Source organism: Nonomuraea sp. NPDC003754, assembly GCF_053605785.1.
Genome location: NZ_JBSGJX010000004.1, coordinates 277,578 through 328,444, shown reverse-complemented (window position 1 = coordinate 328,444; position 50,867 = coordinate 277,578). Strand labels below are relative to the sequence as shown.

Genomic DNA, 50,867 nt, shown 5'->3' with positions numbered 1-50,867 from the left:
CAGGGGTTGCCGGAGCACATGGTGCCGTCGTCGTTCACGGTGTTGGATCGGTTGCCGGTGACCGCCAACGGCAAACTCGACCGCAAAGCCCTCCCTGATCCGGCACCGGTGGCCCGAGCCCCGTACGAAGCACCCAGGGACGAGCTGGAAGAGACCCTCGTCGGCATCTGGGCGGAGATCCTCGGCGTGGAAACGCCGGGCATCCGCGACGACTTCTTCGACCTCGGCGGACACTCGCTGCTGGCGCTTCGCCTGGCCCTGCGGATGCGGCAGGCGCTCGGCAGGGAGATCCCGGTGGCCACCGTGCTCGCCGCGCCCACGGTCGCCCAGCTCGCCGAGGCCCTGGCGGACGAAGGCGACAACCCGATTTCCCGGGGCCGGGTCGTGCCGCTGCGCACCGCGGGCAACCGTCCTCCCCTGTTCCTCATCCACGCCCTCGGCGGGCAGGTCTTCCGATACCGGCCGCTCGCCCAGCACCTCGGCGACGACCAGCCGGTCTACGCCATCCCCGCGCACGGGCTGACCGAGGGCGACGCCGTACAGACCACCATCGACGAGATGGCCGAGAGCTACGCCGGCTACATCCGCGAGCTCTTCCCTGACGGCCCCTACTTCGTCGGCGGCTTCTGCATCGGCGGGAACATCGCCCTCGAAGTGGCCCGCAAGCTGCGCCAGGACGGCCACGACGTGCCGTACGTCTTCCTGGCCTGGTCCTCCGCGGAGGAGCCCGTGGTCGGCTCGACGCTGGAGGACGACACCGCGCTCATGGTGCACGCGCTGGCCGGCGGAGCCACCTCGCTCGACCCTCGCGAGCTGAGCCTGATGGAGCCGGCGGAGCGGCTGCTGGCCATCGTCAACGCGGCCACCAAGGAAGGCCAGCTCCGGACGGAGAGCACCGACCTCGACCAGATCCAGCGCTACGTCGAGGTCTTCCGCGCCAACGCCCACGCGGTGGGGCGCTACAAGCACGACACCTTCGACGGACCGGTGATCCTGCTGATCCCCGAGGAGGACAACGCTCCTCCCGAGGAGGACTACGGGTGGCGGGCGGTCATCCCGCACCTGGAGACCGGGCTCATCCCCGGCGCGCGGTTCAGCGCGCTCTACAACCCCTACGTCACCCGGACCGCCAACCAATGGAGGAGGTGGATGGACCGTGGCCTCGGACACGCCCACCACTGAGGCGCTCGCGCCCGCAGAAGAGAAGCCGGCCAGCCTCTGGAAACACCGCGACTTCCTCAAACTCTGGCTCGGCTACAGCACCTCCCAGTTCGGCGCCCAGGTCACCGTGGTGGCCATGCCGCTCATCGCCATCGTCCTGCTGGGCGCCGACGAGGCCGAAGTGGGCACGCTGGGCGCCGTCGGGCGGCTGCCGTTCCTGCTGTTCCTGTTCGCCGGCTTCTGGGCCGACAGGTTCCGCAAGCGGCCCACCATGATCGTCGCCGACGTCGGCCGCAGCGTGCTCCTCCTGGCGGTCGTCGGGCTCTACGCCGCCGACATGCTCACGCTCTTCTGGCTCGGCACGATCTCCTTCCTGTCCATCGTGCTGTTCGTGTTCTTCGAGGTCGCGAACATGTCGCACCTGCCGTTCCTGGTGGGGCGCGAGCTGATCGGCGACGGCAACGCCAAGCTCCAGCTGAGCAACTCCGTCGCCAGGGTCGTGGGCAACAGCGTCGGCTCGGTGCTGGTCAACGCGTTCATCGCGACCCAGGTGCTGCTCGTCAACGTGGTGACGCTGATCGTCTCCGCGATCAGCTGCGCGCTCATCCGCAAGCCCGAACCGGTGCCGGAGCGCAACGCCGAGCAGCAGGGCGTGTTCTCCTCGATCGCCGAGGGCCTGCGCTGGGTGCTGCGTGACCCGCTGATCAGGCCGAGCATGATCGCCGCCGGCTTCTACATGTTCTTCTACACCGGCATCGAGGTGCTGCTGCCGCTCTGGGTCATCAAGGGCCTGGGCATGGAGGAGTACTGGGTCGGCATCCTGCTGGCCATCGGCGGCCCGGGAGCCATCCTCGGCTCCCTGCTGGCCACCAGGTCGATGAAGAAGATCGGTATCGGGCCCTCCTTCTTCTGGATGACCGTCGTCGGCAACCTCTCGCTCCTCCTCGTCGGCCTGGCCACCGGACCCACCTGGCTGATCGTCGTCATGATCGGCCTCACGCAGTTCCTGCTCGGCGTCACCGGCCCGATCGCCATGGTGTCCAGCGCCACGCTCCGCATGGGCGCCACCCCGCAGCACCTCCAGGGCCGCGTCATGGCCTCGCAGCGGGCAGTGGCCCTCGGCCTGGCGCCGGTGGGGGCCTTCCTCATGGGTCTGCTGGCCGAAGGCGTCGGCCTGCGGACGACCATGCTCATCTGCGCCGTGGGCACCGTGATCCCGATCATCGTGCTGGCGCTCTCCCCCGTCCCCCGCACCAAGGGCATGCCCGAACCGCAGGAGCACTGACCATGGAAAAGATCACCTCGGGCGCGACCACGATCGCCGTGCTGGACGACGCCGCGCGCGGGCCCGCCGACGAACTGCTGCTCCAGCACGGCGCGGTGCTCTTCCGCGGCCTCGGCGTCGACTCGCCGGCCGCCTTCCACGAGTTCGTCAGCACCTTCGGCGAGCCGTTCACCAACTACCGCCACGGCAACTCGCCCCGCGTCGCCGTACAGACCGGCGTGTGGACCTCCACCGAGTATCCGGCGGAGTACGAGATCTCCCTGCACAACGAGCTGTCCTACGCGCACCGCTGGCCGTCGCGGCTGTTCTTCTACTGCGACCAGGCCCCGGCCACCGGCGGCGCCACACCCGTCTCCGACTCTCGCGCGGTGCTGGCGGGCCTGGCGCCGGACGTGCGCGAGCGCTTCTCCACCAGAGGGGTCGCCTACCTGCAGAACCTGCACGGCGGCTTCGGGCTGGGCAAGTCCTGGCAGGACACCTACGAGACCGCCGACCGGGACGAGGTCGAGCGTGCCCTGGCCGAGACCGGCGCTGAGTTCCGCTGGACGGAGGACGACGAGTTGCGGGTACGGCAGGTGCGCCCCGCCGTCCGCCGCCACCCGGAGACCGGCGAGGAGGTCTGGTTCAACCAGGCCGAGCAGTGGCACGTCTCCAGCCTGCCCGACGACGAGGCCGAGGCCCTGCTGGAGATGGCGGCCTCCGACGAGGAACTGCCGCTGCAGGCCACCTACGGGGACGGGAGCGCGCTGGACGTGGCCGACCTTCGCCAGGTCCGCGAGGTCGCCAAGCGCAACGAGTGCGCCTTCCCCTGGCAGCAGGGCGACGTCATGATGATCGACAACTTGCTGGTGATGCACGGCCGCCACGCCTACACCGGCAACCGGAGAATCCTCGTCGCGATGATCTGACCGCGTTCGCGGCGGGCCGCCTGTTCGACGGACGACCTCCCCTCGGGGCACCCTGCGTCCCCGGGGGAAGTCCACGTGCCAGCGGGTCTGTCGGCAGGGCCCGCCGGCAGGGTCCGTCGGCAGGGTCCGCCGGCAGGGTCTGTCGGCAGGGTTCGTCGGCAGGGCCCGCCGGCGGGTTCCGGCGGCGGGGTCCGCGGGCAGGTCGTCGAACCCGCGCGCTCTGCCGGACGCCGGAGCCGACCGGTGCGCCCGAGCTCCTGGCGGGTGCGTCGGGCCGGCATGGGTCCGAGCTCCTGGCGGGCGCGTCAGGCCTGATGGCCGGCGAGTCGCGCTCAGGTCAGGACGCGGAGCGGGGCGCCGGAGAGGAAGGCGGTGACGTTCTCCGCGGCCTCGCGGAAGTACGTGCGGTAGTTGGCCATGGTCACGTAGCCGAGGTGCGGGGTGGCCAGCACGTTGGGAAGCGCTCTGAAGGGGTGGTCGGCGGGCAGCGGCTCGATGTCGAAGACGTCGAGGCCGGCGCCGGCGATCGCGCGGCTTTCCAGCGCCCGGATGAGTGCCGGCTGATCGACGATGGCCGCGCGCGAGGTGTTCACCAGGTAGGCGTCCGAGCGCATCGCCGCCAGTTCCTTGGCGCCGATCAGGCCGCGGGTGCGCTCGCTCAGGACGAGATGGACGGAGACGAAGGCGGATTCGGACAGCAGCGCCTCCAGCGAGGGCGCCAGCCGTACGCCGGCCTCGTCGGTACGCGCGCGGGTGAGGTTCTCGCTCCAGGCCACGACGTCCATGCCGAAGGCCTGGGCGACCTTCGCGACCTGGGAGCCGATCTTGCCGAGGCCGACCAGGCCGAGGGTGGCGCCGTGCAGGTCGGTGCCCACGGTGGTCAGCCAGGGCCCGCCGGCGCGCATGGCGGCGGACTCGTGCATCAGGTGCCTGGCCAGGCCGAGGATGAGCGCCCACGTCAGCTCGGTGGGCGGCGTGGAGAAACCGCCGGTTCCGCAGACGGTCACGCCGTGGGCTCGGGCGGCGTCGAGGTCGATGGAGGCGTTGCGCATGCCGGAGGTGATCAGCAGCCGCAGCTTGGGCAGCCTGGCGAACACCTCGGCGGGGAACGGCGTGCGCTCCCTCATGATCATCACGATCTCGTCGTCGGCGATCGCCGTGACGAGGTCGTCGATCGAGTCGATGTGCTCCTGGATGCTCCTCGCCTCGACGGCGGTCCAGTCGGCCAGGGTGAGAGCGACGTTCTGGTAGTCGTCGAGGATGGCGCAACGCAGCATGGCCGGACCCTACCAAGCTGACGTCACCGAGGTGAGAGCCGACGCCCCTCCTATCAAGGCCGGCCACGGAAGGACCGGCCACGCGGTTCGTGGCCGGTCCTTCGCCTTCGATCACTTCTTGAAGGCGTCCTTCGCCTTCTCGGCGGCCTGCTTGAGATTGCCCTTGATCTTCTCGGCCTTCCCCTTGGCCCGCATCGACTGGTTGCCGGTCATCTCCCCGACATCCCGCTTGACCTCGCCTTTTACTTCCTCTGCCTTGCCCTTGGCCTTCTCCGTCTTGCCCATCCCCGCGCCTCCCCTGCGTGGCGAATGTCCACTTCCACAGTACGTCCGCGCGAGCAGCCGGGGCATGCGCGTCGTCGCCGTCCACATCACGTGGAGCTGCGGTCGATCCCACGACGGTCACCGCAGGCACCGGCTCATCCACCAGTTGGCACGCCTGCAGGCCGCCACGGTGCGCGCCGGCCTCGACCGGCCGGACGGCTCCACCCACCACGCTGCCCTGGATTCCCATAAGTACACGGGCACGCCGGGTTCACGGCGACCCGTTTCATGTCGTCGACGACAGAGCGCCACCGCGGGCGGTCCTCCGGCGCCGCCAATCACGAGGGCCGCGGACACCAACGAGGTGGACGAGACGGCAGACGATGACGGCGGCAGCGGCCAGCGCGGCCGTGGCGGCCCAGACGTACAGGGCGAGCCACACGTACGTGATCTGCTCCAGCGTGCCTGACCTGTGCATCAGGAGACCGATCAGGTCGGCGAGGCCGAAGAAGAACACGATCGGCACCGCGTACGGCAGCAGCCGCAGCAGCGGGCGCCAGACGGCCTGGCCCGTGCGGCGGCGGGCCCAGCGGCGGGCACGGCAGACCCCCAGGAGGCCGAGTCCGAGGTTGAGCACGGTCAGGCCGGCCAGCCAGGGGTCCGCGGTCATGGTGAAGGGCGCCGCTCCGGCGTCGGGGCGGCCCTCGATGATGTCGATCAGGCCGTTGGTGATGAGGAGCGCGTCGTCGCCGGAGATCATCCCCGTGTTGGTGACGACGGCGATGCCGTACCGGCTCGCGGGGAGGAGCGTCTGCGCGGAGTTGTGGGTGAGCAGCCAGCCGGTGTGTTGGAGCTGGGGCGCTCCACCGGCGGTCCTGCCGGCCACCCAGCCCATGCCGTACGTGCTGCCGGCCACACCGGACGCGGTCTGGGCGGTCTTCAGGGTCTTCCTGGGCAGGACGCGGCCGGCGCCGTTCTGCGCGATCAGCCATCTGGCCAGGTCGTCGGCGGTGCTGACGACGCCGAAGGAGCCGCTGACGAACCACTTCGGGTGGGAGCGCCCGATGAGCTGCCCGTAGGCCCGGACGTAACCGGCGCCCTCACCCGGCAGGTCCCTGGTGGTGTTCACGGTCCTGGTGGACGTCATGCCGAGTGGACGGAACACCGCGGTGGCCATGTAGTCCGCGAACGGCATCCCCGCCACCACCTCCACCAGTCGCGCCGCGACGGCGTAGTTGGGGTTGTGGTAGGCCATCCTGGCGCCGGGCTCGGTGTCGAGCGGAGCGGTCCGCAGCATCGCGACGGCGTCCTTGAGGGTGTCCGGCGCGGGGAGCGTCAGCTCAGGGAAGCTCATGTCGCTCATCCCCGAGGTCTGCTGGAGCAACTGGCGCACGGTGATCTTCTCGGCGCGCGGGTCGGCCATGGTGAACTCGGGGAGATATGTCCGTACGGGGGAGTCCAGGCTGATCGTGCCCTGGTCGGCGAGCCGAAGCACCGCCAAGGCCGTGAAGGACTTGGACACCGAGGCGAGCGGCATCGGCGTCGTCTTCGTGATGGCCTCGCCGCCGGCCGTGTGGCCGTAGCCCGCGACATGGACGACCTGGTCGCCCTTGGTGACGGCGACCACGGCGCCAGGCAGCCGGGTCCTCTCGACATAGCCGCGCATGAAGTCGTCGATCACGCTCGCGCTCAGGTCCGCGCTCTTCGGTGCCGCCGAGGCGCGCGCCGTCGTTGAGGCGCCCGCCGTCGTCGAGGCGCGCGCCGTCGCTGAGGCGCCCGTCGCCGCCGAGGCGCCCGCCGTCGTCGTCCCCGTCGTCGAGGCGCCCGCCGCCGTCATCCCCGTGGCCAGCAGCACGCCGGCCAGACCGGCCATCGCCGCGATCTTCCGCACCTTCATCGGGTTCCTTCCGAGCTCTTCGTCCCCTGGGAAGGAACGCTAGGAGTCGGCCAGGGTGCCACACAGTGGCCGATCGGCCGCCCCTGACCCTGACTTTCGTCAGGTGGACCCCGGCCTCCACGGCCAAGCCGAAGGAGGGCGCCCTCGAGCACTGGGGCGGCGACGCGCCTGAACGATGACTAGGCGCCCTTCGTGTCGCGGGCCTGGGCTCTCTCGTTCAGGTGCGCCAGCGAGTCGACGTACTTGAGCATTAGGCGGGCGAACTCCAGCCGATCGTGCTCCGACCAGTCGGCGGTGATGTACTCGAACGCCGAGCGCTGGTGGCGGCGGAAGCGCGTCATGAGCTCGCGGCCTTCGGGGCTGAGCCGCAGGACGGTGCGACGGCCGTCCTCCTGGGAGGCCGCCCGGATCAGATAGCCGGCCTTGATGTTGTCGGTGACCATCCGGCTGGCGACCGAGGGATCCACTCCCAGCACCTCCGCCACCGCTCCCACGGTGACCTCCTTGCCGTCGCCCTGGGTGTGCTCCAGGACGATGTTGAGGACGAGGGTCCTGCTCAGGTCCTTGGTCGAGATCGGGTTCTCCACCTCTAGCAGCGAGGTACGGCGCAGCTTGGAGAAGGCCGGCCCCACAGCGTCCAGTAGCTCGTCATTCGTCACGCGTCCATCGTATATCCATGAGGCTCCGAAGACATGTGTTGACATGAAAGTATGTGCATGACAGCATGCATGTGTCGATCAACACGAAACGGAGTTCCTCATGACCATCCTCGTCACCGGCGCCCGCGGCAAGGTCGGCCAAGCGATCATCGCCCGCCTCCACGCCGCCGGGCTTCCCGTCCGCGCCGCCAGCGCCAACCCCGCCGAGCTCACCGTCCCCGCCGGCGTCGAGGCCGTCGAGCTCGCGCTCGACCACCCCACCGACGCCGCGCTCGACGGAGTACGGCAGGTCTTCCTCTACCCCGACCCCACCGGCATCGACGCCTTCATCAAGAGCGCCCAGGCCGCGGGTGTCGAGCACGTCGTCCTGCTGTCGTCCTCCTCGGTCCTCGGCCCCGACGCCGAGACCGACCCCCTGGCCTCCCACAGCCTGAAAGTCGAGCAGGCCCTCGCCGCCTCCGACCTGGCCCACACCTTCCTGCGCCCCGACGCCTTCGCCAGCAACGCCCTCGGCTGGGCCTACTTCATCGGCCAGAACCTGCCGATCCAGCTCGCCTACCCCGACGCCGACATCGCGCCCATCCACCCCGACGACATCGCCGACATCGCCGTCGAGGCGCTGACCGGCGACTCGCTCAAGGGCCGCGCGGTCACCCTCACCGGCGGCCAGGCGCTCACCTTCCGCCGGCAGCTCGCCGTCCTGTCCGACGTCCTCGGCCGGGACATCCCCCTCGTGCAGATCACCCACGCCGAGGCCGAGCAGCAGATGAGCCGGTACATGCCGGCCCCGATGGTCGCCTCCCTGCTCGCCCTGTGGGCCGCCGCCTCGGCCGCCCCCGCCGCCGTCGCCGACACCACCCAGACCCTCCTCGGCACGCCCGCCCGCACCTTCGAGCGGTGGGCCCGCGACAACGCCGCGGCCTTCCAGCAGTGACAACCCCCGCCGGGCCGACGTTCAGGCCCGCCCTTCTCCTAAGGCACCCCTCATGTCCACTCTCTCGGCGCCCCCGAAGACCCTCGTCCGCAGACGCTGGGCCATCCTCGCCGTCATCCTCTTCGCCGCGATCCTCGACCTGCTCGACGCGACGATCACCAATATCGCCGCCCCCACCATCGCCGCCGACCTGCACGGCGGTCAGGCTCTCATCCAGTGGCTCGGCGCCAGTTACGCCCTGGCGATGGGCGTCCTGCTCGTGGTCGGCGGACGGCTCGGCGACAAGTACGGCAGGCGCCGCCTGTTCCTGATCGGGATCACCGGCTTCACTCTCGCGTCCATCGCCTGTGGCCTGGCCGTCGGTCCCGCGTCCGCCATCGTCTTCCGGCTCCTGCAAGGAGCCTTCGGGGCGCTGCTGATCCCGCAGGGCTTCGGCATCCTCGGCGCGGTGTTCCCCCGCGAGGAGATCGGCAAGGCCTTCAGCGTCTTCGTCCCCGGACTCGGACTGTCCGCCATCAGCGGCCCCATCGTCGCCGGCGCGCTCATCGACGCCGACCTGTTCGGGCTCGGCTGGCGCGCCATGTTCCTGATCAACATCCTGCTCGGTGGTCTGGCCATCGTCCTGGCCGCCCGGCTCCTGCCGCACGACGACGGCGACCGTACGGTCACGGTGGACGCCCTGGGCTCCGGCCTGCTCGCCGCGACCATGCTCGGCCTGCTCTACGGCCTGATCGACGGCCCCGGCCACGGCTGGACCGCGCGCCCGATCCTCTCCCTGGCGGCGGGCGCCTGCTTCCTCGCCCTGTTCTTCCTGCGCCAGCGCGTCGCGGCCAACCCGCTCATCGAGCCGTCACTGCTGAAGAACCGCGGCTTCACCTCCGGCCTGATCCTCGGGCTGGTCTTCTACGCCGGGGTCTCCGGCCTGCTGCTCGTCCTCTCCTTGTTCCTGCAGGACGTGCTCCACCACAGCCCGACCCAGGCGTCCCTCGGCCTGGCGCCGATCGCGGCCGGCATCATCGTCGCCTCGATCGCGGCGCACCGGCTGATCGCCCGGCTGGGCCGTACCCTCGTCTTCATCGGCCTGGTCCTGACCTTGGCCGGCACCCTCGTGCTGCTCGCGTTCGTGCAGACCCGGGCTTCCGGCCTGGCGCTCGCCCTGCCGGTGTTCGTCACCGGTCTGGGCCTGGGCACCTGCTTCGGCTCCATCTACCAGGTCACCCTCGGCGACGTCGACCAGAAGCAGTCCGGCAGCGCCAGCGGCTCCCTGTCGGCCATCCAGCAACTGGCCAACAGCATCGGCGCGGCCGCCATCACCACCGTCTACTTCCACACCTCCGGCGGCGCCGCGCTCAGCCTGACCGTCGTGGCCGCCGCCACCTTCGCCTGCTGCGGCCTCGTCTGGCTCATGCCCCGCAACCCCCAGCCCGGCCACCACTGAGGAATCGGCCAGGGGCGCACCGCTCTCGCCATGAAGGTGCCCCTGCTCCGCACCGTCCGGGCCGGGGCACAGGCTTCGTTCGTCGACGTTCCGTGGATCCCGGACGCCTCCGACGCTTCCGCCGCCCGACCGACGTCAACCCTCCAAGCCGCACGAAGACCCGCCAGGACTGATCTTGCGTTCAAGGGGTCGGCGCTCTCGGCCTCGTCGTCCCGGAGGAAAGCCGTTACGTCTGACACGGGGACGGCCCCCAGCCTGACTGGACCAGGATCTCGGCCGGCGCGAGACCCTTCGATCCCGGACGGTCAGGCGGCGGACCCCATGGCCGTGGACTCCGCCTGCGCGTTCGTGACATCGTTACCTGCGGCAAGCCGAGTACGAGCTGTGTAGCGAAGGCGGTCAGACGCTCATTCGGCGCATCTCCTACCGCGACCGCACGATGGTCATTAGTGACGCTTGTAGAGGTCTGCCCCGCAGCGTCGAAGCAACGTGGTTGCACCTCTTTCGATCTAGGCGCTAGACCGACGCAAGCTTCACAGGCACCGGTCAAGTGTGCCGATCAGGGCTAACGCTCGAATGTATAGGCGAGGCTTACACCTCGCCCCAGCTTTGTCCTGTCGTGCGCCAGAACGCGAGTGGTCTTGCCCTTGAGATCGATCACTGCGATCTCACGGCTGTCCTCGCCGCTGATCTCGCTGATCAGATGGTTTTCGTCCCACCAGCCATGTGTGGTCAGGAAATTGATCTTAACTCGGTGTACTAACTTGCCGGATTTCACGTCCCAGAGGCAGTAACTGGATCCCTGGTAGCGCGCAGGACACACCGTGAGCAGTTTCTTCCCCGAAGGGGAGAAAGAATCGTCGCCGGCGATCCAGCCAATCTTGGGAAGGCTGCGATGCACCCGTCCATCCGTTCGGAACAACCGGACACCCGCATACGGATTCTCGTACAGCGCGGCGAGGTACTTACCGTCGGGTGTCCACTGAAAGGTCGACCAATGGTGAGCTTTGCGGGTCATTGCGATCTTCGTTGCGCCCGTAGCCACATCAACGGTCGCAAAGCCAACGGTGGACAGCTTCTTCTCGATGGTGAGTACCAGCTTGCGGCCATCCCTCGACCACTGAGGGCTAGCGGTACGCAACGGTTTTTGTACAGTACGAATGCGTGTGGCCTTGCCCTTGCTATCGAAGAGCACGACGGAGTCGAACCTTCCCGGAGAGGACTGGGGCACCCCTGCCACTCGGCCGCCCTTCGGTGCTGGCACCAGCGTTGTGTAATCCTTCTTCTCCGCAAAGGTGCCGTCGTCTGAAACCCGGAGGTAAGCGTTGACCCGCGAATCGCTCACGAGGCGGGAGAACGCAGTGACCTTCAGATGATCCTCGGTGCGCTCGTGCAGGGTTACGTCAGCATCTGGCAACTCGATGTCGACCTCGACATCCTGTTGTGCGGACGCTGGGGCAGCGGTCAACACGGCCGATACGATGCCCGCGGCAAGAGCACCGCGTAAGAGACGGATGTCGATCATTCCGGCAGCATAGGGGGCTGGAACTGGTCCGGCATAGACGCCTTAGGCGAGCTGATGCACCAGTTCCTCCATGCTGGTGACGATGAGATCAGGCCCGGCATCAGCGAGTCGCCTCAACCTTCCCCCCCGTGCCATGGGATGTGATCGCGGACATTCGGCTCCGACCGCAAGCCCCAGCACTCGGTCAAGGACGGCGTGCGCGCGCAGCACCTGACCGCCGCGCTGGGCGAGACCCGGTCGGTGCTGGAGCTGGCGCGTAGTCCCATGCTGCTCACCATGATCACCTACCTGTTCCTGGAGGGCGTCTTCGGGGAGCAGGCGGAGATGCTGCCCAGGTCCCGGGCCGGGTTCTACGAGCTGGCCATTCGCTATCTGTTGGGCCGCGACACCGCGCGCGGGCTCGAGACGATGACCGCCCGTCAAAGGCGCTCACGCTCGCCCAAGCCGAGGCGGTGCAACTGCGAGCGCTCACGTGGGATCACGTAGACCCGGAAGGCGACCCGAACGCAGATCCGCCGGTTCCATCGCACGTTGCCGTGTGGCGTTCCGTGCGCGTCGGTGGAGACACCAAGATGGATCTTATGCGCGCTCGGTCGCCCTTCTTTACCGATGGCTGGGCTTACTGTATGCAGTGACTGATGAGGAGTGGGCGGGAGCGGGCGCGTCCCAATCAGTCGAGCGGATGAATGAACTGAAGCGAGACGCGGGCTTGGTTCTAGAGGAGTTCATCCTTATCGGCTCGCGGGAGATCTTCGACCAGGCGCAGGACGTTCTGGCGACGTTCGACGACTGTCTTGTACGCCTGGCCGCGGGGATGAATCGTGGCATGTCGTACCTGGCCTACCCACCCGATCGGGCTTCGGAAAGTCTCTGGGAGCTAGTGGATGACATCCGAATCGAGATCGGCATCAGCCCGATCATGGAGCGCAAACTGGAAGTTTAGTCACGCAGCCAACGAGTAAGGCCACTTCCGATCTCTCGAAAGTGGCCTATACCTGGTACTTCTGGGTCGGGGTGGCGGGATTTGAACCCACGGCCTCTTCGTCCCGAAGCAAATCGAACACATATACGGATCATAGTGAGAGCTCTTGTGACCTGCATTCGACCGTCCGCCAACGTCCATTAACGTTTGTGATCAATCTTGGTCGTTGTCACGCAGTTGGACACTCAGGCTGTAACACTGGGGGGCATCTGGCCTGCCCCAACGTTCATGCGAACCGAGTGCCCCGCTACATCGTCAACCCTACGTGCGGCTGTCCTGCTTGGCGTCGGCGTCCACACGGCCGCCGTCGTCCGTGATCTTGAGCTTTCGTACGGCGGGAGCCAGCGCGAAGGGTAGGTGGGCCGCCGCGGAGCCGAGACAGGCGATCCACAAGAGCTGGTGAACGGTGACGGCCTCGCCCAGCAGCCCGCCGACGACACCGCCGAGCGGCAGCGAGCCCCACATGAGGAAGCGGAGGCTGGCGTTCATCCTGCCGCGCAGGGCTTCAGGGCAGATCGCCTGGCGGTAGCTGCCCTGGGCGACGTTGAGCATGACCCCGACCAGGAACATGAGCGCCATGCCGATCGGGAAGAGGGCGAGCCGCCAGCCTGGTCCTGTGAGGGCGACGAGCACGTTGAGCGGCAGCATGAGGACGGCTGCGCCGTACATCGTGGGGCCGTGACCGAAGCGGGCGATCACGCGTGGCGCCAGGAGCGCGCCGAGCAGGCCGCCGGCCCCCGCGCCCGAGATCATCAGGCCGTAGGCCGTGGCGCTCACGCCCAGCTCCTTGACCAGGTACAACGGCTGGACGATGGCCCAGATGCCGTTGATGAACATGTTCATGGCGCCGACGAGGCCGATCAGGCGCAGGATGCGGTGGCCGAGCACGTAGCGCAGGCCCTCCATCAGGCTCACACGCCCCCCGGAGGGGGTCTCCTTGGCCTTGACGGTCGCCAGCAGGGTGGCGGAGATCATGTAGCTGACCGCGTCGGCCACGATGGCGATGGGCGCCGTGAGCACCTGCACGAGCCAGCCGCCGAGCCCCGGGCCGAAGAGCACGGCGAGGCTGCGCACGGACTCCAGGGTCCCCATGCCCTTGGGCAGCTGCTCCTTGGTCACGATGGAGGGCAGGAAGCTCAGGTGGGCGACGTCGAAGAAGGCCGTGCCGATGCTGACGATCACTGCGACCGCGTAGAGCTGCGCCAGCGTGAGCGCGTCGAACAGCGCCGCGATCGGGATGGTGACCAGGGCGACCGCACGCAGCACGTCGGCCGTCACCAGGATGGGCTTCCTGCGCAACCGGTCCACCCACACGCCGGCGGGCAGCCCGAAGAGGAGGAAGCCGATCATCTCGGCCGCGCTGAGCAGGCCGAGCTCGAACGGGCCCGCGTCCAGCACCAGCAGCGCGACCAGCGGGAGGGCCACGCGCGTGACATGGGTGCCGAACTGGCTGAAGCCGTCGGCGGTGACGTAACGACGGAAGGCGGGGGGCATCTGATCTACCCTAGGGGTTTGTTTGCGCTTGCGAAATCTCACAGAGCGTCATCACCACCCACAGCCGGGCTCACCCACACACTGCGAGCAAGCCGCGAACCGGCAGGTCGGTGGTTGGCGATGGATCGAATCTTCGGCGAGTAGGTCACATAACGAAGCCCCTCCTGGCACCAGGAGGGGCTTCGCGCTGCTTGCGCTATTTGTAGACGTAACCGCTCGCGGCCTGGGCGGCACTGCAGGCGCGTTCGGCGGGGACTACGGGAGGCATCCATGGTCGCCACGGACTCCATACCTGCACGTAGGTCGACCATACGCGGGCGAACAAGCAGTTCCCATCTGGCTCCTGGAATGCGACGCCGATCGTGCCATCGTGCTCGGCGACGTCCGTGCGGATTCGCGGGTCCAGGTCCAGCCCCCATACCACGCTACGGGCATCATCGAGATCGTCAGCGGTGGGCGGGTGCTTCTTCAGCCATGAATCAGTGTGAGCCGGAAGCCTTGCCGGTAGCCGGAAGCTGCGCGGCGGGGCGCTCGCCGGACAGTCGATCTCGGTGACGTCTACTCTCCGGTGCAACTTCCTCTCGCGGAGAGGTAATTGGTCTACTCGCGCGGGCTGAATCACCGCCAGATCGAAGCAGAGGATGACCACTGCTCTGGGTGTGGGCGTCGCTGACGGAACCATCGGGGGGCGGGGTGTACGGTCCCTCCCCCGGACTTTGATCCGAACACGTCCCGGGTCATCCCGGCCATTGCCGGAGACGTCCAGGACCATGACGTTCTCCTCAAAACGCGTGAGGTAATAGCCCACATCTTCAGCGATCCACGGATCGAAGCCAGTCAGCAGGTCCGTGACTTGATCCACGTGACCTTGTGCGTCTTGGATGGCGGGATCAGCCGCGCAAGCCGAGAGCGAGAGCAACGAGGCCAGAACGAGATACGTGAATCGGCGCACATGTCCTTCGACTACGCGTATGCCCCACGTGTTCGCATCACCATGCCGGATCAGATCGATTTGAACCTGTCGCCTCTTGGTCCTGGTGCTCGTCGGCAGGTGTCTGGCTCCCGACCTGGGAGTCTCAGTCACGCACTTAGACACTCAGGGAAGCAGAAAGGGCACCTTCGACTTCTCGAAAGTGCCCTTGAGCTGGTACTTCTGGGTCGGGGTGGCGGGATTTGAACCCACGGCCTCTTCGTCCCGAACGAAGCGCGCTGCCAAGCTGCGCTACACCCCGGTGCACGCCCGTCTTGTGCGTGCCTGCACGAGTCTAGCGGACTTCCGAACCACATGTGACGCCTCAGCGTCGCGGAACCAATGTCAGCAACGACGCCTCGGGGAAGCACGCGAACCGAACCGGCGCGTAGGGGGAGGTTCCGAGCCCCGCCGATACGTGGAGCCAGGCGGACGAGTGCCGGTGCAGGCCCTTCACGCGCGCCCTGTCGATGCCGCAGTTGGTGACCAGCGCCCCGTAGAACGGGATGCAGAGCTGGCCACCGTGGGTGTGGCCGGCGAGCAGGAGCTGGTAGCCGTCGGCGGCGAAGCGGCTCAGGTTGCGCGGTTCGGGGGAGTGCATGACGCCGAGGCGGAGGTCGGCGTCGCGGGGCGCCGGGCCGGCGACCAGGTCGTAGCGGTCGCGGTCGATGTGCGAGTCGTGGATGCCGGCGACGGCGATGTCGAGGTCGCCGACCTTGATGCGGGCCGTGGTGTTGTTCATGTCGAGCCAGCCCTCGGCGGCCATGCCCTCGCCCAGCTCGCGCCACGGCAGGGAGGGGACGTGCTGGCGGCGGTCGTTCTTCGAGGTACGCCAGAGGTAGCGGGCCGGGTTCTTCGGCTTGGGCGCGTAGAGGTCGTTCGAGCCGTACACGAACAGGCCGGGCCGCGACAGCAGCGGCTCCAGGGCGTGCAGCAGGGACGGCACGGCGTCGACGTGGGCGATGGAGTCGCCGGTGTTGACCACCAGGTCGGGCTCCAGGGAGCCGAGCGAACGCACCCAGTTGATGAGCATGCGCCGCCCCGGCGTCAGGTGGAGGTCGGACAGGTGCAGGATGCGCACGGGCCGCTGGCCGCGCTCGAGAACCGGTACGTCGAAGCGCCTGAGGCGAAAGCTGTTGCGCTCGATGACCGAGGCGTAGCCAAGGCCGGCCAGACCGAGGCCCATCAGGGACAGGGGGATTGCGACAGCTTTCCTCATCTCTTCATCATGCCTGAAAGGATGGAGCGCATGAGCGAATTGAAGGACAAGCTGAAGGCCGACCTGTCGGCCTCGTTGAAGAGCAGGGACGAGGTACGCCTGCGGACCATCCGCATGGCGCTGGCCGCGGTCAACGTGGAGGAGGTCGCGGGCAAGGAGGCCAGGGAGCTGTCCGACGACGAGATCATCAAGGTCCTCACCAAGGAGGCCAAGAAGCGTCGTGAGGCCGCGGAGGCGTTCGGCAACGCGGGCCGCAAGGAGCAGGCCCAGGCGGAGCTGGACGAGCAGGCGGTGCTGGAGGAGTACCTGCCCGCGCAGCTGTCGGACGACGAGCTCGGCCGCATCGTGGACGAGGCCGTCGCCGAACTCGGCGTGTCAGGGCCGCAGGCGATGGGCCAGGTGATGAAGGTCGTCAACCCCAAGGTCGCCGGGCGCGCCGAGGGCGGCAGGGTGGCCCAGATCGTCCGCGCACGCCTCAGCTAGCCCCTCCCGGGCTTCCCCCGCTCCTTCCAGGGGCATCCAAGGGCTCCTGCTTTCCAGGGGCTTCCAGGTCTCCTGCTTTCAGAGGCTTCCAGAATCTCCTGCTTTCCAGGGGCTTCCACGGGCTCCTGCGGACGAGGGCACGCCCGGTTCATCCCAGAACCCGGGCGCGCCCTCATTCTGGGCGGACCCCGCGCTTTCTCGGAGTGCCGGGCGCCCCTGCTCGTCGAACTCCGGCTTGCCGTCTCGGAGGGGGAGCCGGGGCGTGATGGTTCTCGGGTACGCCGCCTCCGGGCGCGGGATCACGCCCGTTCCACGCGGCGTGCACCCCCGGTGGGCGGCAGTACGGCGAGCGGCCCGTGCACCGGGGACGACGCTACGGCGAGCGGCCCGTGCACGCGGCAGGTGGGTGTGCGGCGAGCGGCCCGTGCACTCGGCAAGCGGGCACGTGCAGTTGGCGGGCGGGTGGGCGCCAAGCGGCACATGTAACTGGCGGGTGGGCGTGGCGAGCGGCGCGTGCACTCGGCGGCGGGTGTGGTTAGCGGCACGTGCAGCTGTCGGGGGGTGTGCGCCACGCGGAACATGCAGCTGGCGGGTGGGTGTGTGGCGAGCGGTCCATGTGCGGTGGGCGGGCCGTTCGGCCGGCGGTGTCCGTGGTCGGGCGGGCGCGGGCCGGCGGCCACGTCACGGCGGGTCGTCGGCGTCGCTGGAGTGGCGTGATGGACGGGCGGTCAGCGGTGACCACGGTGGCCGTGGGACGGCTTGCCGTACAGAAGCCGGCGCCTCCAGGACAAGCAGACGGAGCCCCAGGACAAGCAGACGGAGCCCTAGGAACAGGGCGACCCTGGAAAGCAGCCAGACGGCGCCCCCGGGAACGCGTAGATAGCGCCCCCGGGAACGGGTGACGCCGGAGGCGGTCTGGCCTCCGGCGTCGGGGTGGGTCAGTCTTCGGGCGTGATCGTTCCGCCGTTGTCGTCGTTGTCCCAGATGTCCAGCGGGTTCTCGTCGTCGGGCGGGCCGAACGGGTTGCCGCGGTCCCTGTCGCGGTCCTTGTCCTTCTTCGGCGGCTTGGGCGCGCAGCTCTTGGTGCATCCGCCGAACTTGTCGGCGTCGTAGCGCGTGAAGGAGACGGGCTCGACGCCGCGGAGCGACTTGAGCATGGAGTCCTTCCAGATCCGCCCGGAGATGGTGGCGCCGTAGACGTAGCTGTAGAAGCGTCCGCCGATGGTGACGTTGGTCAGGTCGTGGTCGAAGGCGCCGCGCGGGTCGCCGAGGCTGACGGCGGAGGCCAGGTTCGGGGTGTAGCCGGCGAACCAGGCGGCGGTGTAGCCGTCGGTGGTGCCGGTCTTGCCGGCCGCGTCCCTGCCGATGCCGCCGACCTCGGTCATGGTGCCCCGGGTGAAGACGTCGGACATGACCTCGTTGACCGCGTCGGCGACATCCTCGTCCATGACCTGCTTGCACTTGGGCTTGGCCGTGGTGATCTTGCCGTTGCGGTCGCGGATCTCGGTGATGGCCATCGGGCTGCAGTACTGGCCGCGGCCCGCGAAGACGGCGAAGGCGTTGGCGACGGTCACCGGGTCCATCTCGTTGACGCCGAGCGTGAAGGTGGGGACCTGCTGGAGCTTGCCGCCGTCGGAGCGCTTGATGCCGAGCTTCTCGGCCATCTTGACGACCTTGCAGAGGCCGACCTGCTCCTCGAGCTTCATGAAGAAGGTGTTGACCGAGCCGAGCGTGCCGGTCCTGAGGGTCTTGAAGCCGCCGCCGCCCTCGCTGGAGTTGAAGACCTGGTGCGTCGAGCCGACCCTGAGGCCCTTGCAGTCGCGGAACGGGGTGTTGTCGACGGCGGGGACGTCGTAGGTCTTGCCGGTGGAGTTGCCGTCGTCGAGCTTCCAGCCGTTCTCGATGGCGGCCGCCAGCGTGAAGGCCTTCGCGGTCGAGCCCTGCTGGAACCCGACGCCGCCGCCGTGCTTGCTGTCGGCGGCCAGGTTGATCAGGGTCTCGTTCTTCTTCCTGTTGTCGCCGAACTTGCGGCTGGCGGCCATGGCCCGGATCTCGCCGGTGCCGGGGACGACCATGGCCTGCGCGGCGGCGGGCTTGTCCTTGGCGAAGACGTACTTCTTGATCGCGGTTTCCGAGGCCTGCTGCATCTTCGGGTCGAGCGTGGTCTTGATGCGCAGGCCGCCCTGCTGGAGCCGCTTCTCGCGCTCCTCGGGGGTGGCGCCGAAGTCGGGGTTGGTGAGGATCTCGTTCTTGACGTAGAGGCAGAAGTACGGGTACTTGCTCTCCTCGCAGCCGCCCGGGATCTTCGTGCCCTTGAAGCCCAGCTTCTCCTTCTTGGCCGCCTCGGCCTCGGCGGGGGTGATCTTGCCGTACTTGGCCATCGTGTCGAGGACGAGGTTGCGGCGCTTGAACAGGTTGTCCCTGGCGGTCTTGCCGAGCGTCGGGTCGGTGCGGACCGGGTTCTGGACGGCTCCGGCCAGCGTCGCCGCCTCCGACAGGTCGAGCTCGGAGGCCGGCTTGCCGAAGAAGCGCTTGGCCGCGGCCTGGATGCCGTAGGCGCTGGCGCCGAAGTAGGAGATGTTGAGGTACTTCTCGAGGATCTGGTCCTTGGTGTACTTCTCCTCGATGGCCATGGCGTAGCGCAGCTCGTTGAGCTTGCGGTTCAGGGTCGGCGCGATGGCCGCCATGGCTTCTTTCTTCGTCTTGGCCTTGTTGAACTGCACCAGCTTGACGTACTGCTGGGTGATCGAGGAGCCACCCTGGACCACGCCGCCGCCCGTGACGTTCTTGGCCAGGGCGCGGGCGGTGCCCTCCAGGTCGATGGCGCCGTGCTCGCGGAAGCGGACGTCCTCGATCGAGATGATCGCGTCCAGCATGACGGGCGCGATCTGGTTGATCTTCACCGACTCGCGGTTCTGGTAGTAGAACTGCGCGATCTGCTTGCCGGTGGAGTCGTAGATCTCGGTGCGCTCAGGGAGCGGCGGCTCGTCCAGGTTCTCCGGCCGCAGCGCCAGCGTCTCGGTGGTCGACTTGGCGGTCAGGCCGACCCCGCCCACCGCGGGCAGGGCTATGGCGGCGGTCAGCACCCCCGCGGCCGTGCCGGCGGCCAGCAGCCGCACGACGTTCACGATGGGGTTCGACTGGTCTTTGCCCTGAGCTTGCACAGACCCAAGACTACGTCGAAAGCGCTGCCTAATCGGTAACCGGAGGCCATTTCGCCTTGACTGAGCGAGGTGACTAGTCATTCCCGGTCAAGGTACTGGCGAGAAATTGGTCCTGCCGGGGTCTGTCGGCCCGAAGGCATGGTTGCGTACGTTCTCCTCTGCGGCAACTGAATACGGAGGCTCGGCGCCCGCGCCCGTCGGCCCCAAACGACGACTCAACCACCGAAGGGGAGTGGGGTCGAAACATGTGGATCACGGATTGGACCTCCCGTGCCGCCTGTCGGGGTGCGGACCCGGACGCGCTGTTCGTCCAGGGTGCCGCTCAGAACAGGGCGAAGCTGATCTGCCGAGGATGCCCGGTCCGTACCGAGTGCCTCGCCGATGCGCTCGACAACCGCATCGAGTTCGGGGTGTGGGGCGGTATGACGGAACGGGAACGGCGAGCGCTGCTCCGGCGGCGGCCTGACGTGGACTCCTGGCGCGAGCTGCTGGAGTCCGCGAAGGAGGAGTACGAGCGGACGAACGAGCTGATCGCCGGCTGACGTCATGACAGTACGGCCGGCGGGATTCCCGCCGGCCGTACTGTCATGCTCGGGGCCGGTTCAGGCGCTGTGCCGGACGGTCGCTTCCGTTCCGGTGGCCAGCAGCCGCCCGATCTCGTGCAGTCCGGTCAGGTCGTGGACGTCCTCCGACATGGCCGCGACCTGGACGACCGGCACGGTGGGGTGGGCCGACAGGAAGTGCTCGCGCTCGCGGTGCTCGCGGGCGGCGAGCTGCATCCGCCCGGCGTGCAGGCGGAGCACGGCGGCGGTCAGCTCGTGCTCGCCCCTCGACTCCAGTTCCTCTGCGGCGGCCGCGCTGCGGGTGGCCGACAGCGCCACCGCGGGCGACTCGTGCACCCGATTGATCACCAGGCCGGCCAGCGGCATGCGCTCCTCGGCGAGCCGTTCGACGAAGTAGGAGGCTTCGCGCATCGCGTCGCGCTCGGGGGAGGCGACGACCACGAACGCGGTGCCCGGCGCCTGCAGCAGCTTGTAGGTCATCTCGGCGCGCTGCCTGAACCCGCCGAAGACCGCGTCGAGCGCCGACACGAAGGTCTGCAGATCCTTGATCACCTGCGCGCCGAGGAGCTTGGTCATCGCTCCGGCGACCAGCCCGAACCCGGCATTGAACAGCTTGAACGCGCTGCGCCCCCCGGCCTTGGCCGGTGCCATCAGCAGCCTGATGAACCGGCCGTCGAGGAAGCGGCCGAGCCGTTCGGGCGCGTCGAGGAAGTCGAGCGCGGAGCGCGAGGGCGGGGTGTCGACGATGATCAGGTCCCACTCGTCGGAGCGGCGCAGCTGGCCCAGCTTCTCCATCGCCATGTACTCCTGGGTGCCGGCGAAGCTGGAGCTGAGCGACTGGTAGAAGGGGTTCGTCAGGATCTGGCGGGCCCGCTCGGGGTCGGCGTGTGCCTCGATGATCTCGTCGAAGGTCCGCTTCATGTCGAGCATCATGGCGAACAGCTGTCCCTCGCCCGCCGTGTGGACCAGGCGCGGGGTGTTGTCCAGCTCGGTCAGGCCCATCGACTGCGCCAGCCTGCGGGCCGGGTCGACGGTCAGCACGACCGACCTGCGCCCGCGCTCGGCGGCCCGCAGCCCCAGCGCCGCGGCGGTCGTGGTCTTGCCCACGCCGCCGGAGCCGCAGCAGACGACGATGCGGGTGCCGCGATCGTCGAGGATCGCGTCGACGTCGAGAACGGGGGGAGTACGGGTCACGGTGCCTCCTTCGCCGGCGTCACGACCGTGTCGCGCCGCTCGGTCACGCGGCGCCCTCGGCGCAGATGGTCTCGGCCAGCTCGTACAGCCCCGCCAGGTCGACGCCGTCGGCCAGCAGCGGCAGCTCGTAGCACGGCACGGTGGCCTTCCGGAGCGTGGCGCGCTCGGTCTTCTCCAGTTCGGTACGGCGGGCGTGCTCGACGACCTCCGCGGCCAGCGCCTCGGCCACCGCCGTCGCGTCGCTCGCCCCATCGGCCAGACCGGCCGCCTTGAGCCCCAGAGCGATCTCCGCCGCGTCGAATCGTCCCTTGACAGCCGAGTCAAGAACGGCCTCGGGAAGCTGTGATTCACGCACCATGTTGATGAAGATTCCACCCACGGGAAGACCGGCCGAACGCAATTCGGCAATGCCGTCGAGCGTTTCCTGGACCGGCATCTCCTCCAGGAGCGTCACGAAGTGGACGGCCGTCTCGGCGGATTTCACCACACCGCTCACGAGCTCCGAATGGTTCTTGATCGGACCGACCCTGGCCAGATCCGCCACCTCCTCGGTCACGTTGAGGAAGCGGCCGATGCGGCCCGTGGGCGGCGCGTCGAGCACCACGGCGTCGTAGACGCGCCTGCCGTTCTTGCCGCGCCGCCGTACGGCCTCGGTGGTCTTGCCGGTCACCAGCACGTCGCGGAAGCCGGGAGCCACGGTGGTGGCGAAGTCGACGATGCCCATCTTGGTCAGCGCGCGGCCGGCGCGGCGCATGCCGTAGAACATCTCGAGGTAGTCGAGCATGGCCTCTTCGGGGTCGATGGCCAGCGCGTGGACGTCGCCGCCGCCGGGGGCGACGGCGATCCTGCGCTCCTCGTACGGCAGCGGCGGCAGGTCGAAGATCTGCGCGATGCCCTGCCTGCCCTCGACCTCGACGAGGAGGACCTTGCGACCGCCTGAGGCGAGGGCCAGAGCGAGCGAGGCGGCCACAGTCGTCTTGCCGGTGCCGCCCTTACCGGTCACGACGTGGAGTCGCACGCCGTCCCAATCGGTGTCCCTAGCGGTAGCAGTCACACTTGTCAGGCTACCGAACGGTTACTTGCCGTCCGCCTTTGAGATTTCTCACACTGGGCCGCGCTCGCGGGCCACCGCGCGGCGGTCCGGAGGGGGGCTGTTCACTACGCTGGCCCTCATGAAGAAATGGGAGTATCTCACCGCTCCGGTGCTGATCCACAACACCAAGATGATCCTCGACAACTTCGGCGCGGACGGCTGGGAGCTCGTCCAGATCGTGCCGGGTCCCGACGGTCAGGGCCTGGTGGCCTACTTCAAGAGGGAGAAGGCATGAACCCCGAGGAGAAGCTGGCCGAGCTCGGCCTGACCCTGCCCGAGGTCGTCGCCCCGCTGGCGGCGTACGTGCCGGCCGTGCGCTCGGGCGACCACGTCTACACCTCGGGTCAGCTCCCGATCGTCGACGGCAAGCTGGTGACGACCGGCAAGGTCGGCGCCGAGGTGACCGTCGACGAGGGGCGGGACCTGGCGAGGATCTGCGCGCTCAACGCCCTGGCGGCCCTCAAGTCGCAGGTCGGCGACCTGTCCGCGATCAAGCGGATCGTCAAGGTGGTCGTGTTCGTCGCCAGCGCGCCGGACTTCACCGCTCAGCCGCAGGTCGGCAACGGTGCCAGCGAGCTGCTCAGGGACGTCCTCGGTGACGCGGGCGTGCACGCCCGCAGCGCGGTCGGCGTCGCGGTCCTGCCGCTGGACGCCCCGGTCGAGGTCGAGCTGATAGCGGAAGTGTAGAAGAAGGTCCATCATGACCGAGTGATGTTCTAGAGGAGGTCATGTGGACAACGGGATCCCGCTCCCCGGCGAGTTCGGGGAGCGCGCACGAGACATCCTGGCAGGACGTGTCCAGCCGGTCCCCGCGCGGGACGCCGCCACGGTGGTGCTCCTGCGCGAGGGGCCGCAGGTCTACCTCCTCAGGCGCAAGGCGACGATGGCCTTCGCCGCGGGTGCCTACGTCTTCCCCGGCGGCTCGGTCGATCCGCGCGACACCGACCACTCCGTCGCGTGGGCGGGGCCGTCGCCCGCGGAGTGGGGCGAGGTGTTCGACGCCGAGGAGAAGACCGCCAGGGGCCTGGTGTGCGCCGCCGTACGGGAGACGTTCGAGGAGTCGGGCGTGCTGCTGGCCGGGCCCGGCCCCGACACCGTCGTGGCCGACACCACCGGTGACGACTGGGAGGCCGACCGGCTCGCGCTGATCGACAGGAGCCTGGCCTTCGCCGACTTCCTCGACCGGCGAGGCCTGGTGCTCCGCTCCGACCTGCTCAAGCCGTGGGCGCACTGGATCACGCCCGAGGTGGAGCACAAGAGGTTCGACACCCGCTTCTTCGTCGCCGTGCTGCCCGAGGGGCAGCGCACCCGCGACGTGGGCGGGGAGGCGGACAAGGTCGTCTGGCAGCCGCCCGCCGAGGCGATCGAGCTGGCGCACAAGGGGGAGATCTTTCTCATGCCGCCCACCTACCGGACGCTCGCCGAGCTGGCGGGCCATCCGGACCTCGACGCGATCCTTGCCGCCGAGCGGAAGATCGTCACCATCATGCCGAGAGCCGTCGAGCGCGACGGCCGGATATGGCTGATGACATGAGCGGCCTCCACGTCCCGCTGGCGGGCCCGGACGGCACGCGCACCGACCACGCCGAGAACATCCTGGCCCCCAACCCTTCCGAGATGACGCTCGAGGGGACCAACACCTGGGTGATCGGCACGACCGAGGTGGTCGTCGTCGACCCGGGCCCGGAGGACGAGCCGCACCTGCGCAGGGTGGCCGAGCACGTGGGCGACCGCAGGGTCGCCGCGATCCTGCTCACCCACGGCCACCACGACCACAGCGGCGGGGCCAGGCGCTTCGCCGAGCTGGTCGGCGCGCCCGTGCGGGCGCTCGACCCGCGGCACACCCTGGGCGACGAGGGGCTGTCCGACGGCGACGTGGTCGAGGCCGGCGGCCTGGAGCTGAGGGTGTACGGCACGCCCGGCCACTCCTTCGACTCCCTGTGCTTCTGGCTGCCCGCCGACCGGGCCATGCTGACCGGCGACACCGTCCTGGGCAGGGGCACCACGATCATCGCGCACGACGGGAACCTGGCCGACTACCTGCGCTCGCTCGACCTGCTGCGCGCCACGGCCGAGGAGCTGGAGGCGGAGACGCTGCTGCCGGGCCACGGGCCCGCGCTGGGCGATCCCGTCTTCGCGCTCGACGCCTACATCGCCCACCGGCGGCAGCGCCTCGACCAGATCAGGGCGGCGCGCGCCGCGGGCGCCACCACGCCGCGCGAGATCGTGGAGGCGGTCTACACCGACGTCGACCGGTCGCTGTGGCAGGCGGCGGAGCAGTCGGTGCGCGCCCAGCTCGACTACCTGGACCGGTCGTAACCCTCGGAATTCCGGGACTACCGGGAACGGTTGTGCAGCCGCTCCATGTCGAGGATCACCACGGCCTTGGCCTCGATGCGCAGCCAGCCGCGCTGGGCGAAGTCGGCCAGCGCCTTGTTGACCGTCTCGCGCGAGGCGCCGACCAGCTGGGCCAGCTCCTCCTGGGTGAGGTCGTGGTGGACGCGCAGGCCGTCGTCGGTCTTGGTGCCGAACCGTTCGGCCAGGTCGAGCAGCGCCTTGGCGACCCGGCCGGGCACGTCGGTGAAGACCAGGTCGGCCAGCACGTCGTTGGTGCGGCGCAGCCGCTGGGCCAGCGCGCGCAGCAGGTGGAGGGCGACCTCGGGCCGGCCGGTGAGCCAGGGCCGCAGGTCGTCGTGGCCGAGACCGGCCAGCCGTACGTCGGTCAGCGCGGAGGCGGTGGCCGTACGCGGCCGGGGGTCGAACAGGGACAGCTCGCCGAACATCTCGCTCGGCCCGAGCACGCTCAGCAGGTTCTCGCGGCCGTCGGGGGCGGTGCGCGACAGCTTGATCTTGCCCTCGAGAACGACGTAGAGCCGGTCACCCGTCTCGTTCTCGCTGAACAGGGTCTGCCCCTTGGACAGCTGAACCTCGGTGATGCTCGTGCGCAGCGCCGCGGCGCTCTCACGGTCGAGCGCGGCGAACAGGGGGGCCTTGCCCAGCACGTCTTCGGTGTTCACTCTGCCTCCTCAGCAGTCATTGTGACGTACCCCACTGCAGAGGTCAGAGGTGACCCATGGGTAATGGCTTGAGGGGATGCCACCTGCTGGTCGCCACGACGTTCCCACCACGGAGTTTACGGACTGATCCCCCCAAAGCGTTACTCAACGGATTGTTTCCCGGGACGAACGCGCTGGCCATACCCTTGCGGAATGGCGACGAACCGTAAGCGGGGGTCGGAGACCCGGCTGGGTCTCGTACGGCGGGCTCGGAAGATGAACAGGATCCTGGCCGAGACCTACCCTGACGCTCACTGCGAGCTCGACTTCACCAACCCGCTCGAGCTGCTCGTGGCCACGATCCTGTCGGCCCAGTGCACCGACAAGCGCGTCAACATGGTCACCCCCACCCTGTTCGCGAAATATCCCACCGTCGAGGACTACGCTGCGGCGGACCGGGCCGAGATGGAAGAGATCATCAAGTCCACCGGGTTCTTCAGGGCGAAGACCAACAGCATCATCGGGATGGCCCAGGCGGTGTGCGCCGACCACGGCGGCGTGGTGCCCAACCGGCTCGCCGACCTGGTCAAGCTGCCCGGAGTGGGCCGCAAGACGGCGAACGTGGTGCTCGGCAACGCCTTCGGGGTGCCGGGGCTGACCGTCGACACGCACTTCCAGCGGCTGGTGCGGCGCTTCGGCTGGACCGAGGAGACCGACCCGGTGAAGATCGAGCACATCGTGGGAGAGCTGATCCCCAGGCGGGAGTGGACGGTCTTCTCCCACCGGGTGATCTGGCACGGGCGGCGGATCTGCCATGCGCGCAGGCCGGCGTGCGGCGTGTGCCCGCTGGCGGCGCTGTGCCCGTCGTTCGGTACCGGCCCCACGGACGCCGTCGAGGCCGCCAAGCTCGTCCGGCCGGGCCCGTTCTCGTAACCCCCGCCCGGTCCTCGGCCGGTCCCCGGCCGGTCACCCGCGGCCCCGGCGTGGTGCCGTTGCCCGATTCCGCCGGAGGAGTGCGCCGACTCCTGCCAAGGTGGCCCCACACACAGGGAAGCCCGCGACGGCGCGATGCGTTGGAGGTATGCGTGACCGACGTCCCCGACTGGCTGGACAGGCTGACCGCCCGAGCCGTCCACACCCCCGTACCGAACGGCCTGCACCCGCCCGCGCAAGGCGGCCGGCCCGCCGCCGTGCTGCTGCTGTTCGGTGAGGGCCCCAACGGCCCCGACCTGCTCCTCATCCAGCGCAGCTCCCATGGCCGCAGGCACGCGGGCCAGCCGGCCTTCCCCGGTGGCGGCGTCGACCCCGAGGACGACGGGCCCGTGGGCGCCGCGCTGCGGGAGGCGGCGGAGGAGACCGGCATCGATCCCGCGGGGGTGAAGGTGCTGTGCACGCTGCCCGAGCTGTTCGTCTGGCACAGCGACAACCGGGTCACGCCGGTGCTCGGCTGGTGGCACACCCCGTGCGCGGTCTACGCCGCGGCTCCCGACGAGGTGGAGTCCGTGGAGCGGGTGCCGCTCGCCGAGCTGGTCGACCCGGCCAACAGGATCACGCTGCGCACGCCGAGCGGCCACTCAGGCCCGGCCTTCAGGGTGCGGGGGATGCTGGTGTGGGGGTTCACCGCGATGGTCCTCGACGCGGTGCTGCGCGAGGGCGGCCTGGAACGGCCGTGGGACACGGGCCGGGTGGAGGACCTACCGCCCGATGTCCTCGATCTGGCCGCCCGTGGCTAGCGCGATCCCGAGCGTCGCCCAGTCGGCCACGTCGTCGTCGCCGTCGCGGGTGAGCCGGCGCAGCGCCGCCAGCCCTCCGGGATCGGGCGGCCGGCCGAGGACGTTCGGCAGGGCGTAGGCCGCGCCGTACCTGACCCTGGCGTCGGCGTGGGCGGCCAGCTCGATCACCGAAGGGAGCGAGCGCGGGTCGCCCAGGTGCCCGAAGGCGATCAGCACGGAGAAGAGCACCATGGGGTCGTCCTCGCTGGCGGCCAGGAAGCGCAGCACGGGCAGCGCCCGGTCCTTGAAGGCGGCCAGCTGGCCCATGATGTCGATGCCCAGCAGGCGTTCGGCGACGTCCTCGCCCGCGCACAGCCGGCGTGCCTCGGTGAAGGCCTCCAGATCCCCGCGCTCCTGCAGCGTGGAGATCACGTGCCAGCGCACCGGTCCGCCGGGATCGGTGTCGTCGAGAGCCGCCTCGATGAGATCGCGCATCATGGGCAGGCTATTGCCCCCGTACGGCGGGTCCTAGCGGAAGACGTTCACGCTTGACCGTATCGCTGGATACCTTTGAAGCGTGCGCGGTGATCTGCTCGACCTCATCCTGATCGGCCTCGTGATCGCCTTCGGCATCTCGGGTTACCGTCAGGGCTTCATCATCGGCGCGATGAGCTTCGTGGGGTTCGTCGGCGGGGCCGTGCTCGGCGTGTACATCGCGCCGCCCATCGCCAGGGCGGTGGTCGACGGCGAGACCGAGCAGGCGCTGCTCGCGATCGTGATCGTCTTCCTGGCCGCGACGATCGGCCAGTTCGCCTCCTCGACCGTCGGGGCGGTGGTGCGCAGCCACGTGACGTGGGAGCCGGCGCGGGTGGCCGACGCGGTCGGCGGCACGTTCGCCAGCGCGCTGTCGGTGCTGGTCATCGCCTGGCTCATCGGCTCGCTCGTCGTCTCCACCTCCTTCACCGTGCTCAGCACCCAGGTGAAGGACTCCCTGCTGCTCAGCACGGTCGACGAGGCCGTGCCCGACGCCGCGCGCAACTGGCAGCAGCCGTTCAAGGACTTCATCGACAGGTCGGAGTTCCCGCCCGTCTTCGACGCCATCGCCAACGGGCCGCTCGTCGAGGTGCCGCCGCCCGCGCCGCGCAGCCAGCTGCAGGGGCCCCGGCTGCAGAAGGCGCAGAAGGCGATCGTCAAGGTGCAGGGCACCGCGCCGAGCTGCAGCAAGCGCATCGAGGGCACCGGGTTCGTCTACGCCCCCGACCGCATCATGACCAACGCTCACGTGGTCGCCGGAGTCACCCGCGACCTCAGGATCACCGACCAGGCCGGACGGTCGCGCGACGCCGAGGTCGTCGTCTACAACCCCAAGCGTGACATCGCCATCCTCCACGTCCCGAACCTGGGCATCCAGCCGCTCGCCTTCGAGGGCACCGCGGAGAAGGGCGACAACGCGATCATCGCGGGCTTCCCGAAGGGGCAGGGGTTCACCGCCGAGTCGGCCCGCATCAGGATCAAGCAGCTGGCCAAGGGGCCGGACATCTACCGCGCCAACGAGGTCGAGCGCGAGGTCTACGCGATCCGCGGCAAGGTCCTGCCGGGCAACTCGGGCGGCCCGCTGCTGACCGTCGACGGCAAGGTGTTCGGGGTCATCTTCGCGGCCGCGACCAACCAGGCCGAGACCGGTTACGTGCTGACCGCGGGCGAGGTCAGGCCCGACGCCGTCAGGGGCGAGCACGACACGACGCCCGCCGACACGATGGACTGCGACTAGTGCCCAGGACACTGACCGCATGGCTGCACCGTCTCGACGGCCCGCGTCTGGAGCGGGTGCTCGCGGCTCGGACGGACGCCGCCTCCCCTCCCGAGCCACGGTCGCTGAGCGAACTGGCGGACCGCCTGCAGCGTCCTGGGTCGGTGGCGTTGGCGCTGCCGCGGCTCGCGCTGCCGCACCTTCAGGTGGCCGAGGCGCTGGCGGCGCTGGGGCCCGTGCCGCGCGAGGCCCTGGCGGACCTGCTGGACGCGACGGGCGGACCGGCCGCGCAGGGGCTGGACGCGGCGCTGGAGACGCTGGCCGATCACGCGATGGTCTGGCCGGACGCCGACGGGCTGCTGCGTATCGCGGCGCCGCTGCGGCAGGCGTGGGACGCCCCGTTGGGGCTGGACGCGCCGGTGGCGGACCTGCTGGCCGGAGCGACCTCGGAAGCGTTGCGCGGCATCCTGGTGGCGCTGGGCGTCAAACCTCCGGGCACCAAACCGCAGCGGCTGGCCGCCCTGGTGGAGCACCACAGCGACCCCGAACGGATCGCGGCTGTGCTCGCGCGGGCACCGGCGGCGACCAGGACACTGCTCGAGCGCCGGGCGAGCGCCGCGGCGCGACAGCCCGGGTTCATCGTGTTCGGTGCCGTTGAGGCCGACCCGGAGCCGGGCGCGCGATGGGCGCTGGAGCGGGGACTGCTGGTCCAGGACCGCCACCGGTACGGCCCCGTCCGCATGCCGGCCGAGGTGGCGCTGGCCGTGCGCGGTCCCGGCTGGCACGCTCCGTTCGTGCCCGCGCCGCCCGCCGTCGCGCTGGTGTCCGTCACCTCGCAGGAGGTGGATCGGGAGGCCACGGCCGCGGCCACGGCGTTCACCGCCCATGCCGCCTCCGTCCTGTCGGCGTGCGCGGCCTCGCCCGCGGCCAGGTTGAAGTCCGGCGGGGTCGGCGCGCGTGAGCTGGTCCGCCTCGGCAAGGCGGCGCGGTGCGACGAGGTCGTGGTGCGCGTCGTCATGGAGACGGCGCACGCGGCCGGGCTGCTGGTCTGGGACGGCGAGCACGTCGCGGCGACCGGCACCTACGACGCCTGGGCGGAGCAGGAGCCCGCGGACCGGCTCGCGGATCTTCTCCGAGCGTGGCGCGCGCTGCCGCTCACCCCCTCCCAGACCCGAGACGCGGACGGCAAGGCGCTGCCCGCGCTGGCCGGCTCGCCTCGCTGCGACGGCTGCGTGCAGGCCCGGCACGGGCTGTTGACCGCCGCGGCCCAGCTCCAGGCGGGCACGGCGGTGAAGAGCGCCGAGGACCTGGGGCCGTTGATCGCCTGGTACCGCCCGCTCGCCGACCAGCTGCCGCAGGACCGGACGGCGTTCGCCACCGTGATCCGCGAGGCGGAGCTGCTCGGCGTGCTCGCCCGCGGCGCCCTGTCGCCCATCGGCGCCGCCCTGCTGGCCGACGACGCCGAAGGGGTGACCGCCGCCTGCCGCGAGCTGCTGCCCGAGGCCACGGGGACGGCACGGATCGGTGCCGACCTCACCGCCGTCGCCACCGGCACACCCTCCGCGCGGCTCACCGCGCTGCTGGACTCCGTCGCCGACAGGGAGGCCGGCGGCACGGCGTCGGTATGGCGGTTCAGCGCGGCCACCGTCCGCCGGGCTCTCGACGCCGGCCGGACACCTGACGGCATCACCGCCGACCTGGCCGCCATAGCGGTCGGGCCGCTGCCGCAACCGCTGTCGTTCCTGATCGCCGACACCGCCCGCCGCCACGGCCGGATGCGCGTCGCCCCCGCCGCCTGCGTGATCCACGGCGAGGATCCCGCCCTCCTGGCCGAGCTCGCCGCCCACCGCAAGCTCGCCGAGCTCGGCCTGCGGCGGCTGGCGCCGACGGTGCTGGTCGGCCGGGCTCCGCTCGACACGACCCTCGCCGCGCTCAGGGCCGAGGGTTACGCCCCCGTCGCCGAGACCGCCGACGGCACCGTACGCGTCGAACAGGGCCCGCGCCACCGCGCCGCCGCCCCGGCCGCGGCGCGTCCGGGCAGCGGCGGCCGGGCCCGTCCCCGGAAGGCCGGGGCACGCACGGCGCGGAAGGAGGAGACCGTCGACCTCGCGACGCTGGCCGCCCGGCTGCTCACCGTACGGCCTGCCGCCCCGGAGGCCGGCGAGCCCGGAGGGGCTTCCTGCAGCGACACCGAGGAGATCATCGCCGGGTACGCGCGGCGGCTGTCCCACGCGGACGTGCGGCAGCTCGCCCACGCGGTGGACGGCGGCCAGGCGATCACCGTCGAGTACGTCGCCACCTCGGGCAGCCGCACGGTGCGCACGCTCAGCCGGCTCGATCTCGATCCGCCCTACCTGCACGCCTGGTGTCACCTGCGGAACGACGAGCGCGTCTTCACCCTCTCCCGCATTCTCGGCGTCATGCCCGCCTAGCGATCAGGCGCGCGACATCAGAGCGCGGACAGCACGGCGCCGATCGCGGCCGCCGGGTCGCTGCCCTCCTCCAGGGTCAGCGCGACCCTGGCCACCTCGTCGTACGGCTCGCCGTACCGCTGGACGCGGGCCGCGCCCCTGGACAGCAGGGTGACGGCGCCGCGCCCGTTGCCGCGCTGCAGGTGGGTGAGGCCGACGCAGATCTGGGCGAGCCCCTGCCAGAGGTCGCGTTCGTGGTCGGGAGCGCACTTCCAGCGGCCCTCGAAGACCTCGTGGGCGTGGAACGGCCGGCCGTCCGTCAGGTAGGCGCGGGCGTCGGCGAGCGCCTGGCCGGTGGTGGGCGCGTAGTCGTCGGGCACCCGGGTGACGCCCTGGGCGCCGTGCGGCAGCGGCCTGCCGTACTCGTCGCGGGGTCGCGCGTTGCGCGGACGGCCCTGCGGATCCCGGTCCCGCGTCGGCCCGGCGTTCATCGACCCGGCTCGCCGTCGCTCAGCCAGGCCAGCAGCTCGGCGTCGAACGCCTCGGGCACCTCCTCGTGCGGGAAGTGCCCCGCCCCCTCGACCAGGCGCCAGCGGTAGGGCGCGGCGACGAAACGGCCGGAGCCATGCGCGGTGCGCGGCAGGATGCAGGTGTCGAGCGCGCCGTGCAGCTGCAGCGTCGGCGCCTCGATCTCGGCGCGCATGGCGCGGGCGTAGCGGTAGCCGTCGGGGCGCAGCTGGGAGCGGCCGAACCAGCGGTGGTACTCCAGCGCGCAGTGGGCGACGGCCGGGATGCCGAAGGCCTCGCGGTAGACGCGGGCGGTCTCGGGCTCCGGCCAGCCGGGCCGTGACCACTCGTCGAGCAGCCGGCCCACGAGCTCGCCCCCACGGCGGGTCAGCCGGTGCTCGGGCAGGAAGGGCAGCTGGAAGCCGAGGGTGTAGCCGCTGGCCTTGAGCTGGCCGAACGGATCGGTGCGCAGCGCGCCGCGCAGCCGTACGGGATGCGGGGCGCCCACGACGACCAGGCGGTGCACGGACTTGGGGTCGGTCACCGCCATCGTCCACGCCAGCAGGCCGCCCCAGTCGTGGCCGACCACGATCGCGCCGGTCTCGCCGAGGGCGCGGATCAGGCCGGTGGCGTCACCGGCCAGCGTGGGCAGGTCGTAGCCGCGGGGCGGCTTGTCGCTGCCGCCGTAGCCGCGTAGGTCGACGGCGACGGCGCGGTAGCCCGCCGCCGCCAGGCTCCGCAGCTGGTGCCGCCACGTCCACCAGAACTGCGGGAAGCCGTGCAGCAGCAGCACGAGCGGGCCCTCGCCCGCCTCCACGATGTGGAAGCGGGTGCCGCCCGCGTGCACCGCCCGGTGCGTCCACGGCCCGTCCAGCTGGACGAAGCTCTCGTCAGGCATCCGGTTTCACCAGCTCGCCCTCTGGTGTGGCGATCTCCTTCAGCTCCCTCAGCGACCTGGTGGTGCGCTGCATCCCGGCCAGGCCCTTCAGCCTGCGGGTGCCGATGAACACCAGCAGCGCCGCCACCAGCAGGTAGAACACCGTGACGATGGCGAAGGCCAGCCACGTCGCCAGGCCGATCTCCACGAGCAGGTAGGCGATCGCGAACGAGGCCAGGATCAGGCACAGGTGCGCCATGAAGGCCGCAGCGGCGAACAGACCGGCGGCCGTGCCGACCCGCTTGGCGTCGAACCTGAGCTCGGCCTTGGCCAGCTCGATCTCCGAGCGGACCAGCGTCGAGATGTGGTCGGTCGCCTGAGCGACCAGCGCGCCCAGGGATTCTTCGTCGGAAGTCTGCGGCATGAACGTCTCCTATCGGGGCCAGGTGCCCGTGTCAATCATCATCCAGTCCAATGCGACGCTTGCGCACCCGGACGTGGAGAAGCGTCGCCGCCAGCACCGAGGCCACCAGGCTGGCGGCGAGGATCCCCGTCGTCACGGCCGCGGCCCGTGACTCGTCCGCGCCGAACGCGAGGTCGCCGATCAGCAGCGACACCGTGAAGCCGATGCCGCCCAGCAACGAGACCGCCGCCATGTCCCGCCATCGCAGCTCCTCCGACAGCCTCGCCATGCCCAGCCGTACCGACAGCCACGAACCGCCGAACACGCCAAGGAACTTACCGATGACCAGTCCCGCCATCACCCCCAGGACTACCCGATCAGTGAAGATCATGCTCACGGTGTCCGCGTCCAGCCGTACACCGGCCGACAGGAACGCGAAGACCGGCACCGCGACACCCGCCGAGATCGGCCGCACGTAGTGGTCGGCCCGCTCGGCGGGCGAGCTGTCCTCGGCGCTGACGGTCGTGACCCTGGTCAGCAGGCCGAGCGCGACGCCGGCGACCGTCGCGTGCACGCCGCTGGACTCGATGAAGTACCAGGCCAGTACGGCGAGCGGCAGGTAGACCCAGATGCTCCTGACGCGCCTGCGCTGCAGGACGCCGTAGACCGCGAGCGCGGCCACGCCGGCGAGCAGCATGACGGCGTCGAGGTGGTCGGTGTAGAAGACCGCGATGATCGCGATGGCGCCGAGGTCGTCGACGACCGCGCAGGTCAGCAGGAACGCGCGCAGCGAGGCGGGCATCGCGCTGGCCGTCACGGCGAGCACCGCGAGGGCGAAGGCGATGTCGGTGGCGGTGGGGATCGCCCAGCCCCGGGCGGCGCCCTCCGCGCCCCAGCTCACCGCCAGGTAGACGAGCGCGGGGACGATCATGCCCGACACCGCGGCGATGATGGGCAGCGCGGCCTTGCGCAGGTGGCTGAGCTCGCCGTGGACGAACTCCTCCTTCACCTCCAGACCCGCGACGAAGAAGAAGATCGTCAGCAGGCCGTTCTGGGCCCACCTGTAGAGCTCCATGTCGAGGTGGAGCGCGGCCGGGCCGAAGGTGGCCGTGCGCAGGGCCTCGTAGGAGTCGTAGGCGACGTTCGCCCAGACCAGGGCGGCGAGGGTGGCCAGCAGCATGATGATGCCGCCGAGGGTCTCCGTGCGCAGCGCCTCGGCGAGGGTGCGGGCGTAGCGGACGGTCGGTCGGAGCGGCCACACGTCGGCGGCTCGGCGCACAGTCTTCCCCCTTGGCGTACGGGTGTGATCGGTCGTATTCGCCGACCAGACTTCCCGGCACACCGAGGCAGTATTTTACCCATATCGCACGCCATGGGTGGAGGCGAGCGCCCACGGAAACCGGAAGACCCCGGCCCCGCCCCTCGCGGGACGGTGGCCGGGGTCCCGGGTCGCGCGTCAGTCCTCCGACTTCGCGCTGGGCAGCTTCTCCGAGATCAGGTTCATCACCGTGCTGTCGGCCAGTGTCGTGACGTCCCCGATGCTCCGGTTCTCCGCGACGTCACGCAGCAACCGCCGCATGATCTTGCCGGACCGCGTCTTCGGCAGCTCGGGGACCACCAGGATCTGCCGCGGCTTGGCGATGGGGCCGAGCGTCTTGGCCACGTGGTTGCGCAGGTCGGCCGCGATGTCCTCGCTCTCCTCCGCGCTCCCGCGCAGGATGACGAACGACACGATGGCCTGCCCCGTCACCGGGTCGGTCGCGCCCACGACCGCCGCCTCGGCGACCTTCGGGTGCGACACCAGCGCCGACTCCACCTCGGTCGTCGAGATGTTGTGGCCCGACACGAGCATGACGTCGTCGACGCGGCCGAGCAGCCACAGGTCGCCGTCGTCGTCCTTCTTCGCGCCGTCGCCGGGGAAGTACATGCCCTCGAACCGCGACCAGTAGGTGTCGATGTAGCGCTGGTCGTCGCCCCAGATCGTGCGCAGCATCGACGGCCACGGGTCGCGCACGACGAGGAAGCCACCGCCGCCGTTCGGGACGCTGTTGCCCTGGTCGTCGACGACGTCCGCGGTGACGCCCGGCAGCGGGCGCATCGCGGCACCCGGCTTGGCGGAGGTCACGCCGGGCAACGGGCTGATCATGATGGCGCCCGTCTCGGTCTGCCACCAGGTGTCGACGACCGGGCAGCGCTCGCCGCCGATGTGCTCGCGGTACCAGACATAGGCCTCGGGGTTGATCGGCTCGCCCACCGAACCCAGGACGCGCAGGGACGACATGTCGAACTTGGCCGGGATGTCGTCACCCCACTTCATGAACGTGCGGATGGCCGTGGGCGCGGTGTAGAGGATCGTCACCTTGTACTTCTGGACGATCTCCCAGAACCGGCCCCGGTGCGGGGTGTCCGGCGTGCCCTCGTAGATGACGCTGGTCGCGCCGTTGGCGAGCGGGCCGTACACGATGTAGGAGTGTCCGGTCACCCAGCCGATGTCGGCGGTGCACCAGTAGATGTCGGTCTCCGGCTTGAGGTCGAAGACGGCGTGGTGGGTCCAGGCGGTCTGCGTGAGGTAGCCGCCGGTGGTGTGCAGGATGCCCTTCGGCTTCCCGGTGGTGCCGCTGGTGTAGAGGATGTACAGCGCGTCCTCGGCGTCGTGCGGCTCCGCCTGGTGCTGGTCGCTCTGCCGTTCGACCAGGTCGTGCCACCACACGTCGCGCTCCTGCGTCGCGACCTCCTGCCCGGTGCGGCGGACCACCAGCACGTGCTCCACGCCGGGGGTGTTGGCGACGGCCTCGTCCACGGTGGGCTTCAGGGCGGACGGCGCGCCGCGGCGGTAGCCGCCGTCGGCGGTGATGACCAGCTTGGCGTCGGCGTCCTCGATCCGGCTCTGCAACGCGGTGGCGGAGAAGCCGCCGAACACCACCGAGTGGACGGCCCCGAGGCGGGCGCAGGCCAGCATCGCGATCGGCAACTCGGGGATCATGGGCATGTAGATGGCCACCCGGTCGCCCTTGGTCACGCCGAGCTCGGTGAGCGCGTTGGCGGCCTTGTTGACCTCGCGCTGGAGGTCGGCATAAGTGATGGTACGGCTGTCGCCCTCCGGCTCACCCTCCCAGAAGTAGGCGACCTTGTCGCCGTTGCCGGCCTCGACGTGCCGGTCGACGCAGTTGTGGGCGACGTTGAGCTCACCGCCGACGAACCACTTGGCGAACGGTGCGTTCCACTCCAGCGTGGTGTCCCAGCGCTTGGCCCAGGTCAACCGGTCGGCGGCCGTCTCCCAGAACGCCAGCCGGTCGGCCTCCGCCTCGGTGTAGGCGGCGGCGGTCACGTTCGCGGCCGCGGCCAGGTCCGCTGGTGGTGCGAACCGGCGGTTCTCCTGTAGCAGGTTGGACAGCGCCTGCGGCTCGGTGCCAGGGGTCTCCGGGGCCACTGCATGCTCCTTCATATGGCCAGATTGAGTGTTGCTGTCCCACTTCACCAGGCGACCCAGGGCCACCACAAGAGGTCTAGACAGGTCTGTACCAAGAGCCTCTCGCTGACCTGGACCGCTGACAACTGCTATTAAACCGTTGTCATCCTGAAATCTCAGAATTATGGAATGGGGCGTGCGAATTGCTCACTACTCGCCGGTAAGGTCGGGTCCTGTGAGTGACCCATTGGCAGTCATTGCCGGCCTTCCTGGAGTTCCCGAAGCGGTCGAAGAGGCGCGCGAGGCCGTCGACCGGTTGTACCGGCACCGCGTGCTGCGCCGCCGCAGCCCCGAGGTGTCGGCCGAGGCGGCTCTGCGCGGCGCGCGGGCCTCGGCGGCGCTGTCGGGGGACGACGTCCCCCTCGACGTGCTGCGCAGGGGAGAGGTGTCCTCGCCGGTCGTGCAGGGAGCGCTGAGGGCGTCCGCCGAGCTCGGCAGGCTGGGCTCGACCTGGCGGAGCGCCCCCAGGCAGGTGCTGGCGAGGCTGCACACGCTCGCCGCCGTGGGCCTGGCGGCGCAGGAGGACCTGGGCCGCCCGCGCCACGACTCCGGCGACTTCGCGCCCGATCCGCTCGGCCTCGGCCCCGTGCCGGGCGTCGAGGAGACCGCCACCAGGATGGCCGCCCTCGCCGCGCTCGTCGGCGGCCCGTCGAAGGCGCCCGCGCTGGTCCTGGCCGCGATCGTGCACGCGGAGCTGGCCGTCCTGCGCCCCTTCGGGGTGGCCGACGGGGTCGTCGCCCGCGCCGCGGAGCGGCTCACGCTCGTGGAGTACGGCCTCGACCCCAAGTCGCTGGTGCCCGCCGAGGTGGGCCACCTGGAGCTGCCCTACGCCGAAGGGCTCAGGTCCTACCTGTCGGGCACGGCCGAGGGGGTCTCGGTATGGGTACGGCAATGTGCCGCAGCGGTGACATTGGGAGTCAGGGAAACCACGGCCGTCTGTGAGGCCATGCAGCGGGCATAGCGGACGGCGTCCCAACATCTGAGACGCCGTCTGCCGGCGCGTCACACCGGGTTACCAAGCGTGCACCTGAATTCGTCGGAGCGGGTCAAGCCCGTCTCGACGCGCCTCCCGCGGCTGGTCGCGCGTGGGTGCCCGGCTGACGCACCCGGACATGTCGTCCGTGTCACCTTTCTACGTCGAATCGGGGCCGATGTGAACCCCTTCCGCCAAGACCTTTACCCCGGTCCCTTGATCACGCAGAGTGATCTCGCGGTCAGTAGTCGTTCAACTACGGCCCAAAAAAAACTAGCGGAAATTGGAGATTGCTCCTCGACGAAACTCACATCGATCGGGCAGCATACGGGGGTATCTCCCGAAACTGGAGCGACTGTGCACGGGATTGCTTTGCAAGTCTCTTGCCATGCTCTGGTTAAGTGTTGAAAGCTTTCTTCTGAAACGGGACCGGCTCTACCCCCCCGGAGCCGGACCGGTCAGGCGACCCCCGCTCTCCCCCCCGGCGGGGGTCGCCGCTTTTATCCACAGAATCTCATTCGGTTCCGCGCGCCCTCCGCCGCCTCGCCCATGCTGTGCCTCCACCCGTTCCGGAGCCCTGGAGGCCGCCATGACCCGACCCCTCGTCGTGACCGAGGACCGCGAGCTGCTCGACGACCTGGTGCGCGTCGCCGCCGCGGCGGGCGCCCAGCTCGACGTCGCCCACGCCCCGGCGCTCGCCCGGCCGTTCTGGGCGCACGCGCCGATCGTGGTGGTCGGCGACGACCTCGCCGACGCCGTGGCCACGACCGGCCCACCCCGCAGGCCCAGGGTCTTCCTGGCCACGCGGCAGCCCGGCGAGCCCGACAGCTGGCGGCGCTGCGTCGCCGTCGGCGCCCAGGCGGTGGTCGAGCTGCCCGAAGGCGAGCTGCGGCTGGTCGAGGAGTTCGCCGACGCCCTCGAACCCGCGCCCAGGGCCGGCGTCGTCGCGTGCGTCGTCGGCGGCACCGGCGGCTCGGGCGCCAGCCTGCTGGCCGCCTCCCTCGCGCTGACCGCCGCCCGGCGCAGGCTCCGCACGCTGCTGGTCGACGCCGACCCGCTCGGCGGCGGCATCGACGTCCTGCTCGGCCAGGAGGAGGCGCAGGGCGCGCGCTGGGCCGACTTCGTCTCCCGCGAGGGCCGCGTGAGCTCCACGGCGCTGCGGGCCGCGCTGCCCGCCTTCGGCGATCTCACCGTGCTCGCCTTCCACCGGGGCGAGGTCGCCGCCATCCCCGCCGAGGCCATGCGGTCGGTGCTGGAGGCGGGCGGGCGCGGCTTCGACCTCGTGGTCGTCGACCTGCCCCGCCACCTCGACCCGGCCGCCGCCGAGGCGCTGAGCCGGGCCACGGCCACCTTCCTGCTGGTCACGGCCGACGTGCGCGGCGTGCTGGCGGCCGCCCAGGTCCTCGGCGAGGTCAGGCGACACACCCGCGAGATCGGCATGGTGCTGCGGCCCGGGGTCCTGGAGGAGGCGGTCGTGGCCACCTCCCTCGACCTGCCGTGCGCGGGCCACCTCGCCGACCAGCCCCGCCTCGCGACCGCGCTCAACAAGGGCGACCTGAGCCTCCTCGACGGCCGCTCGGTGCTCGGCCACTTCTGCGCCACGCTCCTCACCGGCCTCATGGCCGCATGAGCGGCCACCCCGCGGCCTCTCCGATGCGTCAGCCGCCCGTGGGCTCGTCCACACGTCAGCCGCCCGTGGCCTCTTCCACGCGTCAGCCGCTCGCGGTGTCTCCCATGCGTCGGCCGCCCGGCTCTTCCACGCGTCAGCAGCCCGTGGGCGAGGTCTCCCGCGAACTGGTCGAGGCGGTCAGGGTCCGCCTCGCCCGCGCCGGCGTCGAGCCGAGCGCCGCCCAGGTGGCCGTCGCCCTGCGCGCGGAGAAATCCGTGTACGGCGACGCCGAGATCCTGGCCGTGGCCCGCGCCCTGTGCGCCGACCTCATCGGGGCCGGGCCGCTCGAACCGCTGCTGGCCGCGCCCGACGTCACCGACGTCCTGGTCAACGGGCCGCGCGAGGTCTGGGTCGACGACGGCCGCGGGCTGCGCCGCACCAGCGTCACCTTCCCCGACGACGGCGCGGTCCGCCGCCTCGCCCAGCGCCTGGCCGCCGCCGCCGGCCGCCGGCTCGACGACGCGTCCCCGCACGTCGACGCCCGCCTGGCCGGTGGCGTCCGCCTCCACGCGATCCTGCCGCCGATCGCCGCCGAAGGCACGTGCGTGTCGCTGCGCCTGCCGCCCCGCCGTACCTTCACGCTCACCGATCTGGTCGCCGCGGGCACCGTCGCGCCCGAGGCGGTCCCCGTCCTGTCGGCCGTCGTCGAGGCCAGGCTGGCGTTCCTGGTCACCGGAGGCACGGGCACCGGCAAGACCACGCTCCTCAGCGCCCTGCTCTCCCTCGCCGACCACGGCGAGCGCCTCCTGCTCGTGGAGGACTCCGCCGAACTGCGCCCCCTCCACCCCCACGTGGTCCGCCTCGAGACCCGCCCCGCCAACCTGGAGGGAGCCGGCGGCGTCGGCCTGCGCGACCTCGTACGGCAGGCGCTGCGCATGCGGCCCGACCGGCTCGTCGTCGGTGAGGTGCGCGGCTCGGAGGTGGTGGACCTGCTGGCCGCCCTCAACACCGGTCACGAGGGCGGCTGCGGCACCCTCCACGCCAACACCGCGGCCGACGTACCGCCCCGGCTCGAGGCGCTGGCCTGCGCGGCGGGGCTCAGCCGCGAGGCGGTGCACAGCCAGCTGGCCGCCGCGCTCGACGTGGTGATCCACCTGTCCCGGCGGCGGTCCGACGGGAGGCGCCGGGTGTCGCAGATCTGCCTGATGTCGCGCCGGGCGTCGGGGTTCGTGGAGGCGGAGCCGGCGCTGACGTTCGACGAGGACGGACGCGCGCACGTCGGACCCGCGTACCCGGCCCTCACCACCCGAGCCCCCACCTGACCACCCGCCATCTTGCAGCCGTGGCGCGGAGTGCCCGAAACCATCCGGGATCTGTCAGCGACTCACCCGTTCCGGAGACCTCAGCCCCCGCCCGCCTGTCATCTCACACTCCGGAAGCACCTGTTGCCTGCCGGAGCGAGGCAAACGCTGTCGCCGACTTGCCCGCCGACCGCCTGGGCACAGCCCGCGCAAGCCCTGAACCAGCCACAACCCCCACCCCCGGAAGCACCCCATGACACTCACCGCCGCGCTCTGCGGAGCGCTCGCCCTCTGGCTGTGGACCGGCCCCACCCGGGCCCATCGCCGCCTCAGCCGCCTCCTCGGCGTCCGGCCGCCGAGCCCGTGGCCGTCGTCCCTCTGGGCCAGGGTCCACCGCCCGTCCGCCGCCCGCCGCGCCGAGGCGTGGCGCGTCGCCTCCATCGAGCTCTGCCAGGCCCTCTCCGCCGAGCTGGCCGCGGGCCGTACCGCGGGAGAGGCCCTCACCCGCGCCCTGGCCGCGGTCGACTTTCCCGACCCGCTGAACCCGCTCGCCGCGGCCGCCAGAGACGGAGGGGACGTGGCGGCGGCCTTCCGCGAGGTCGCCCCCGCGCAGGGTGGCGAGGGGCTGCGGCGGTTGGCGGCCTGCTGGGAGGTCAGCGTGTCCGTGGGGGCGGGCCTGTCCGGACTGGTCGACAGGGTCGGCACCTCCTTGCGCGCCGCCCAGGCGCACCGCGGTGAGGTGTCCGCCCAGCTCGCCGGCCCCAGAGCCACCGCCAGGATGCTCGCCGCCCTCCCGGTCCTCGGGCTGCTCATGGGCGCCGCGCTCGGCATGAGCCCGCTGGGCTTCCTGCTCGGCAGCGTCCCCGGCCTCGGTTGCCTGACCGTCGGGGTGGCCCTTGACGCCTGCGGGCTGTGGTGGACGCAGCGGATGGCGTCACGAGCGGAGTCCGCGTGATCGTCGCGACTGTCTGCGCGTTCCTGGCGGCCTGGCTGTGGTTCCCCTCCCGCACGCCCGCCGACCGCCTCCACGCCCTCCGATCCACCGCCTCGCTTCACGGCGGCGACCAGCAGCCCTCACCGGCCGGCTGGTCCCCCCGCCATGCCGCGTCGCTCGACGGCGGGCACCAGCCGGCCGCCTGGTCCCCCCACACCGGCGTTTCCCTCGACACCGGGAAGCAGCACTCGCCAGCCGTCTGGTCTCCCCACGCCGGCGTTTCCCTCGGTATCGGGAAGCCGCACTCGCCGGGCGCCTGGTCTCCCCACGCCGGCGTTTCCCTCGGCATCGGGAAGCCGCACTCGCCGGTCGGACGGTCCGCCCGCCCCGGCGGCCCGCTCGATCTCAGGGAACGGCATGCGCCGACCGGCCGGCCCCCTCTCCACCCTGGCGGTTCGCTCGACGGTGGGAACCGGGGTTCATCGGCCGGTCGGACTCCCCGCCTTGGCGGTTCGATCGAGAGCGCGGAGCGGCGCTCGCAGGCCGAGCGGTCTCTTCGGCCCGGCGACTCGTTCGACGGTGGGGAGCCGGTCGGCTGGTTCCGTCGGCCTGGCGGTTCGCTTGAGGGGCGGTCGCCGGCCGAGCGATCTTCTCGCCGCGGCGGTTCGCTCGACGGCGAGGAGAGGGCTTCACCAGCCGACTGGTTGTTCGGGCGTGCCACCACCCCGGGACGCGGGCCCGACCGTCGTGCCATCCTGTCCGGCTGCGGCGTCGCCGTCATCATGGCGCTGCTGGTCGGAGGCATCCCAGGAGTCATCACCGGCCTGGTGGCCGGCCCGGCGGCCACCGTACTCATCCACAGGAAAGCCGCCCGCGGATCCCACGAAGACCGGGAGCGGATCACGGCCGACCTGCCGTTCGCGACGGACCTGATGGTCGCCTGCCTCCAGGCGGGGCAGCCCGTCAGCGCCGCGACCGAGACCGCCGCCACGGCCGTCGGCGGGCCGCTCGGACAGCGCCTCTCCTGGGTGAGCGGTCAACTCCGCCTCGGCGCCGACCCCGAACCCGCCTGGATGGCACTGGCCCGCGAGCCCTCCATGGGGCCGCTCGCCCGCACCATGTCCCGCGCGGCCCAGAGCGGCGCGCCCGTCGCCGACGTACTCACCCGCCTGGCCGACGACGCCCGTCAAGCCTCCCGCACCGCTTCACTGGCCGCCGCGCGGAAGGTCGGCGTCCAGGCCGTCGCCCCTCTGGGGCTGTGCTTCCTGCCCGCCTTCGTCCTCCTCGGCATCATCCCCGTCGTCGCGGGGCTCGCCAGCGGCGTGCTCCTCCCCTGAGGATCCGTCATCCACAACCCCCCACGCGCGGTCCCCCTTCATCCACAGAACCGCGTTCGGCCCCTCCCACCCCTCCTCCACCCAGCGAACCTTGACCCCAAGCGCCGGACACCGCCCGGCCCCACCCCTGGGAGGCAACGATGCGACACCCCTTCTCCTTCTCCATCGACCCGATCAGCCAGCGCCTGCGCGCCGCCGTCCACAGGCTGTGGACCACCCGTCTCGCCCAGGCCACCCGCCTCGGCCGCGACCGCGGCATGTCGACCGCCGAGTACGCCGTCGGCACCATCGCCGCATGCGGCTTCGCCGCCCTGCTCTTCAAGGTCGTCACCAGCACCGAAGTCCAGGAGATGCTCAGCGCCCTGGTCAACCGCGCACTCAACACCGCCGGCTAGCTCACACCGCCCATCCCGGGCCGCCGCTCCAACCGCCGCCACCTCCGCCTGACACATCAGACCAGCGTTAACCACCTCGGGCAGAACGACTGCCTTGCCCCCTGGCTCCGTCGTGCAGACACCTCCGTCTGACAGACCGGCCATCTCGAGCATCTGACACACCAGCGATCTCGAGGTCTGACACACCAGCCATCTCAGATACCTGACACAACCGCCAACTCGAGCGTCTGACACACCAGGAATCTCAGGCATCTGACACACCAGCCATCTCGGCCATCTGACAGACCAGCTTCGGGGGCGAACGACTGCGATGTCGCCCCCGGGGTTTCAGCTTCCAGCACCTCCACTGAGACGCCAGCTCCTGCATGGGCGCGGCTCCACCGCGGCCACCTCTGCCTGACACATCAACCAGCCCCGTCCGCCTTGGGCCACGGTTCCATCCCCGCCCCGAGCCCGCACACACCACGAGTGGAGCCCGCCTATGCACTCGTTGCCGACCGCCCACCAGCGCACCAGGCGCAACCGACCAACGGAGCGTTCCCGAGGCTCCGTGACGGCGGAGACCGCTGCCGTACTGCCTGCCCTCATGGTCGTCCTGGCCGCGGCTCTATGGGCCGTCACCGTGGTGAACACCCACCTGCGCTGCGTCGACGCCGCGCGTGCAGGCGCCCGAGCCGCCGCCCGCGGCGAACCCCTCGCCCAGGTGCGCGAACGAACCAAGGCCCTCGCTCCCCGGGGCGCCCAGGTCGACATCGCCAGAGGACCCGAGACCACCCGCGTCGACATCACCGCCCGCGCCCACCCTCCATGGGCCTCGGCTCTGCCGGCCGTAGAGGTAACGGCCTCAGCCATCTCAGACATGGAGCCCGGCGCCGCCCAACCCTGACCACCTCTCATGACCGACTCCGGCGCCACGCAGCCTGGATGACCCCTCGCGACGAACCTTCACCCATGCAGTCCTGACCACACGTGCGGAATCCGGCGCCACGCACCCCTGATCACATCTCATAGCGGACTCCGCGCGATGCGACCCTGCACACGTCTCATGGCGGAACTCCGACGCACCCAGCCCTGCCGGCGCCGACCTTGACCGACCATGCCCGATGACCTAACCCGGGCACCACCTGGCCATGACGGTGTCCCGTGACGAAAGCCGGCGCCACGCGCCCCTGGCCACCCCTCAAGACGAGAACCAGCTCCCACCCAGTTCTGACGACGCCCCATGACGGAACAAAGGCGGCACTCGGCCTCGACGACGCGCCACGGCTGCCTCCAGCCGTGAGCCACACCGCACCCCCACCACTTCAGGAGCCACCATGACCGGACCACGACGCGCGGCGTCGCCTCCTGCTCTCGAACAGCCGACACCCAGTCGCACACGGCGATCCAGCGCCTCACGAGAGAGAGGATCAGCCACGCTGTGGTGTGTGGCCCTGTCGGCTCTGCTGTTCACGGTCGCGATGACCTTTGTCCTGGTGGGGACAGTGCGAGTCGCCCATCACCGCGCCCAGAGCGCCGCGGACCTGAGCGCTCTCGCGGCCGCCAGATGGGCGTTCGCCTCACCCGAGAAGGCTTGTGAACGCGCGTCCCGGCTGGCGGCGCAGAACGGCGCCGGGCTCGTCCGCTGCGCACTCACCGAGACCACGGCCGACGTGACGGTCTCGGTCGAACTCTCCCTCCCGGGAGTCGGCGAACGCACCGTTCACGCTCGTGCCCGCGCCGGCCCGGCATCCACCACGCTCGACCCCGCACATCCCCGGTAGCCCCCACGCTCCAACCCGTAATCCTTCAGCTGCAGCCACGCTCGATCCCGTAAGTCTTCAGCCACAGTGACGCTCGATCTCGTAAGTTCCTCAGCCACAGTGACGCTCGATCCGTAAGTTCCTCAGCCAAAGCCAGGCTCGATCCCGTAATCGCCTGCCCATGGCCACCATGCCGGCCGCCGTAGCGCCAGGATCCTGACCCTCCACGGTCCGGGAAGCAGGCTCGCACTCGCCTAGTGGCTCCAGAACCGGGCTGGCTGCCGAGAGGCCCGGCCTGTCCGCCCGCACGGCCTCGGGACATGCGGGCACAGCGCCACAGCGCCTTTCTGGATACGCCATCGGGCGCTCCCGGACACGGGGGCAATCGCCTGCGCGTGTCGCCGGGGGATTGCGGCCGGACAGTGCTGCGGATACGTGGGGAGCACGCCCTCGATCCGGCCACGAGGCGTGTCCGGAGATCAGCGGAAGAACAAGAACACCGCCGCATCACGAGCCAGGAGGAAACCGACGATGGCGAGGCTCCAGCTGACCGCCGAGGCCGCGTGCTTGGCCATCCAGGCGCGCAGCCGTTCCAGCTTGGGCTCCAGCCACCCCTTCGCGACGCTGCGGACCGCGATGAGCACCAGCGGCGGCATGATCATAATGAGGACGTACACCGCGAGCAGCGGCACCCACTGCGCCACCGGCAGCTTCGACGTCGTCATGATCCCGATGGCCGCGAGATACGGCACCATGGTCGCCACCTCGAGCAGCCCTGCGGTCAGCCCGAGCATCACCATCACGCGCGGCCCGCCGATGCGCGGCTCGAAGCGGTGCTCTGGCTTGCCGAGCTTCCGCCGCCGCTTGGGGTCGAACCGGTAGCTCAGCGCGAACAGTCCCACTCCGAGGGCGAGCTGGATCATGTAGGCGGTACGGCTGCGCAGCACATCCCCGAAGGACTCCAGCAGCGTCGACAGGCCCAACATGAGGCCGACGCCAACGAGGAAGTAGAAGATCGCCACAGTGGCGAGATAGATCATCAGCCGGGGAACCTGCGACCGCTGCGAAGACAGGAGCAGAAACACGGGGATGCCGAGGGTGCCGAAGCTCGTGCTGTCGACGATCGCCAGGGCGGCGAGGGTCAGCAAGAGGGCGACTGTCATGGCTCGATCATTTCGGCTTGGACGTGGGACTGCCTCCTTCCGCGGGCCCAACGCGGCGTACAACTTTGTGCCCATCCAAGGCAGCACAAGAGAAGCGGTTCGAAGCCGGGTGGGCCGGCGGGTCCACGTACGCGCCGGGCGCATGGCGGGGTGGGCCGATGGGTCCACGCACGCGCCGGGCACAAGGCGGGGTGGGCCGGTGGGTCCGCGTCGCAAGACACGAGGTCGGGTAGGCCGGGGGTTTCGCGTCACGTCAGTGCAGTCCCTCCCCGCCACGTTCGGGTCGTCGCGTAGTCCCGTGGTGGCGGCCCGAAAGGCACGGGAACGCCACGAGAAGTGGACGCGAGCGCCGCAAGACGTGCGCTCGGGCAAGGAGGGCTGCACCGAAATGCAAGGGGCCGAACGCGAGTCGCCGGAAGGGGGTGCAACGGGAGCGCCGGGAGACGTGCGCTGGAGGGGCGAGGAGGGCCGTGTCCGAGTGCAAGGTGGCGAACGCTAGTCGCCTGAAGGGGTGCACAGGACGACGGGAGGGGTGCACAGGACGACGGGAGGGGTGGACCGGAGCGAAGAGAGGGGCCAACGGGAGCACTGGGAGACGTCCGCGAGGAGGGTTGCGCCGAAGCGTAAGGGGTGAACCGCGAGGCGCCGGGAGTGGCGGGCGAGCGGGAGCACTGGGAGACCTCCGCGAGGAGGGCTGCATTGGAGGCGTAAGGGGGCGAACCGCGAGGCGCCGGGAGGGGTCAACGGGAGGGCCAGGAGACGTCCGCTGGAGGGTGAGGAGGGTTGCTCAGCATGCTGTGGAGGGGTGCTCGTGTCCTGTGGAGGGGCGACATGAATGCGCCCCCGGACGACCAGCAAGCCTCCACACCTCGACTCCTCCCCGAGGCCGGCTGGTCCCCTGGCGCTCACTGGTATTCAGAGGTGTTCTCGCTGGAGTGCGTGAAGCCGGTCTCCCATGAGGTGCCTCACCAGCCACCCTTGAAGAAGTCCAGGAGTGCCGGAGCCGGATCCGCTGAGGTGGTCGTGTTCGCCACAGCGACGACGATCATGGGCAGCGACAACAACGCCGAGAGAACACCGAACGACCCCAACACGCGCCTCGTTCGCCTGTCGGACGACCCTGTTCTCGTAATCCACGACACCACGCTCATGCCGATGAGGACGATCGCCACGATCGCAGCAATCACGACCATCGCCACGTGATACAGACCGAAGTCGCTGATCATCACCTCGAGGGTGGGCGGGGTTTGGCCACCCGCGCTCAGGGAGTCGGCCAGTCGCTGCTTGACCTGGTCGAGCGTGTCGGCGAGCTCTCCGTCGGCTTTGCCGACCAGCAGCATCGGCAACAGCGAGGCGAAGGGCGCTACTGCACCCTGGACGTTGGCCATGACCATCACCAGCGAGAACAGCGCCAGCATCGCGACGACAGAGCCGGCCGACGCGAGGGCGGCCCTCCTGCCCGCCCCGAGACCGCCGGCCCTCAGGAACGCCTTCCAGAGACGAACACCCAGTACGACCAGCACGATCAGCAAGATCGCAGCGATCGCGGCCTTGGCCACGTGGTAACGGAACCAGTAATCGACAACGCTCTGCAGGCCCGGGGAGAAACCCCGGTCGCCGGAACCCCAATAGTCGACGAACGCCTCACGGAGGGCTTCGATGAGACTGCGCTGATCGGCGAAGCCGCCGCCCGCCCCGCTCGCCGCCAGCGTGCGCGGGGCGATGACGAAGGCGGCGGCGAGGGCCATGGCGAGGGCGACGAGCGTGGCGAGTGCGCGACCGGAGAGACCTGTGGATCGCGACGGGGCTGTGGGACTGCGCAAGGGGATTCCTTCGGTTCGATCGAGTGTGTGGACGGCGCGCCGACCTGGAGGATCGCCGGTTGAGGGGGGTGGTGCGGCAGGGTCCCGTGGCCGGGATGTTCGAAGCGCGGTGCTGCCGCAGCGCCGCTGGACCGGCTCAGTCACGTGACCCGCTCCAGGCTCGAGGACCTGATCGCCAGAAGGGCGAGGGGGTCGGCGGCGAGGGCGCGGTGGTCCGGCCGTACCAGGAGGGCCGACGCCATGAGGCGGTTACGGCGTCGGCGGTGAGCAGGTCGTGTTCGAGGTCGTTCGTGCGCGCTGATGGGTTGCTGTTGTCACTCCGATCACCATTCCGCACCGGCGGTCGCCTGGTCATGGGGGTTCGCCGGACACTTGAAGGTGTGGCCTGCCCCCATCTCTCGAACAGGGCGGGCGGAGGGTTGTCGCCACCGGCGACCGTGCGCTGAGTTCCGGCGACCCCAGAGCGCTCCACACCGCCTGGCCGCGGCGGTGCGGGAACAGGCCTCCTCGGTGCGCTCGCGATCAGGGCCGAGCTCTCCTCCGAAATGATCAGAGAGGCTCCGGATTAGGCTTGGCCCATGACCGGGTCGTTCCCCTCCGCGATCTGGCGTCGGTGGCGGTCGGGCGTCAGGTTGGTCTTCCGTGTGGTGCGTCGCACGATCGTGGAGTCGCTGTACCTGCTCACCGCGCCGGTGACCGCCGTGACCGGCCTGCTGCTGGTGCTCGCCGGTCTGTGTGTCGGCGCGGTCGGTTCGCTGTTGCCGGGCGGGTCGCCGGTCGTGGCCGGCGGGCTGGCGCCGGTGCGGTGGTTCGCCGACGTGGAACGGTGGCGGATCGCCAAGGTGCGTTCCCTGGCCGCCGGGGTGGAGGGTGCGCGCCGGCCGCGACCCGGCGCTGCGGCGGGGCTGTGGCTGGGCGTGGAGGGTGCGGGCCGTGGGCGGCGTTCGGACGCGGCGGGGTTGTGGTCCGGGAAGGTGGAGGGTGCGGGCCGTGGGCCGGGTCCGGACGCGGCGGGGCTGTGGTCCGGGAAAGTGGGGGGTGCGGGCCGTGGGCGGCGTCCGGACGCGGCGGGGCTGTGGCTCGGCGTGGCGCACGCGGTGGTGGTGCTCCCTGTCGCCCTGGTCACCTCGGTGGTGACGGTGCTGTGGTGGTTCGTCGGCCTCGGTGCCGGCACGTCCGCCCTGCGCAGTCCCTATTCCTCCGTTGAGCTGATGCGGCCCATGACCCTGACCGTGGGCAGCGCCCAGTCCCACATCGCCTTGAGCCTGGGGCTGACGTCGCCGACCGAGCGGCTCGCCTTCGGGACCGCGGTCGGCCTGCTGCTGCTGTTCACCCTGCCGCTGGTCACCCGGGCGTGCGTCGCCGCCCACGCCGGACTGGGGCAGACGCTGCTGACTGACGCGTCCGCGTTGCACCGCAGGATCAGCGGACTGGAGCAGGAGCGGGACACCGCCCGCGCGCAGACCGTCGCCGCGGTGACGGCCGAGGCGACCGCGCTGCGTCGGCTCGAACGCGACATCCACGACGGTCCCCAGCAGCGGCTGGTCCGCCTGGCGATGGAACTGGGCCGCGCTCAGCACCACTTCGACAGCAGGCCGGAGGCCGTCCGCGCGGCGCTCGCCGACGCGATCGTCCAGACCGAGGAGGCGCTGGACGAGCTACGGGCCCTGTCGCGTGGCATCGCCCCGCCGATCCTCGCCGATCGCGGCCTGCCCGCGGCGCTCACCGCCCTGGCCGCGCGTTCGACCGTCCCCGTCGAGCTCGATGCCGATCCCCTGAACCGCCGGCTGGAGGCCGCCGTCGAGACGGCCGCGTACTTCGTGATCGCCGAGGCCCTGACCAACGTGGCCAAGCACAGCCACGCCGACCGGGGTGCGATCGGGTTGCGCCACAGTGAGGGAACCTTGCGGGTCTGGGTGACGGACAACGGCGTGGGCGGCGCCGCGCTGGCCAAGGGACACGGGCTGCGCGGGCTGGAGGACCGGCTGCACGCGGTAGGCGGCCGGCTGCGGGTAACGAGTCCCTACGGCGGGCCGACGACGATCATCGGGGAGCTGCCGTGCTGCTGAACCCGCACGAAGCGGCGCCCGAACCATCATCGGACCGCCCGGCCCGCCGTCCGCTGCGGATCGTCCTGGCCGACGACGCGGTACTGCTGCGCGAGGGCCTGGTCCGGTTGCTCGCCGAGGACGGTCACCAGGTGGTGGCCGCGGTCGGTGACGGCCCGGCCATGGTCGAGGCGGTGCTCAGACACCGCCCGGACGTGTCGATCGTCGATGTGCGGATGCCGCCGACCTACACGGACGAGGGCTTGCGGGCGGCGATCACGGCCCGCTCGCAGGTGCCGGGCGCGCCCATGCTGGTGCTCAGCCAGTATGTGGAGGCGTCCTACGCCGGCGAACTGCTCGCGGACGGTTCCGGTGCGGTCGGGTACCTGCTGAAGAACCGGGTCGCCAGGGTCGGGGAGTTCCTGGATGCGCTGGATCGGGTCGCCGGGGGTGCGACGGTGCTCGACCCGCAGGTCGTCGCGCAGTTGCTGGCCGGGCAGCGCCGGGACAACGCCCTGGGGACGCTGACCGCACGTGAACGGCAGCTCCTGGCGCTGATGGCTGAGGGGCATTCCAACACGGCCATCGCCGAGCGGCTGGTGGTCTCCGCCAGCACGGTGGAGAAGCACATCGGCAATGTCTTCACCAAGCTCGGCCTGCCGCCTGACGACGCCCAGCACCGTCGGGTGCTCGCCGTCCTCGCCTACCTCAGAGCCTGACGGCCCCACCCAGAGCCTGACGGCCCCACCCAGAGCCTGACGGCCGCACCCAGAGCCTGACGGCCCCACCCAGGGTCTGTCTGACCCCGGGCCTGTCTGACCCCGGGCCTGTCTGACCCCGGGCCTGTCTGACCCCGGGCCTGTCTGACCCCGGGCCTGTCTGACCCCGGGCCTGTCTGACCCCGGGC

Annotated in this window: 46 protein-coding genes and 1 tRNA gene; 27 read left to right on the top strand and 20 right to left on the bottom strand. The window is 70.4% G+C overall.

Annotation, left to right across the window (positions count from 1 at the left end; translation table 11 throughout):
- From ACWEVS_RS07935 to ACWEVS_RS07925, 3 genes are all read left to right on the top strand, one after another.
- Positions 1–1,182: thioesterase domain-containing protein (locus tag ACWEVS_RS07935; protein WP_452550487.1), on the top strand; the 1,182-nt coding region annotated here is incomplete at its 5' end.
- Complete coding sequence (locus tag ACWEVS_RS07930; protein ID WP_449915472.1) at positions 1,157–2,446, top strand: MFS transporter; 1,290 nt, start codon at positions 1,157–1,159, stop codon at positions 2,444–2,446. The genes ACWEVS_RS07935 and ACWEVS_RS07930, both read left to right, overlap by 26 nt.
- A 2-nt stretch (positions 2,447–2,448) precedes the next feature.
- Positions 2,449–3,354 carry a TauD/TfdA family dioxygenase gene (locus ACWEVS_RS07925; RefSeq protein WP_452550485.1) on the top strand — a complete coding sequence of 302 codons (906 nt, stop codon included), beginning with the start codon at positions 2,449–2,451 and terminating at the stop codon, positions 3,352–3,354.
- 332 nt (positions 3,355–3,686) lie between these two features.
- On the opposite strand, the gene ACWEVS_RS07920 is transcribed toward ACWEVS_RS07925, so the two are convergent.
- The 4 genes from ACWEVS_RS07920 to ACWEVS_RS07905 form a co-directional block, all read right to left on the bottom strand.
- Complete coding sequence (locus ACWEVS_RS07920; RefSeq protein ID WP_449915469.1) at positions 3,687–4,631, bottom strand: D-2-hydroxyacid dehydrogenase family protein; 945 nt, start codon at positions 4,629–4,631, stop codon at positions 3,687–3,689.
- 111 nt (positions 4,632–4,742) lie between these two features.
- On the bottom strand, positions 4,743–4,916 hold the full coding sequence (locus tag ACWEVS_RS07915; protein WP_354907941.1) for a CsbD family protein: 174 nt from the start codon (positions 4,914–4,916) through the stop codon (positions 4,743–4,745).
- A gap of 265 nt (positions 4,917–5,181) precedes the next feature.
- A complete protein-coding gene (locus ACWEVS_RS07910) occupies positions 5,182–6,792 on the bottom strand; it encodes a serine hydrolase domain-containing protein (RefSeq protein ID WP_452550483.1) in 1,611 nt (536 codons plus the stop codon).
- 179 nt (positions 6,793–6,971) lie between these two features.
- Complete coding sequence (locus ACWEVS_RS07905) at positions 6,972–7,451, bottom strand: MarR family winged helix-turn-helix transcriptional regulator (RefSeq protein WP_452419687.1); 480 nt, start codon at positions 7,449–7,451, stop codon at positions 6,972–6,974.
- A gap of 100 nt (positions 7,452–7,551) precedes the next feature.
- Here ACWEVS_RS07905 and ACWEVS_RS07900 point away from each other — a divergent pair, with 100 nt between their 5' ends.
- Both ACWEVS_RS07900 and ACWEVS_RS07895 read left to right on the top strand, forming a co-directional pair.
- Positions 7,552–8,385: an NAD(P)H-binding protein gene (locus ACWEVS_RS07900; protein WP_452550482.1), complete on the top strand. Its 834-nt coding sequence runs from the start codon at positions 7,552–7,554 to the stop codon at positions 8,383–8,385.
- A gap of 52 nt (positions 8,386–8,437) precedes the next feature.
- A complete protein-coding gene (locus ACWEVS_RS07895) occupies positions 8,438–9,823 on the top strand; it encodes a DHA2 family efflux MFS transporter permease subunit (protein ID WP_452550481.1) in 1,386 nt (461 codons plus the stop codon).
- Between the two features lie 565 nt (positions 9,824–10,388).
- Here the strand turns inward: ACWEVS_RS07895 and ACWEVS_RS07890 are convergent.
- Positions 10,389–11,348: a hypothetical protein gene (locus tag ACWEVS_RS07890; protein ID WP_452550479.1), complete on the bottom strand. Its 960-nt coding sequence runs from the start codon at positions 11,346–11,348 to the stop codon at positions 10,389–10,391.
- A 195-nt stretch (positions 11,349–11,543) separates the two neighbouring features.
- Here ACWEVS_RS07890 and ACWEVS_RS07885 point away from each other — a divergent pair, with 195 nt between their 5' ends.
- Together ACWEVS_RS07885 and ACWEVS_RS07880 are read left to right on the top strand one after the other, a co-directional pair.
- Positions 11,544–11,834 carry a hypothetical protein gene (locus ACWEVS_RS07885; protein ID WP_452550477.1) on the top strand — a complete coding sequence of 97 codons (291 nt, stop codon included), beginning with the start codon at positions 11,544–11,546 and terminating at the stop codon, positions 11,832–11,834.
- Between the two features lie 145 nt (positions 11,835–11,979).
- The gene (locus ACWEVS_RS07880) at positions 11,980–12,291 is read left to right on the top strand and encodes a hypothetical protein (protein ID WP_452550475.1); all 312 of its coding nucleotides are present in this window, start codon (positions 11,980–11,982) and stop codon (positions 12,289–12,291) included.
- A 300-nt stretch (positions 12,292–12,591) separates the two neighbouring features.
- Here the strand turns inward: ACWEVS_RS07880 and ACWEVS_RS07875 are convergent, their stop codons facing one another.
- From ACWEVS_RS07875 to ACWEVS_RS07865, 3 genes are all read right to left on the bottom strand, one after another.
- Complete coding sequence (locus tag ACWEVS_RS07875; protein WP_452550474.1) at positions 12,592–13,824, bottom strand: MFS transporter; 1,233 nt, start codon at positions 13,822–13,824, stop codon at positions 12,592–12,594.
- A 1,158-nt stretch (positions 13,825–14,982) separates the two neighbouring features.
- A tRNA-Pro gene (locus ACWEVS_RS07870) sits at positions 14,983–15,056 on the bottom strand.
- Positions 15,057–15,119: 63 nt separating this feature from the next.
- A complete protein-coding gene (locus tag ACWEVS_RS07865; RefSeq protein ID WP_354907931.1) occupies positions 15,120–16,013 on the bottom strand; it encodes a metallophosphoesterase in 894 nt (297 codons plus the stop codon).
- 30 nt (positions 16,014–16,043) lie between these two features.
- On the opposite strand from ACWEVS_RS07865, the gene ACWEVS_RS07860 reads away from it, so the two are divergent.
- On the top strand, positions 16,044–16,496 hold the full coding sequence (locus ACWEVS_RS07860; RefSeq protein WP_452550472.1) for a GatB/YqeY domain-containing protein: 453 nt from the start codon (positions 16,044–16,046) through the stop codon (positions 16,494–16,496).
- Positions 16,497–17,434: 938 nt separating this feature from the next.
- Here ACWEVS_RS07860 and ACWEVS_RS07855 read toward each other — a convergent pair.
- Positions 17,435–19,624, bottom strand: a complete 2,190-nt coding sequence (locus ACWEVS_RS07855; RefSeq protein WP_449915439.1) for a transglycosylase domain-containing protein — start codon at positions 19,622–19,624, stop codon at positions 17,435–17,437.
- A 281-nt stretch (positions 19,625–19,905) separates the two neighbouring features.
- On the opposite strand from ACWEVS_RS07855, the gene ACWEVS_RS07850 reads away from it, so the two are divergent.
- Entirely contained in the window at positions 19,906–20,202 is a 297-nt protein-coding gene (locus tag ACWEVS_RS07850) for a WhiB family transcriptional regulator (RefSeq protein ID WP_148036282.1), read from the top strand.
- 60 nt (positions 20,203–20,262) lie between these two features.
- Here ACWEVS_RS07850 and ACWEVS_RS07845 read toward each other — a convergent pair whose 3' ends face one another.
- The gene (locus tag ACWEVS_RS07845; protein ID WP_449915437.1) at positions 20,263–21,417 is read right to left on the bottom strand and encodes an ArsA family ATPase; all 1,155 of its coding nucleotides are present in this window, start codon (positions 21,415–21,417) and stop codon (positions 20,263–20,265) included.
- 43 nt (positions 21,418–21,460) lie between these two features.
- Positions 21,461–22,471 (bottom strand): ArsA-related P-loop ATPase, encoded by a 1,011-nt coding sequence (locus ACWEVS_RS07840; RefSeq protein WP_449915434.1) that lies wholly within the window; start codon positions 22,469–22,471, stop codon positions 21,461–21,463.
- A 118-nt stretch (positions 22,472–22,589) separates the two neighbouring features.
- Between ACWEVS_RS07840 and ACWEVS_RS07835 the strand changes: the two genes are divergently transcribed.
- The 4 genes from ACWEVS_RS07835 to ACWEVS_RS07820 are packed head-to-tail and all read left to right on the top strand — an operon-like array spanning position 22,590 to position 24,829.
- Positions 22,590–22,745: a hypothetical protein gene (locus ACWEVS_RS07835; protein WP_354907925.1), complete on the top strand. Its 156-nt coding sequence runs from the start codon at positions 22,590–22,592 to the stop codon at positions 22,743–22,745.
- Positions 22,742–23,197: a RidA family protein gene (locus tag ACWEVS_RS07830; protein ID WP_449915431.1), complete on the top strand. Its 456-nt coding sequence runs from the start codon at positions 22,742–22,744 to the stop codon at positions 23,195–23,197. The genes ACWEVS_RS07835 and ACWEVS_RS07830 overlap by 4 nt, the downstream gene beginning before the upstream one ends.
- 43 nt (positions 23,198–23,240) lie before the next feature.
- Positions 23,241–24,044 carry an NUDIX hydrolase gene (locus ACWEVS_RS07825; RefSeq protein ID WP_354907922.1) on the top strand — a complete coding sequence of 268 codons (804 nt, stop codon included), beginning with the start codon at positions 23,241–23,243 and terminating at the stop codon, positions 24,042–24,044.
- The gene (locus tag ACWEVS_RS07820; protein ID WP_449915425.1) at positions 24,041–24,829 is read left to right on the top strand and encodes an MBL fold metallo-hydrolase; all 789 of its coding nucleotides are present in this window, start codon (positions 24,041–24,043) and stop codon (positions 24,827–24,829) included. The genes ACWEVS_RS07825 and ACWEVS_RS07820 overlap by 4 nt, the downstream gene beginning before the upstream one ends.
- 17 nt (positions 24,830–24,846) lie before the next feature.
- On the opposite strand, the gene ACWEVS_RS07815 is transcribed toward ACWEVS_RS07820, so the two are convergent.
- Positions 24,847–25,527, bottom strand: a complete 681-nt coding sequence (locus ACWEVS_RS07815) for a Crp/Fnr family transcriptional regulator (protein ID WP_354907920.1) — start codon at positions 25,525–25,527, stop codon at positions 24,847–24,849.
- A gap of 192 nt (positions 25,528–25,719) precedes the next feature.
- Here ACWEVS_RS07815 and nth point away from each other — a divergent pair, with 192 nt between their 5' ends.
- Together nth and ACWEVS_RS07805 are read left to right on the top strand one after the other, a co-directional pair.
- Positions 25,720–26,439, top strand: coding sequence for an endonuclease III (gene nth / locus ACWEVS_RS07810; protein ID WP_449915422.1), 720 nt, complete (start codon positions 25,720–25,722; stop codon positions 26,437–26,439).
- A 152-nt stretch (positions 26,440–26,591) separates the two neighbouring features.
- Positions 26,592–27,239, top strand: a complete 648-nt coding sequence (locus ACWEVS_RS07805; RefSeq protein ID WP_452550470.1) for an NUDIX hydrolase — start codon at positions 26,592–26,594, stop codon at positions 27,237–27,239.
- Here ACWEVS_RS07805 and ACWEVS_RS07800 read toward each other — a convergent pair.
- A complete protein-coding gene (locus ACWEVS_RS07800) occupies positions 27,201–27,713 on the bottom strand; it encodes a HEAT repeat domain-containing protein (protein ID WP_452550468.1) in 513 nt (170 codons plus the stop codon). The two genes, ACWEVS_RS07805 and ACWEVS_RS07800, sit on opposite strands and share 39 nt — an antisense overlap.
- 82 nt (positions 27,714–27,795) lie before the next feature.
- Here ACWEVS_RS07800 and ACWEVS_RS07795 point away from each other — a divergent pair, with 82 nt between their 5' ends.
- Positions 27,796–28,989, top strand: coding sequence for a MarP family serine protease (locus ACWEVS_RS07795; protein ID WP_354907915.1), 1,194 nt, complete (start codon positions 27,796–27,798; stop codon positions 28,987–28,989).
- The gene (locus tag ACWEVS_RS07790; RefSeq protein ID WP_452550467.1) at positions 28,989–31,400 is read left to right on the top strand and encodes a helicase-associated domain-containing protein; all 2,412 of its coding nucleotides are present in this window, start codon (positions 28,989–28,991) and stop codon (positions 31,398–31,400) included. Before ACWEVS_RS07795 ends, ACWEVS_RS07790 begins: the two co-directional genes overlap by 1 nt.
- A 17-nt stretch (positions 31,401–31,417) precedes the next feature.
- On the opposite strand, the gene ACWEVS_RS07785 is transcribed toward ACWEVS_RS07790, so the two are convergent.
- From ACWEVS_RS07785 to acs, 5 genes are all read right to left on the bottom strand, one after another.
- Entirely contained in the window at positions 31,418–31,870 is a 453-nt protein-coding gene (locus ACWEVS_RS07785; RefSeq protein ID WP_452550465.1) for a DUF309 domain-containing protein, read from the bottom strand.
- The gene (locus ACWEVS_RS07780; RefSeq protein ID WP_452416277.1) at positions 31,867–32,784 is read right to left on the bottom strand and encodes an alpha/beta fold hydrolase; all 918 of its coding nucleotides are present in this window, start codon (positions 32,782–32,784) and stop codon (positions 31,867–31,869) included. The genes ACWEVS_RS07785 and ACWEVS_RS07780 overlap by 4 nt, the downstream gene beginning before the upstream one ends.
- Positions 32,777–33,187: a phage holin family protein gene (locus tag ACWEVS_RS07775; protein ID WP_449915406.1), complete on the bottom strand. Its 411-nt coding sequence runs from the start codon at positions 33,185–33,187 to the stop codon at positions 32,777–32,779. The genes ACWEVS_RS07780 and ACWEVS_RS07775 overlap by 8 nt, the downstream gene beginning before the upstream one ends.
- Before the next feature lie 31 nt (positions 33,188–33,218).
- The gene (gene nhaA / locus ACWEVS_RS07770; protein WP_452550463.1) at positions 33,219–34,445 is read right to left on the bottom strand and encodes a Na+/H+ antiporter NhaA; all 1,227 of its coding nucleotides are present in this window, start codon (positions 34,443–34,445) and stop codon (positions 33,219–33,221) included.
- 177 nt (positions 34,446–34,622) lie between these two features.
- On the bottom strand, positions 34,623–36,611 hold the full coding sequence (acs, locus tag ACWEVS_RS07765; RefSeq protein WP_452550461.1) for an acetate--CoA ligase: 1,989 nt from the start codon (positions 36,609–36,611) through the stop codon (positions 34,623–34,625).
- A 148-nt stretch (positions 36,612–36,759) separates the two neighbouring features.
- Here acs and ACWEVS_RS07760 point away from each other — a divergent pair, with 148 nt between their 5' ends.
- The 8 genes from ACWEVS_RS07760 (at position 36,760) to ACWEVS_RS07725 (ending at position 44,947) form a co-directional block, all read left to right on the top strand.
- Positions 36,760–37,596, top strand: coding sequence for an oxidoreductase (locus ACWEVS_RS07760; RefSeq protein WP_449915399.1), 837 nt, complete (start codon positions 36,760–36,762; stop codon positions 37,594–37,596).
- Between the two features lie 601 nt (positions 37,597–38,197).
- Positions 38,198–39,238, top strand: a complete 1,041-nt coding sequence (gene ssd / locus ACWEVS_RS07755; RefSeq protein ID WP_354907903.1) for a septum site-determining protein Ssd — start codon at positions 38,198–38,200, stop codon at positions 39,236–39,238.
- Positions 39,239–39,342: 104 nt separating this feature from the next.
- Positions 39,343–40,539: a TadA family conjugal transfer-associated ATPase gene (locus ACWEVS_RS07750; protein WP_449915397.1), complete on the top strand. Its 1,197-nt coding sequence runs from the start codon at positions 39,343–39,345 to the stop codon at positions 40,537–40,539.
- Between the two features lie 232 nt (positions 40,540–40,771).
- Entirely contained in the window at positions 40,772–41,473 is a 702-nt protein-coding gene (locus tag ACWEVS_RS07745) for a type II secretion system F family protein (protein WP_452550459.1), read from the top strand.
- Between the two features lie 683 nt (positions 41,474–42,156).
- Positions 42,157–42,789, top strand: coding sequence for a type II secretion system F family protein (locus ACWEVS_RS07740; protein ID WP_452550457.1), 633 nt, complete (start codon positions 42,157–42,159; stop codon positions 42,787–42,789).
- 140 nt (positions 42,790–42,929) lie between these two features.
- Positions 42,930–43,184, top strand: a complete 255-nt coding sequence (locus tag ACWEVS_RS07735) for a DUF4244 domain-containing protein (protein WP_354907896.1) — start codon at positions 42,930–42,932, stop codon at positions 43,182–43,184.
- Positions 43,185–43,665: 481 nt separating this feature from the next.
- Positions 43,666–44,070: a TadE family type IV pilus minor pilin gene (locus ACWEVS_RS07730; RefSeq protein WP_452550455.1), complete on the top strand. Its 405-nt coding sequence runs from the start codon at positions 43,666–43,668 to the stop codon at positions 44,068–44,070.
- 430 nt (positions 44,071–44,500) lie between these two features.
- Entirely contained in the window at positions 44,501–44,947 is a 447-nt protein-coding gene (locus ACWEVS_RS07725; protein WP_354907893.1) for an Rv3654c family TadE-like protein, read from the top strand.
- A gap of 458 nt (positions 44,948–45,405) precedes the next feature.
- On the opposite strand, the gene ACWEVS_RS07720 is transcribed toward ACWEVS_RS07725, so the two are convergent.
- Positions 45,406–46,074: a GAP family protein gene (locus tag ACWEVS_RS07720; protein ID WP_452550453.1), complete on the bottom strand. Its 669-nt coding sequence runs from the start codon at positions 46,072–46,074 to the stop codon at positions 45,406–45,408.
- 980 nt (positions 46,075–47,054) lie between these two features.
- A complete protein-coding gene (locus ACWEVS_RS07715; protein WP_452550451.1) occupies positions 47,055–47,837 on the bottom strand; it encodes a hypothetical protein in 783 nt (260 codons plus the stop codon).
- A gap of 653 nt (positions 47,838–48,490) precedes the next feature.
- Here ACWEVS_RS07715 and ACWEVS_RS07710 point away from each other — a divergent pair.
- Entirely contained in the window at positions 48,491–49,981 is a 1,491-nt protein-coding gene (locus tag ACWEVS_RS07710) for a sensor domain-containing protein (RefSeq protein ID WP_452550449.1), read from the top strand.
- A gap of 53 nt (positions 49,982–50,034) precedes the next feature.
- Positions 50,035–50,679, top strand: a complete 645-nt coding sequence (locus ACWEVS_RS07705; protein WP_449916177.1) for a LuxR C-terminal-related transcriptional regulator — start codon at positions 50,035–50,037, stop codon at positions 50,677–50,679.
- Positions 50,680–50,867: the final 188 nt, after the last annotated feature.

Bases quoted from the DNA above. Each gene is read 5' to 3' on its own strand.
- ACWEVS_RS07890 (WP_452550479.1), bottom strand. From the start codon at position 11,348: ATGATCGACATCCGTCTCTTACGCGGTGCTCTTGCCGCGGGCATCGTA.
- ACWEVS_RS07895 (WP_452550481.1), top strand. From the start codon at position 8,438: ATGTCCACTCTCTCGGCGCCCCCGAAGACCCTCGTCCGCAGACGCTGG.
- ACWEVS_RS07920 (WP_449915469.1), bottom strand. From the start codon at position 4,631: ATGCTGCGTTGCGCCATCCTCGACGACTACCAGAACGTCGCTCTCACC.
- ACWEVS_RS07780 (WP_452416277.1), bottom strand. From the start codon at position 32,784: ATGCCTGACGAGAGCTTCGTCCAGCTGGACGGGCCGTGGACGCACCGG.
- ACWEVS_RS07850 (WP_148036282.1), top strand. From the start codon at position 19,906: ATGTGGATCACGGATTGGACCTCCCGTGCCGCCTGTCGGGGTGCGGAC.
- nth (WP_449915422.1), top strand. From the start codon at position 25,720: ATGGCGACGAACCGTAAGCGGGGGTCGGAGACCCGGCTGGGTCTCGTA.
- ACWEVS_RS07710 (WP_452550449.1), top strand. From the start codon at position 48,491: ATGACCGGGTCGTTCCCCTCCGCGATCTGGCGTCGGTGGCGGTCGGGC.
- ACWEVS_RS07715 (WP_452550451.1), bottom strand. From the start codon at position 47,837: ATGGCCCTCGCCGCCGCCTTCGTCATCGCCCCGCGCACGCTGGCGGCG.
- ACWEVS_RS07910 (WP_452550483.1), bottom strand. From the start codon at position 6,792: ATGAAGGTGCGGAAGATCGCGGCGATGGCCGGTCTGGCCGGCGTGCTG.
- ACWEVS_RS07730 (WP_452550455.1), top strand. From the start codon at position 43,666: ATGCACTCGTTGCCGACCGCCCACCAGCGCACCAGGCGCAACCGACCA.
- ACWEVS_RS07820 (WP_449915425.1), top strand. From the start codon at position 24,041: ATGAGCGGCCTCCACGTCCCGCTGGCGGGCCCGGACGGCACGCGCACC.
- ACWEVS_RS07725 (WP_354907893.1), top strand. From the start codon at position 44,501: ATGACCGGACCACGACGCGCGGCGTCGCCTCCTGCTCTCGAACAGCCG.
- ACWEVS_RS07800 (WP_452550468.1), bottom strand. From the start codon at position 27,713: ATGCGCGATCTCATCGAGGCGGCTCTCGACGACACCGATCCCGGCGGA.
- ACWEVS_RS07835 (WP_354907925.1), top strand. From the start codon at position 22,590: ATGAAGAAATGGGAGTATCTCACCGCTCCGGTGCTGATCCACAACACC.
- ACWEVS_RS07865 (WP_354907931.1), bottom strand. From the start codon at position 16,013: ATGAGGAAAGCTGTCGCAATCCCCCTGTCCCTGATGGGCCTCGGTCTG.
- ACWEVS_RS07875 (WP_452550474.1), bottom strand. From the start codon at position 13,824: ATGCCCCCCGCCTTCCGTCGTTACGTCACCGCCGACGGCTTCAGCCAG.
- ACWEVS_RS07745 (WP_452550459.1), top strand. From the start codon at position 40,772: ATGACACTCACCGCCGCGCTCTGCGGAGCGCTCGCCCTCTGGCTGTGG.
- ACWEVS_RS07760 (WP_449915399.1), top strand. From the start codon at position 36,760: ATGGAATGGGGCGTGCGAATTGCTCACTACTCGCCGGTAAGGTCGGGT.
- ACWEVS_RS07775 (WP_449915406.1), bottom strand. From the start codon at position 33,187: ATGCCGCAGACTTCCGACGAAGAATCCCTGGGCGCGCTGGTCGCTCAG.
- ACWEVS_RS07925 (WP_452550485.1), top strand. From the start codon at position 2,449: ATGGAAAAGATCACCTCGGGCGCGACCACGATCGCCGTGCTGGACGAC.
- ACWEVS_RS07735 (WP_354907896.1), top strand. From the start codon at position 42,930: ATGCGACACCCCTTCTCCTTCTCCATCGACCCGATCAGCCAGCGCCTG.
- ssd (WP_354907903.1), top strand. From the start codon at position 38,198: ATGACCCGACCCCTCGTCGTGACCGAGGACCGCGAGCTGCTCGACGAC.
- ACWEVS_RS07900 (WP_452550482.1), top strand. From the start codon at position 7,552: ATGACCATCCTCGTCACCGGCGCCCGCGGCAAGGTCGGCCAAGCGATC.
- ACWEVS_RS07785 (WP_452550465.1), bottom strand. From the start codon at position 31,870: ATGAACGCCGGGCCGACGCGGGACCGGGATCCGCAGGGCCGTCCGCGC.
- ACWEVS_RS07750 (WP_449915397.1), top strand. From the start codon at position 39,343: ATGCGTCGGCCGCCCGGCTCTTCCACGCGTCAGCAGCCCGTGGGCGAG.
- ACWEVS_RS07860 (WP_452550472.1), top strand. From the start codon at position 16,044: ATGAGCGAATTGAAGGACAAGCTGAAGGCCGACCTGTCGGCCTCGTTG.
- acs (WP_452550461.1), bottom strand. From the start codon at position 36,611: ATGAAGGAGCATGCAGTGGCCCCGGAGACCCCTGGCACCGAGCCGCAG.
- ACWEVS_RS07830 (WP_449915431.1), top strand. From the start codon at position 22,742: ATGAACCCCGAGGAGAAGCTGGCCGAGCTCGGCCTGACCCTGCCCGAG.
- ACWEVS_RS07915 (WP_354907941.1), bottom strand. From the start codon at position 4,916: ATGGGCAAGACGGAGAAGGCCAAGGGCAAGGCAGAGGAAGTAAAAGGC.